Origin of the sequence: Streptomyces sp. M-16 (assembly GCF_052114405.1) — a bacterium.
Classification (GTDB): domain Bacteria; phylum Actinomycetota; class Actinomycetes; order Streptomycetales; family Streptomycetaceae; genus Streptomyces.
The window spans coordinates 1-57,671 of record NZ_JBFRER010000027.1 but is presented as its reverse complement, the minus strand read 5'-3'; the positions used below and the strand labels follow the sequence as shown (position 1 = coordinate 57,671).

The 57,671-nt window shown below is 72.6% G+C and carries 49 protein-coding genes and 1 pseudogene (1 of these 50 running past the window's edge); 26 read left to right on the top strand and 24 right to left on the bottom strand.

The genetic code is table 11. From position 1 onward, the window contains the following. The 10 genes from AB4039_RS14845 to AB4039_RS14800 all read right to left on the bottom strand — a co-directional run. Positions 1–1,498 carry the beginning of a hypothetical protein gene (locus tag AB4039_RS14845; protein ID WP_442270912.1) on the bottom strand. Its footprint begins 2,243 nt before the window's first position, so only the first 1,498 of its 3,741 coding nucleotides appear in the window; its start codon is at positions 1,496–1,498; its stop codon lies beyond the left edge, outside the window. Further along, positions 1,495–3,837: a hypothetical protein gene (locus AB4039_RS14840; protein WP_442270911.1), complete on the bottom strand. Its 2,343-nt coding sequence runs from the start codon at positions 3,835–3,837 to the stop codon at positions 1,495–1,497. The genes AB4039_RS14845 and AB4039_RS14840 overlap by 4 nt, the downstream gene beginning before the upstream one ends. A gap of 36 nt (positions 3,838–3,873) precedes the next feature. Next, complete coding sequence (locus tag AB4039_RS14835; RefSeq protein ID WP_442270946.1) at positions 3,874–6,633, bottom strand: DUF6603 domain-containing protein; 2,760 nt, start codon at positions 6,631–6,633, stop codon at positions 3,874–3,876. Positions 6,634–6,719: 86 nt separating this feature from the next. Then, the gene (locus tag AB4039_RS14830) at positions 6,720–8,369 is read right to left on the bottom strand and encodes a hemopexin repeat-containing protein (protein WP_442270910.1); all 1,650 of its coding nucleotides are present in this window, start codon (positions 8,367–8,369) and stop codon (positions 6,720–6,722) included. Between the two features lie 56 nt (positions 8,370–8,425). Further along, the gene (locus AB4039_RS14825) at positions 8,426–10,138 is read right to left on the bottom strand and encodes a hypothetical protein (protein ID WP_442270909.1); all 1,713 of its coding nucleotides are present in this window, start codon (positions 10,136–10,138) and stop codon (positions 8,426–8,428) included. 1,193 nt (positions 10,139–11,331) lie between these two features. After that, positions 11,332–12,192 carry a helix-turn-helix transcriptional regulator gene (locus AB4039_RS14820; protein ID WP_442270908.1) on the bottom strand — a complete coding sequence of 287 codons (861 nt, stop codon included), beginning with the start codon at positions 12,190–12,192 and terminating at the stop codon, positions 11,332–11,334. A gap of 132 nt (positions 12,193–12,324) precedes the next feature. Further along, entirely contained in the window at positions 12,325–13,764 is a 1,440-nt protein-coding gene (locus tag AB4039_RS14815; RefSeq protein ID WP_442270907.1) for an MFS transporter, read from the bottom strand. A 137-nt stretch (positions 13,765–13,901) separates the two neighbouring features. Continuing rightward, complete coding sequence (locus AB4039_RS14810; RefSeq protein WP_266845858.1) at positions 13,902–14,060, bottom strand: hypothetical protein; 159 nt, start codon at positions 14,058–14,060, stop codon at positions 13,902–13,904. Positions 14,061–14,508: 448 nt separating this feature from the next. Continuing rightward, entirely contained in the window at positions 14,509–15,630 is a 1,122-nt protein-coding gene (locus tag AB4039_RS14805; RefSeq protein WP_442270906.1) for an alpha/beta hydrolase, read from the bottom strand. A gap of 141 nt (positions 15,631–15,771) precedes the next feature. Beyond that, complete coding sequence (locus tag AB4039_RS14800; RefSeq protein WP_442270905.1) at positions 15,772–16,227, bottom strand: DNA polymerase ligase N-terminal domain-containing protein; 456 nt, start codon at positions 16,225–16,227, stop codon at positions 15,772–15,774. Between the two features lie 447 nt (positions 16,228–16,674). On the opposite strand from AB4039_RS14800, the gene AB4039_RS14795 reads away from it, so the two are divergent. Continuing rightward, positions 16,675–17,859 (top strand): zinc-dependent alcohol dehydrogenase, encoded by a 1,185-nt coding sequence (locus tag AB4039_RS14795; protein ID WP_442270904.1) that lies wholly within the window; start codon positions 16,675–16,677, stop codon positions 17,857–17,859. A gap of 15 nt (positions 17,860–17,874) precedes the next feature. On the opposite strand, the pseudogene AB4039_RS14790 reads toward AB4039_RS14795, so the two are convergent. The 3 genes and pseudogenes from AB4039_RS14790 to AB4039_RS14780 form a co-directional block, all read right to left on the bottom strand. Beyond that, a pseudogene (locus AB4039_RS14790) lies at positions 17,875–18,209 on the bottom strand (nitrate reductase); the annotation flags it as partial. A gap of 218 nt (positions 18,210–18,427) precedes the next feature. Continuing rightward, on the bottom strand, positions 18,428–19,816 hold the full coding sequence (locus AB4039_RS14785; RefSeq protein WP_442270903.1) for an NAD(P)/FAD-dependent oxidoreductase: 1,389 nt from the start codon (positions 19,814–19,816) through the stop codon (positions 18,428–18,430). Positions 19,817–19,955: 139 nt separating this feature from the next. Then, a complete protein-coding gene (locus tag AB4039_RS14780) occupies positions 19,956–20,663 on the bottom strand; it encodes a helix-turn-helix domain-containing protein (protein ID WP_266845850.1) in 708 nt (235 codons plus the stop codon). Between the two features lie 149 nt (positions 20,664–20,812). Between AB4039_RS14780 and AB4039_RS14775 the strand changes: the two genes are divergently transcribed. Then, positions 20,813–22,447 (top strand): amidohydrolase, encoded by a 1,635-nt coding sequence (locus AB4039_RS14775; RefSeq protein ID WP_442270902.1) that lies wholly within the window; start codon positions 20,813–20,815, stop codon positions 22,445–22,447. Here AB4039_RS14775 and AB4039_RS14770 read toward each other — a convergent pair. Then, positions 22,414–23,535 (bottom strand): LacI family DNA-binding transcriptional regulator, encoded by a 1,122-nt coding sequence (locus tag AB4039_RS14770; protein WP_442270901.1) that lies wholly within the window; start codon positions 23,533–23,535, stop codon positions 22,414–22,416. The genes AB4039_RS14775 and AB4039_RS14770 overlap by 34 nt on opposite strands. A 140-nt stretch (positions 23,536–23,675) precedes the next feature. Between AB4039_RS14770 and AB4039_RS14765 the strand changes: the two genes are divergently transcribed. From AB4039_RS14765 to AB4039_RS14745, 5 genes are read left to right on the top strand one after another with little or no spacing between them, the layout of a single operon-like run. Then, a complete protein-coding gene (locus tag AB4039_RS14765; RefSeq protein ID WP_442270900.1) occupies positions 23,676–25,310 on the top strand; it encodes an ABC transporter substrate-binding protein in 1,635 nt (544 codons plus the stop codon). Further along, positions 25,307–26,260 (top strand): ABC transporter permease, encoded by a 954-nt coding sequence (locus tag AB4039_RS14760; protein WP_266845846.1) that lies wholly within the window; start codon positions 25,307–25,309, stop codon positions 26,258–26,260. The genes AB4039_RS14765 and AB4039_RS14760 overlap by 4 nt, the downstream gene beginning before the upstream one ends. Then, the gene (locus tag AB4039_RS14755; RefSeq protein ID WP_266845845.1) at positions 26,257–27,126 is read left to right on the top strand and encodes an ABC transporter permease; all 870 of its coding nucleotides are present in this window, start codon (positions 26,257–26,259) and stop codon (positions 27,124–27,126) included. Before AB4039_RS14760 ends, AB4039_RS14755 begins: the two co-directional genes overlap by 4 nt. A gap of 5 nt (positions 27,127–27,131) precedes the next feature. Further along, entirely contained in the window at positions 27,132–28,115 is a 984-nt protein-coding gene (locus AB4039_RS14750; RefSeq protein ID WP_266845844.1) for an ABC transporter ATP-binding protein, read from the top strand. After that, positions 28,112–28,894, top strand: coding sequence for an ATP-binding cassette domain-containing protein (locus tag AB4039_RS14745; RefSeq protein WP_266845843.1), 783 nt, complete (start codon positions 28,112–28,114; stop codon positions 28,892–28,894). Before AB4039_RS14750 ends, AB4039_RS14745 begins: the two co-directional genes overlap by 4 nt. Positions 28,895–28,939: 45 nt before the next feature. On the opposite strand, the gene AB4039_RS14740 is transcribed toward AB4039_RS14745, so the two are convergent. Then, positions 28,940–29,353, bottom strand: coding sequence for a MarR family winged helix-turn-helix transcriptional regulator (locus AB4039_RS14740; RefSeq protein WP_442270899.1), 414 nt, complete (start codon positions 29,351–29,353; stop codon positions 28,940–28,942). A gap of 177 nt (positions 29,354–29,530) precedes the next feature. Here AB4039_RS14740 and AB4039_RS14735 point away from each other — a divergent pair, with 177 nt between their 5' ends. From AB4039_RS14735 to AB4039_RS14680, 12 genes are all read left to right on the top strand, one after another. Beyond that, positions 29,531–30,442 (top strand): SDR family oxidoreductase, encoded by a 912-nt coding sequence (locus AB4039_RS14735; RefSeq protein WP_266845841.1) that lies wholly within the window; start codon positions 29,531–29,533, stop codon positions 30,440–30,442. 1 nt (position 30,443) lies between these two features. Beyond that, positions 30,444–31,343 carry an amidohydrolase family protein gene (locus AB4039_RS14730; RefSeq protein ID WP_266845840.1) on the top strand — a complete coding sequence of 300 codons (900 nt, stop codon included), beginning with the start codon at positions 30,444–30,446 and terminating at the stop codon, positions 31,341–31,343. Between the two features lie 10 nt (positions 31,344–31,353). Beyond that, a complete protein-coding gene (locus tag AB4039_RS14725; RefSeq protein ID WP_442270898.1) occupies positions 31,354–32,877 on the top strand; it encodes an acyl-CoA synthetase in 1,524 nt (507 codons plus the stop codon). Between the two features lie 113 nt (positions 32,878–32,990). Then, positions 32,991–33,449, top strand: coding sequence for a MaoC family dehydratase (locus AB4039_RS14720; RefSeq protein ID WP_266845838.1), 459 nt, complete (start codon positions 32,991–32,993; stop codon positions 33,447–33,449). A 72-nt stretch (positions 33,450–33,521) separates the two neighbouring features. Then, positions 33,522–34,286: a CoA transferase subunit A gene (locus AB4039_RS14715; protein WP_266845837.1), complete on the top strand. Its 765-nt coding sequence runs from the start codon at positions 33,522–33,524 to the stop codon at positions 34,284–34,286. Further along, positions 34,286–34,930 carry a CoA transferase subunit B gene (locus AB4039_RS14710; protein WP_266845836.1) on the top strand — a complete coding sequence of 215 codons (645 nt, stop codon included), beginning with the start codon at positions 34,286–34,288 and terminating at the stop codon, positions 34,928–34,930. Before AB4039_RS14715 ends, AB4039_RS14710 begins: the two co-directional genes overlap by 1 nt. Then, positions 34,927–36,135, top strand: a complete 1,209-nt coding sequence (locus tag AB4039_RS14705) for a thiolase family protein (RefSeq protein WP_442270897.1) — start codon at positions 34,927–34,929, stop codon at positions 36,133–36,135. The genes AB4039_RS14710 and AB4039_RS14705 overlap by 4 nt, the downstream gene beginning before the upstream one ends. Positions 36,136–36,220: 85 nt before the next feature. Further along, positions 36,221–36,988 carry a protocatechuate 3,4-dioxygenase subunit beta gene (pcaH, locus tag AB4039_RS14700; RefSeq protein WP_266845834.1) on the top strand — a complete coding sequence of 256 codons (768 nt, stop codon included), beginning with the start codon at positions 36,221–36,223 and terminating at the stop codon, positions 36,986–36,988. After that, the gene (pcaG, locus tag AB4039_RS14695; protein WP_442270896.1) at positions 36,988–37,575 is read left to right on the top strand and encodes a protocatechuate 3,4-dioxygenase subunit alpha; all 588 of its coding nucleotides are present in this window, start codon (positions 36,988–36,990) and stop codon (positions 37,573–37,575) included. Before pcaH ends, pcaG begins: the two co-directional genes overlap by 1 nt. Positions 37,576–37,696: 121 nt before the next feature. Further along, positions 37,697–39,031, top strand: coding sequence for a 3-carboxy-cis,cis-muconate cycloisomerase (gene pcaB / locus AB4039_RS14690; protein WP_442270945.1), 1,335 nt, complete (start codon positions 37,697–37,699; stop codon positions 39,029–39,031). Then, positions 39,028–40,161: a bifunctional 3-oxoadipate enol-lactonase/4-carboxymuconolactone decarboxylase PcaDC gene (gene pcaDC / locus AB4039_RS14685; protein ID WP_442270895.1), complete on the top strand. Its 1,134-nt coding sequence runs from the start codon at positions 39,028–39,030 to the stop codon at positions 40,159–40,161. The genes pcaB and pcaDC overlap by 4 nt, the downstream gene beginning before the upstream one ends. 6 nt (positions 40,162–40,167) lie before the next feature. Then, the gene (locus tag AB4039_RS14680) at positions 40,168–41,358 is read left to right on the top strand and encodes a 4-hydroxybenzoate 3-monooxygenase (protein ID WP_266845831.1); all 1,191 of its coding nucleotides are present in this window, start codon (positions 40,168–40,170) and stop codon (positions 41,356–41,358) included. Positions 41,359–41,429: 71 nt separating this feature from the next. Here AB4039_RS14680 and AB4039_RS14675 read toward each other — a convergent pair whose 3' ends face one another. Both AB4039_RS14675 and AB4039_RS14670 read right to left on the bottom strand, forming a co-directional pair. Beyond that, entirely contained in the window at positions 41,430–41,840 is a 411-nt protein-coding gene (locus AB4039_RS14675; RefSeq protein ID WP_266845830.1) for a hypothetical protein, read from the bottom strand. A gap of 185 nt (positions 41,841–42,025) precedes the next feature. Continuing rightward, complete coding sequence (locus AB4039_RS14670; protein WP_442270894.1) at positions 42,026–42,787, bottom strand: AraC family transcriptional regulator; 762 nt, start codon at positions 42,785–42,787, stop codon at positions 42,026–42,028. 85 nt (positions 42,788–42,872) lie between these two features. On the opposite strand from AB4039_RS14670, the gene AB4039_RS14665 reads away from it, so the two are divergent. Next, positions 42,873–43,691, top strand: a complete 819-nt coding sequence (locus tag AB4039_RS14665; RefSeq protein ID WP_442270893.1) for a TSUP family transporter — start codon at positions 42,873–42,875, stop codon at positions 43,689–43,691. Between the two features lie 175 nt (positions 43,692–43,866). Here AB4039_RS14665 and AB4039_RS14660 read toward each other — a convergent pair whose 3' ends face one another. Then, the gene (locus AB4039_RS14660; RefSeq protein WP_442270892.1) at positions 43,867–45,120 is read right to left on the bottom strand and encodes an MFS transporter; all 1,254 of its coding nucleotides are present in this window, start codon (positions 45,118–45,120) and stop codon (positions 43,867–43,869) included. 135 nt (positions 45,121–45,255) lie between these two features. On the opposite strand from AB4039_RS14660, the gene AB4039_RS14655 reads away from it, so the two are divergent. The 4 genes from AB4039_RS14655 to AB4039_RS14640 all read left to right on the top strand — a co-directional run bounded on the left by AB4039_RS14655 (position 45,256) and on the right by AB4039_RS14640 (position 48,998). Continuing rightward, a complete protein-coding gene (locus tag AB4039_RS14655; RefSeq protein WP_442270891.1) occupies positions 45,256–46,191 on the top strand; it encodes a LysR family transcriptional regulator in 936 nt (311 codons plus the stop codon). Between the two features lie 270 nt (positions 46,192–46,461). Further along, positions 46,462–47,745 (top strand): phosphatase PAP2 family protein, encoded by a 1,284-nt coding sequence (locus AB4039_RS14650; protein ID WP_266845825.1) that lies wholly within the window; start codon positions 46,462–46,464, stop codon positions 47,743–47,745. Between the two features lie 409 nt (positions 47,746–48,154). Then, positions 48,155–48,517 carry an STAS domain-containing protein gene (locus tag AB4039_RS14645; protein ID WP_266845824.1) on the top strand — a complete coding sequence of 121 codons (363 nt, stop codon included), beginning with the start codon at positions 48,155–48,157 and terminating at the stop codon, positions 48,515–48,517. A gap of 19 nt (positions 48,518–48,536) precedes the next feature. Beyond that, positions 48,537–48,998 carry an ATP-binding protein gene (locus AB4039_RS14640; protein WP_266845823.1) on the top strand — a complete coding sequence of 154 codons (462 nt, stop codon included), beginning with the start codon at positions 48,537–48,539 and terminating at the stop codon, positions 48,996–48,998. On the opposite strand, the gene AB4039_RS14635 is transcribed toward AB4039_RS14640, so the two are convergent. Together AB4039_RS14635 and AB4039_RS14630 are read right to left on the bottom strand one after the other, a co-directional pair. Beyond that, positions 48,973–49,566 (bottom strand): hydrolase, encoded by a 594-nt coding sequence (locus AB4039_RS14635; protein WP_266845822.1) that lies wholly within the window; start codon positions 49,564–49,566, stop codon positions 48,973–48,975. The two genes, AB4039_RS14640 and AB4039_RS14635, sit on opposite strands and share 26 nt — an antisense overlap. Before the next feature lie 75 nt (positions 49,567–49,641). Further along, the gene (locus AB4039_RS14630) at positions 49,642–50,085 is read right to left on the bottom strand and encodes a MarR family transcriptional regulator (RefSeq protein WP_266845821.1); all 444 of its coding nucleotides are present in this window, start codon (positions 50,083–50,085) and stop codon (positions 49,642–49,644) included. Positions 50,086–50,737: 652 nt separating this feature from the next. Between AB4039_RS14630 and AB4039_RS14625 the strand changes: the two genes are divergently transcribed. Then, the gene (locus tag AB4039_RS14625; RefSeq protein ID WP_442270944.1) at positions 50,738–51,796 is read left to right on the top strand and encodes an enoyl-CoA hydratase/isomerase family protein; all 1,059 of its coding nucleotides are present in this window, start codon (positions 50,738–50,740) and stop codon (positions 51,794–51,796) included. A 139-nt stretch (positions 51,797–51,935) separates the two neighbouring features. On the opposite strand, the gene AB4039_RS14620 is transcribed toward AB4039_RS14625, so the two are convergent. Further along, positions 51,936–52,679 (bottom strand): TetR/AcrR family transcriptional regulator, encoded by a 744-nt coding sequence (locus AB4039_RS14620; protein ID WP_266845820.1) that lies wholly within the window; start codon positions 52,677–52,679, stop codon positions 51,936–51,938. 250 nt (positions 52,680–52,929) lie between these two features. Between AB4039_RS14620 and AB4039_RS14615 the strand changes: the two genes are divergently transcribed. Then, positions 52,930–54,168, top strand: a complete 1,239-nt coding sequence (locus AB4039_RS14615) for a cytochrome P450 family protein (RefSeq protein ID WP_266845819.1) — start codon at positions 52,930–52,932, stop codon at positions 54,166–54,168. Positions 54,169–54,205: 37 nt separating this feature from the next. Here AB4039_RS14615 and AB4039_RS14610 read toward each other — a convergent pair whose 3' ends face one another. The 3 genes from AB4039_RS14610 to AB4039_RS14600 all read right to left on the bottom strand — a co-directional run. After that, positions 54,206–55,276, bottom strand: a complete 1,071-nt coding sequence (locus tag AB4039_RS14610; RefSeq protein ID WP_266845818.1) for an alpha/beta hydrolase-fold protein — start codon at positions 55,274–55,276, stop codon at positions 54,206–54,208. A gap of 160 nt (positions 55,277–55,436) precedes the next feature. Beyond that, positions 55,437–57,026: a molybdopterin-dependent oxidoreductase gene (locus tag AB4039_RS14605; RefSeq protein ID WP_442270890.1), complete on the bottom strand. Its 1,590-nt coding sequence runs from the start codon at positions 57,024–57,026 to the stop codon at positions 55,437–55,439. Between the two features lie 157 nt (positions 57,027–57,183). Continuing rightward, on the bottom strand, positions 57,184–57,671 hold a 488-nt coding region (locus AB4039_RS14600), incomplete at its 5' end, for an anti-sigma factor domain-containing protein (RefSeq protein ID WP_442270889.1).

Here is a 57,671-nt window from a genome sequence, read left to right as displayed (position 1 = left end):
TGGTGCCGTGCGGGATGACCAGGGCGAGCTCCGCGAGGCGCCCGGCGATGGCCGCGGATCGCCGGGCCGGGCTGTCGTCGGCCTCCGGGTCGAGCTGGGCGGCCGCCTCGCTGTCGAAGCCGTCGGGGTGGCTGCCCGGCATTTCCTTCATCCACCACAGGGTGCGCAGCCGCTCGCGCAGCCCGGCCAGCTCGATGGTGAGGGCGTCGAACTCCCGCTGGTCCGTGTTGAGCTGGTGCAGCCACTCCGGCGGGTCGACCAGGTGCGGGGGAACGGGCCCGTCGAGGCTCTCGTCGCCACCACCCGGGCGGGGGACGAGGACCCAGGTCGTACCGCCCGCCGACGCGCCGAACGTCGCGGTGTGCGCGGCGCGTTCGAGCTCGGCGGCGCCGTCGGGGAGGTCGTGGCTGTCGATGGAGCCGTGGTAGAGCGCCTTGACCAGACCGGCGGTCCGGGCGGAGCGGGTGCGGCGGTGGGTGAGCGCGGCGAACGCGTCGCCGGTGCTGTGCCCGACGGCCACCCTCGGTTTGTAGTCCTTGGGCCGCGCCGACGCGTACGTCTCGTAATAGTCCCAGGGAATGCCGAGCGCAGTGCCGCTGTACACGGTCCGCACCGGGCCGGGGGCCGGCCCTTCGGCGCTCTCCGCGCCCGTGCCCTCGTCCTCGGCGTCGTCCTCGCGGTCCGTGAGGCCGGGCAGCGCCCAGCCCAGGGCGCGCAGCACATCGGCGGGACCGTTGACGACCGGGGGCAGCAGTCCGGGAATGTCGGCGGCCCGGCGCAGGATGTCCCCGTCGTCGTCGGAGTACCAGCCGATCGCGCAGTAGCTCAGGGTGGTGGGAGCGGGCTCGTTGTGCCCGTACCCCTCCAGGTCCTTGAGGGTGTCGTGGAAGGAGAAGACGTTCGGGTGGTACGGCTGGAAGCCGGCGAAGGCCAGCAGGCCGGGGCCGGCGGCGGTCAGGAACGGGTCCGGGGCGTTGTCGGGCTCCCGCCACTCCTCGACGCGCAGGTCGACGGCCCGGCCCAGCCAGTCCTCACGCTGTGCGCCGGTTTCCGGGTCGTCCGACAGGAAGGCGGCTTCGCCGGGTCCGTGCGCGCTGTCGTAGTGGGCGTACTCGAGGTAGTCGCTGTGGATCAGCCACGCGGCGGCCCGCACCTCCCCGGCGCCGGGCCGGCCGGAAGGCACCCGGTGATGGCGGACCACCAGCCACCGGTTGGGCACCAGGGGCAGGGTCGTCTCCTCGGTGTCCGGGTCGTAGTGGGCCGTGGCCAGTGCCTCGGGCAGCTGCCACTGCAGATAGACGCCGGTACCGGGGGCCTGGTTGCCCCTGCCGGGCTCGGGTTCGGCCGCCTTCTTCTCCTCAAGCATCTTGGTGAAGTTGGGCCCGAAGCGCTGGAAGTACCCGGGGTCGGACTCCGGTTCGCTGACGGTCAGGGCGTGCAGCTGCACGGGGACGATCAGGTCCGGTGCCACGGGAGGAGTGAGGGGGGACTCGGTCATGCGGGGCTCCGGTCGGTGGCGGGGACGGGGGCTGCCGGCGTGGTGCCGCTACCGGACGGGACGTACGGAGCGCCGCCTGGGGTCAGCCGCTGCAACTGCGGGGCGTTGACCAGGTTCACGGCGAACTCGGCAGGGGTGAGGTCCCGCTCGTCGCCCTCCCTGCCGAACGCGCCGGCGAGCTCCGGCACGAGACCGTCGTCGCCGCGCAGCCGCAGCACGTCCGGGGTCTGACCGGTGGGCCGGGACCGCAGATAGCGGGTGAAGACGGTGCCCGCGTCCGGGTCCTCGGGGTCGGGGTAGTACGCGTCCAGGGGTTCGCCCAGCGGCGGGGCGTCCGCGCCGCCGATGCTGCGCAGGGAGACGACGTCCCCTTCGTCGATGCCGAAGTGGATGCCCTGGCCCGGTTCCAGGATGTCCACGCGGTCCGGCACCGCGTCGAACAGCGCGATGAGGGTGTCCTCGGCGAGCCGGTCCTGCCGCAGGATCGTCACCTCGTTCCCGTTCAGGTAGGCGGCGAGCGGGAATTCGGGCCAGGCCCGCACCAAGGCGGAGCGGATCAGCAGTCCGGCCTCGGGCTCCCGTCCCGGAGTGCGGCGACTCGCGACCGCCGTGCGCAGATGCCGGTCGACGTCGAGGTCGGTGGTGGTGTGCAGCCCGAGGTCGGAGGCTCCGGCGACCACGGCCTTGAGCCACGCCCGGTCGATGCGGAACATGCGCAGCGACTCGGCCGGCAGCATCCGCTCGTCGGGGACGAGGTGGTGGAACGGGATGCCGTGCAGCAGCGCGAGCCGGTCCAGCCACTCGGCGAGCGAGCGGGCCGAACGCGCGGCCGTCTCCGACAGCAGTTCCATCGCGCGAGGGGAGACGAGCGCGGCCTCCCCGGCGGCCCGGTCACGCCGGGGGCGCGGGATTTCGGCCGGGAAGGGCTCTTCGGTCGCCTCGTCGTCGGGCGGCGCGGCGAACGCCTCGGCGAGGGAGCGTCCGTCCGCCGGTTCGGCGAGCTCCAGCAGCCCGCCGAGGCCCCGGACCCCGCTCGCCCCGGGACCGGTGCCGCTGCGCGAGCGCGCCGGGTCACCGGCGGTCGCCCGGATCACCACGGCCTGGTTGGCCAGCTCCCGGCGCGCCCGTGTCATCTCGGAGGCGAAGGACGGATCGGCGAGCGCCGCGGTACGGCCGAGGGTCCACGCGGCCGCGTAACTCACGTCGAACAGGCCGTGCTCGCGCTCGTACACCAGGGCGTGGTCGGAGGTGGTGTGCCCCTGTTCGAACGCCTGGCCGGGGACCTCGGGGGCGGTGACCGGCGTGGCCGGCCCCCGGTACCAGGCGTAGGTGAGCTCCCCGGACAGGGTGCGGTACGCCACCGGGACATGCCCCAGCGCGAGCCTGCGGCGCGCGTACGCCGTGGCCGCGTCCTCGCCCTGGCCGGGCGGGGGCACGGGGAGCCGGAGGGCGAGCTGCTCGTCACCCTCCGGGTCCTGGTGGCCCGGGTCGACGAGCTTCTTCAGCAGCGCGCCGGTGTCGAGCACGCCGAACGGGTCGTGCTGGAAGGACCACGCGTGCAGGGACACCAGCCGTACGGTCTCGTGCCCGGTGGGCGGGTCGGGCCGCAGGTGCGGCTCGTACCCCTCCAGGGACACCAGGTGGGCCACGTACCGGCCCGGGACGCGGGGGAACCGGTTGGCGGTGACGACCGCGTACCGGCCCTCGGTGATCTTCTCCTCCCCGGCGCGGCTCTCGGGCGGCTTCACGTCCCGCACGTGCGCGAGGTAGTACATCTCGTCCTGCCACGGCGCCACCGCGCGGAACACCTCGGCGGGCACGTCGATGGTCCGGCACTTGCTCGCCTCGACATCCGGCGGGAGCGGCCAGCGCAGGGCGGGGCCGATGACGCCGGAACCAGCGGTGACCCGCAGTTCCCCGACGGTGCGCGTCACGGTCTCGCCGAGCGCGCCGGGGTCGTCGGGCAGTTCACCCTGGCGGAAGACCAGCAGCGCGATCCACGGCGCGTGGGCGCGCGACCGGGAATTGGGTGTCAGCTCCCGGTCCCAGGGCAGGACGGCCCGGGTCAGGGTGATGTGCGGCAGCACGTTGTCGTACGAGCCGGAGCTGCCCTCCGGCGGGTAGTAGGCGTGCACGGAGCCGTCGTCCAGGACGAACCGGGCCGGACGGACTTCGAACGCCTGCTCGCTGACCGGCAGCGGGGGCGCGGTGTCCAGGCGGTCGCCGTTCTCGTCGTACAGCTCGTGGGTGGCGACCACCGTGTAGACGCCGGCGCCCGCGTGCGGGATGAGGTGGTCATGGAAGAAGACATGGAGCTCTGGACCGTCGGTATCCCGCACGGTGGTCACCTCCGAGGTGGGTGAGGGGTCGGGGGGTCAGGCGGCGTGGACGGCCATCGGCACGCTGGTCATGGTGCGCGTGGCCAGGGCCGCGTAGGCCGTGAGCGGCGAGTCCGCGTCCGCGCCGGGCGAGACGCCCAGCCGGCCCAGGGCCGTGAGGACGGCGGCGCGCCCGGCGACGGTCTCCGCGGCGTCGAGGGTTTCGGCGATCACGGTGATGGTGTCGTCCTCGTCACGCGGGGCCGGCCCGGCGGGATCGGCGTTCCGCAGCGGGATCACGCCGTTCCGCAGGGGGTCGAATCCGAGGGAGCGGGAACTGACCGGGCCGAGTCCCTCGACGAGCTCGGGCGAGGGCACCTCGAAGCGCAGACCGGTGATCAGGTCGGGCACCAGGCCGGGCTCGTCCCTCCCCGCCTCCGGATCCTCCAAGGGGCTGCCCCACAGGGAGCGGGGAAGCCCACGGCGGATCACGGTGACGTCCCACCCGTTGTCCTTCGGGTCGAAGTCCTCGGGATTCCCGACGCCCCGCTGGATCCGCACCAGGTGCTTGGAGGTGACCCCGCTCCGGCGCATCGGCCGGATGTCCACGGGGTCCCCGGTGGCGTACTCCACCCCGTTGACCAGCACCTGGGAGGCGGGCAGCGCGGATTCCGTGGAGAACACGAAGCCGTCCGGGGAGACCAGCAGCGGAGCCCGCGCCGCGCTGCGGGCCGCCGTCTCCTGCGGGTCGACGTCCAGCAGGGCGCCTTTCTCCGTCTTGGTCCGCACCGGCGCGGGCAGCTGCGTCTGGAAATCGCCCCACGGCACGGGAGGGGCGCCCTTGCGGGAGGAGCCGAAGTCGAAGGAGAGGGAGATGAACCACACCTTGAGGGTGACCCGGCCGCCCATGGGCGGGGTCCACAGTTGCAGGTCGATGCCGAGTTCCAAGGACACCCGTACCTTGATCTTCACGATCGGGATCTTGATCGTGGCGGCCACCCCGATCGAGATGCCCAGGGCAAGGTCGAGGTAGAACGGCTTCCACTGGATGAGCGCGTCCAGATGGGCCGTGAACCAGGCACTCACCGCGCCCTTCTCGTAGCGGGCGACGAGCGCTCCGCCGAACATCACGGCGCCCGGGGTGAGCGCGGTGTAGCCGGTGGCGCGGACGGTGACCCGGCCGCACGGGTTCCACTCCAGCCCGAGGCGGGCGGGCACCGGATAGTGGGCCGGCTTCGCGAACTGCGGGTGGTAGCCGCCCAGGCTGATGACGAAGTCACCGGCGCTGTCGCCGCCCGTCCAGACGTACAGGGCGATCCCGCCGGTGAGCTGGCAGCCCGGGTCGAAGATGTACGAGCCCTCGCCGACCGCCACGTCCAGGGCGAGCAGGTCGCGGTCGGAGAGATAGGCCAGCCGCAGGTCGATGTTGAGCCGCGCGTGCTCCTTCGCCCCGGGGACGGTGTTCTTCGGCAGGCTGATGGACGTGCGGCCCAGCAGCATCAGGTTGAGCCGGTTCCCGAATTCGATGAGTGCGAGAGCCTGCGTCTCGATGAACCGGAAGGAGGTGAACCGCACGCCGACGGCCACCCAGTACGAGCCCTCCTCGGGCCGCACCCAGCCGTTCGGCCCGGCGAGCCGGTCGAGCATGTCCATCGGATCGGGAGGCTCCGGCGCGGGCGCGCCGGGCAGGGCCGGGGCGGCGTTGAGCCGCCCGATCAGCGGAAAGTCGGGCAGCCGGTGGATTTCGGGCGGGACCACCCGGCTGTTGAAGCCGAAGCCGCCGGACAGGCCGGTGACGGTGAACGGCGGTGGCCCGAACAGCGACCGTCCGCCCGCCAGCAACGCCTCCAGATAGAGGAACACGGTGTTGTACCCAGCCGTGGCCCGCGCGAAGGCGCCCGCACCCATGATCTCCACCATCGGTGTGGTCACCCTGACCAGGCCCATCAGCCCGCCGACGATCTCGTCGTCCTTGCCGCCCGCCCAACGCAGCGCCGCGTCGATGGCCATCGAGGGCGCGCTGCGGCGCAGCGCGAGCGAGGCACCGCCCAGTTGCGGCTGGGGCCTCCTTCCCATCTTGAGCGGGATGACCAGCCCGAGGCCGTCGAGCGCGAACACCGAGCCGGCGATACGGATTTCCCCGGTGAAGTAGAGGCGCAGGCCCTTCTTGTCCTTGCCCCGCTTCAGGGCCGCGATCTCCAGCGGCCCGTACGACAGGGGAAGCCCGGGCAGGGCGACTTCCTTGTCGGGCTCCGGCGGCTCCTCCTTCTTCTTCTCCTTGTCCGAGCGGATGGCGATCCCCGGCATCTCGCCGCCGTCGACCTTCCAGGTGACGACGCCGGTGATGCCCTTCTCCCATACGTTGTCGGACGTCGCGTTGGGCCGGGGGAAGACGGGCTCAGCGAGGCCGTATCCGGCGAGCAGAGTGTTCAGATGGTCGGTCTGGGCCGTGTCGAACTGCTGGGAGATGTACAGCACGCGCAGCAGCGGGAAGGTGAGGGCACCTTCCGGAATGCCCTCGCCGACCAGCGGAAGGGTGGAGCCGTCGAACCCGACCCGCACGCTGAGAATGAAGGCACTGATCTTTTCGGTACCGAGGCTGTACGTCTTGAGGAACACGGCGTCGACCGGATTGGGGCCGCCGGGCTCGTCGAGATATCCCGGGAACTGGGCCGTGATCAGCTTGTCCCGGCCGGGCAGGCCCTCGTGGAAGTGGACGTTCTCCAGGTACGGGACGAGCTCGTCGGGTAGCTCCAGGTCGACTGATTCGATCTCCTCCAGCATCTCGCGGAGGGTGACGCGTTCGGGTGCGGCCATGGTCACGTTGATCGTTCCCCCTTGGCCCCGTAGGGGCCGGTCCGGGTGTGCGGGGTCGAGGTAGTGGTGGCGGGTCCGGCCGCGGGTCAGTACGGGCCGACGGCGATGCTCATCGGCCGCCGGCCGTCGCGCGTCGGGATGGCCCGCACCATGTCGTACGTCTCGGTGTCGACGATCACCACGGCGTTGGCGTGTTCCTCGCTGAGGAAGGCGAACGTGCCCGCGTAGTCGAAGGCGATGGCATGCGGGTGGCCGGGGCCGCCCGAGCCGCCGACCGGGATGCGGCGGCGGACCGCATGGCTGAGCGGGTCGGCGATGAGCAGGCCCTCCTTGGTGTCCCAGTCCCAGGGCAGGCAGTACAGACCGTCGCCGCCGCGCGAGACAGCCAGCGCCGTGCAGCCGGGAAGCACACCCTGGCGGACAACCGCACCGTTCCGGACGTCGAAGGTGCAGACGCCTTCCCGGCCCGCGGCATGCAGATGGAAGCCGTCCGGGGAAACGGCGGTCGTATGCGAATTGCCTGCGGGCATGCGGAACGCCTGGCGCAATCGTCCCGCCTGCACGTCCACCTCGACGACCGCTCCCCGGCCGTCGAGATCCACGCCGAGGTACACGAACCGGCCGTCGGGAGAGGTCACGACCGGCCCCATGTCTGCCCGGATACCGGTGGCCTTCACATCGGCGCCGTCGTCCTGCGCGGACAGCGCGGCACGCAGGTCCTGGGCCCGCAGTTCGACGCGCTGGGTGCGTTCGGTAGTACCGGCCCGGAAGGTGTCCAGATACAGCTTGCCCTGCTCCCAGTGCTCCGTGGCGCCGTGCACCAGCGACGCCCCTGCGCTGAACGCGACTCCGCACACCGGTGATTCGCCGCCCGTGAAAGGCAGATCGGCCACGATCTCACGAGTGATGGTGTCCAGGCAGAGACGCTGCGTGTGGGTCCATACATACAGCAGCCGCCCGTCCGGGCTCATCTGCAGGGCGGCGGAGGAGTCGCTGTGCGGGTCGATGTCCAAGGTTGCGACGACCCGGCCGCCGTCCAGATCGATCACATCGATGTTCCCGCCGACCTGCACATAGACGAAGCCGGAGGCGAACGTCGGGACCAGCCCCGGCCAGGTCGTGTCGTCCACGGGCCGGGCGGTCTCGGTGACCGTGCGGGTAGCGAGCGTCCCCCGGGTGGAATCGGCAGCGCGGAAGAAGTGGAAGGCGCCCTGCGAGGGACGGCTGACGGCGGCGTCGATCCCGGCGGTGAACGCCGGCGCGTGCTGGGCGAGTCCGGGCCACATCCGCTCCAGCGGCGCCACCTCCACCACGTTCATGRCGCGCAGGTCGTAGCGGGCGCACTGATCACCCGCGAAGAGGTACACCTCCTGCCCCGCACCACTCGCCAGGGCCGCGTCGATACCTTGCGGAAACGGCTGCGGCAGCCCCGGAAGACGGGCGGCGATGGTGCTGACCTCGGCGACGGAGCCGTCCAGCGGGTTCAGCAGCAGGCACTGCGCGCCGCGGAAAACCATCGACCACGGGTCGGCGGTGACCAGCACCGCGTCGAACCCGGAGCGGAACGCGGCCGGCAGCGACGGCCAGAGACGCTCCAGCGGACGGGCACCGTCAGCCATCCGGCCCGTGTCCCAATCGAACCGGGCGGCGCGTCCGCCCCGGGTGACGAATCCGGTTTCCCGGCCGTTCTCCGTGACGGTGAAGAAGGCATCGATGACGGGCGGTGCCTCGGGCACGACGGAACTCCCTCTGTAGTACGGGTCAAGGGGGGTGGGGCGGCTGGGGCGCTTGTTCAGTAGGTGGTGTAGGCGAACCGGATGCCGAGGCGTCGCGGGCCGGAGACGGGGTGGTTGGCGGTCGTCCGGCGGGCGGTGACGTCGACTACCGCCACATGCGAGATGTATTCGGGTGCAATCTCCGTCAAGACGAAGGCGTATGTCCCGAAGTGGTTGAATTCGAGGTCCCAACCGGTGCCGAGGCCGCCATCCGGGCCGACCGGAATGCGCCGCAGGACGGTATGGCCGTCCGGGGCAGCGACCAGCACGCCGCCACGGTCCACGGCGGGCAGACACCACAGTTCGCCGCCGTCGGGCGTGAGCTTCATCGCCCGGCACGGCGGGAGGACGCCCTCCCAGGCGATGGCGCCGGTGTGCAGATCGATCGCGCACGTGCCGCGTTCCTGGGCGACATGGGCGATCCGCCCGTCCGCGTCGATCGCCACGTCGAGAGGCGCACCGGCCTCGGGTAGGCGAAAGCTCTGCAGCACCTTCCGCTGCTCCAGGTCGACTTCGAGGATGCGGTAGGTGTTGTTTGCCTCCCTGCGGAACCCGACGTACGCCATGCCACCGTCAGGGGAGAGCGCCACGGGCGGCGCGTCCTGCCAGCCCGGGAGGAACTCCGAAAGGGGGCGCCCATCCTCCTGAGCGTCATCGGGCCTCATGGACCCGGTCGCAGGATCGTCGCCACCCGGATCGCTTCCCTCCCGGTCCCGCGTGGGGTCGAAGTCGTATAGATCGATGGCCGCAACCAGGTCCGGCCCGGCCGGATCGACCACGGTGAGCTTCTTGGTGAACTTGGACACGAAGTACATGCGACCGCCGTCCCGGCTGAAGACAGCGCGCCTCCCGTCCGTCACGCGAGTGGTGTGCCAGCGGACCTGCGCGGTGGCCATGTCGTAGCAGGAAAACTGATCGTTGTGGGTCAGGTACAGGTAGCGGCCGTCCGGGCTGGTGACCGGTGCCCCGGAGAGGACACCGGTCGGCATCTGCTCGCTCTGCCCGGTCTCCAGATCGAGGGCGACCGGCCGACCGTCCGCCCAGATGATCACATGGCCCCGGGTGAACGCCGGCAGCAGTCCGGGCCACGCCGCGTTGCCCACTGCGGCCGCGTTCTCCCGGATGGTCGTGTCGGCCAGCGTGCCCTCGGTGTAGTCGCCGCCCCGGAAGAGGTAGCACTTCCCGGTGCCGGGATCCACCGTCGCCGCTCCGAGCCCATGCGCGAACTCCGGTGCTTTCGCGGTCAGCCCGGTCCACACCTGGGCGATGGTCTTCATCTCGACCGGCGCCGGGATACGCAGGTCGTAGCGGACGCATTGGGAGCCGCTGAAGAAGTACACCTCGTTGACGCCCGCCCCGGCGCCGGGGGCGGGCAGGGCTGCGTCGATGCCCTGAGCGAAGGTGGCCGGCAACCCGGGAAAGCGGGCGGCGATGGTGCTGACCTGGGCAACGGAGCCGTCCAGGGGATTGAGCATCAGGCACTGCGGGCCCCGGAACACCCACGACCAGGGGTTGTCCGCCTGCGTGGTGAGGGCGGCGTCGATTCCCTGCCGGAACGCCTCCGGCAACTGCGGCCAGCGCTGTGCGAGCGGCACCGCGTCGACGTCGTACATCCGCTTCCTGGTCCAGTCCCAGCGGGCGATCCGGCCGCCCTGCACGGCGTAGCCGATCGTGAGCCCCTCCTTCTCATCGGTGACAGTGAAGAACGCGTCGATGACATGCCCCGACATGGATGGCTCCTCGAATCGGTCCGGCCAGAAGCTTTATCGACGCACACACATACCGTCAACAGTCGGTTATAGGCCACATTTGAGGGTATTCAGCGCCGAAGGAGCCCTCGGGCGGGCAGCCGGTTTCCGGCCGCTGTCCGGATGGGGCGTCTTGACGTTGGATCACGCGCCGGGAATCGTGTGTCCGCGCTCGCGGCAGGGCAGCGGCACAGGTCAGACGCCCTTTCGAACCATTCGAAGAGATCGGAGGCGGGCAGCGCGTCCGGCTCCAGAGAGATACGGAAGACCGTCCATTGGGGTCCGGAGATCTCTTCTGGTAGCTCCGGCGGAGCGACTGGTTCCAGGGCGAGATCGGCGAACTGTACGTGGAAGGGATGGCAGTGGACTTCCCAGGTCGTTGCGAGTGCCCTGAGCGTTGACAGCCCGATGCCGAAACGCCCGTGCTCTGAGCGTCGGCGGTCTTGCCACCGAGCCAGGGCATACCGAGGAGTAGGACATCACCCATGCGCACGCTGACGCCGTCGTGGGCGATCAGCAGCGCGTCTGGACGCCACAGGAAACGCAGCTGGCTGGCCCTCGCATCGTTGGCGTTCTGTACGAACTCGGAGAGCACCTGGAGCGGGTCTGACGGGAGGGTCTCGGCGCCCCGCTGAGCGCCCTCGGCCATTCTGCGGAAGACCCCCGGTCCTTCGCGCAGCCCCTGGTCGAGGAGACGTACTGCGTGTGCTGCCTCCTCGGTACCGGACACCTCCCGCTCTGGATCCACGCGCGGATCGTCCAAAAGCCTGCGCACCGCCGGCGTGAGCGCCTCATGGTCCACGCTCGTCTCCCCCCTGTGTGCCGTATGACAGGCGACAATCCTCAGGCGTGGCGTGGCCTCTCCGATCACAACCTTCGTGATTCCGCCAGCCTCCGCCCGCTTCCCCGAGGTGTCCCCGCCCGGGCCGTTGCCCGCGTTGGGGCGAGTGCATCCGGTGACCAGCGTGTGAGCCCCTCTCCACCATGGGCTTGAACGCGGCGGAAACTCTTCGGCTCCCCCTGGAGTCTCGGCCGACGCCGCGTACGAGGTGCTCGGCGCCGCCCATCACACCGACCCGCAGTGGGTGGACTCGTACTACGGCGAGATCAAGGAGGGCCAGGTCAAGGTCGAGCGGGGCGAGAAGCTCGGACTCGGCGAGGTGTTCCTTGACCCTTCAGCTCCGGTGAACGGAGTTCAGATCCACCGTCAGAAGCTGCAGGGCCGCCTCGTGCGGGGAGTCGGGCTCCGCGTGGTAGAGCTTCAGGATGTTGCCGTCCTGGAGGCCCGCGGACTGGTACATCAACTCCAGCTCGCCCACCACCGGATGGTCGAAGAGCTTGGTGCCCTCGATGCAGTTCGCCACCCGCTGGCGGCACCAGAGCGCCGCGAACTCTTCATCCTGGATGGTCAGCTCGCCGATCAGCTCGGCAAGCCGCGGATCGTGTCGGTGATTTCCCGAGATGAATCGCAGATACGTCACGTTTGACTCCGACTCGGCGGCCCAGTCCGCGTACAGAGCCCGGACGTTCTCGTCGAGGAAGTTCATTTTGATGATGTTGGGGCGCTGTTCGACATCCTGGGGGACGCCGAATTCGAGGTGCGGTGCGAACAGTTGGTGGTACAGGGGGTTCCAGGCCAGGATGTCGCACCGGTAGTTCAGCACGGCTGCCGCCACACTGCCGAGTGAGGACATCAGCATCCTGGTGCTGAAGCTGAGTTGGTCGTCATCGGGCGTTTGCCGCTGCGGGTTCTGCACCGCTGTGCCGATCTTGAGCAGGTAGTCCTGCTCGTCGCGGCCGAGATCCAGTGCGCGGGCGATGGAGAGCAGGACCTGCGGGGACGCGTGGGCGGTCTGCGACTGCTCAAGCCGGGTGTAGTAGGTCTGGCTCACACCCGCCAGCGCGGCCACTTCTTCGCGGCGCAGTCCAGGAACGCGGCGGGAGTTGCTGGTGCGCAGCCCCATCTGCTCCGGTCGGACACGCTCGCGCATCTGTCGCAGATAGCTACCGAGGTCCGTGTTCATGATCTGTTCCACCCTTCTCATTATGAAGTGCCGAACGGCATCGGCAATCCCGCCTTGGATCGCGGTGACCTGCGCCACAACGGCCGGGAGGGCGGTGCGGACCGCTCTCCCGGCCGTGGCTGCCGCCACATCGGCTCTACGCGGTCACTGCGGACTGCTGAACTTGCTGCGCAGCACCAGCCACAGGAGCAGGCCGACGGCGAACTGGGAGACGCCGGCCACGCCGATGGCCACGTGGATGCCGGTGAGCTCCTTGGCGGTGGTCGCGGTGCCCTGCCCGACGACGGTGGCGAACGCCGCGCTCACCAGCGGAATGCCGATCGCGATACCGACCTGCTGGCTCTGTGTGGCCATCCCGGTCGCCATGCCCTGTTCGTCGGCATCGACGGACGAGGTGGCGATGACCATGAAGCACAGGGCCGCCATCATGGAGAAGAACGCGTTCACGAATTGGGTGATGATCAGCGGGATCAGCCAGCGCGAGTCCGAGGTCGCCCACAGCGCGGGGAGCATGAACGCGCCCTGGAGGGCCAGGGAGACGCCGAGCATCGTGCGCGGCGAGACGCGCTGGAGGAGGCGCGGACCGACGATGCCGGCGATGATCTGGCCCATTCCGATGCCGAGCAGCACCAGGCCGGCGACCAGGGACGACAGGCCGAGCACGTTCTGGACGTACAGACCGGTGAAGAAGATCAGTGCGGTCTCGCCGCCGAAGATGAACAGGGCGGCCACGTTGCCGAAGGCGATGTCGGGTTTCCTCAGGACCTTCACCGGGACCAGGGCATCGACGGTACGGCTCTCCACGGTCCAGAAGACGCTGAGCAGGACGGCGGCGGCGATCAGCGCGACGCCCGCCGTCAGGTCCAAGCCCTGCTCGCCGACGCGGGTGACGCCGTAGATCCCGGCGAACAGGCCCAGGGTGATCAGCAGCGCGCCCGGCAGGTCGATGCGGCTGCGCTGCGCGGCCCGGCTCTCGTCGACGACGAACGGCACGACGACGATCGCCGCGATGGCCACGGGGATGTTGATGAAGAAGGCCCAGCGCCAGGAGAGCACATCCGTGAGGACACCGCCGAGGATCGCGCCGACGCTGAACCCGGAGCTCATCATCACGCTGTTGAGGCCGAGCGCCCGGGTCCGCAGAGCGGGCTCGGCGAAGGCCGTGGTGAGCAGGGCGAGCGCCGCGGGCGTGACGGCCGCAGTGGCCAGACCCTGGAGTGTACGGGCGACCAGCAGCATCGCGGCCGAGTCGGCGATGCCGCCGACGAGCGAGGAAACGGCCAGGACGACCATTCCCGCGGTGAAGATGCGCCGGCGCCCCACGTAGTCGCCGACGCGGCCGAAGACGAGGGTGCATCCGGCGGCGCACAGGGCGAACGTCGTGGTGATCCACTGCAGGCTCCCCGTCGAGAACCCGAGGGACACACCGACCTCGGGCAGCGCGACGTTGAGCACGGAGAAGTCCGCGGCCATCATGAACTGCGAAGCCAGGAGCACCATCAGGGCGGCGACTTGGCGTCCGGTCATGCGGCCACCGGTAGGCGGCGCGGACGCGGCGGTCGTGGAGGTATCGGCGGTTGTCATGCACCCAGCCTCGGCCGCCCGCCCCGCCCCAGCCAGATCCCTTTTGACAGCACTCCTGCGGAGACTGTCACTGACAGTGCCACCTTCGTCCGCGGCCCGGGGCCGTCACCAAGAGCAGCCGCCGCTCAAGGCGAGGGTCAGTCCAGGTTCAGCTCGACGGTGGCGGCCGGGGCCCGGACGGCCAGGAGCCCTCCGCCCACTGGACGCTGAGGACAGTGCGCGCCGAGCTGGTGATGCTGGGTGTCTCTGCAGCCGCAGCGGCGGTAGATGCGGCCGCGGCCGACGCTGGTACGCATGGTGATCGCCTCCGGGAGGCGGAGGGAAGTGGACGCTTCCAGCCTGCGACCACAGGCGACCACCGCGCCTCCCGCAAGTGCCGCGACCAGCCGGTTTCCCTTGTTTCGGCGCTAGGGGCCGCGGCGTCCGAACCCTCCCAGCACGTCCACGGCCTGCTGGGGGTATGAGCCCCGCATCCGGGTGACCAACCGTCGACTGCGACACGGGTCGAGCCGACGCCGCGGTCGGCAACGGTCCATTCCCGCCAGGCGCTTGGCTTGGGTCAGTCGGGCGGGATCGAAGGCGTCGTGGACGGCGCGCGGGGTCACACCACGGTCGGTCGTGACGGGCAGCAGGGGCTGGTTAGTTTTCATCTGGGCCGTAGGTGCCCCGTCCGCGGGGGTCCGTCGTATCTGGCCACACTCAGAAGGTCCCGTGACCGACGGGCCGAGGGCCCCTGGGCGGCGGTCATTTCGCGGCGACCGGGCCGCGCATCCGGCCGCTCATCCACTTCAGGTCCCCGTTGAACAGGGTGTCCGTGTACTTGTACCCGTCGTGACCACCCTCGAAGGACGTCACCCGGGTCTCTATCGGGCCCTTGGTGATTTCCTGGCGGAGCTTGTCGAGAGCCGCGACCTCCTGTTTCGGCTCCTTCGTGCCCATGAGGAAGGAGATCGCCACCTTGGGGCCGGTCGTAGGCCCGGTCGGCCCGGTCGGCCCGGTCGAGGGGGCGGGCGAGGGGCTGCTCTTGGGGCTGCTCTTCGAGCCGGCCTTGGCGCTGCTCGACGGGCTGCTCGTGGGGCCGGCTTCGGCGCCACTCTTCTTGATCAGCTGCTCGGCCAGCCAGGCCGGGCTGTTCTCCTGCTTCTCCTTCGGATGGCCGTTCCACAGCGGCGAATCGGGTGCCGCGTCGGGCCCGCCCGCGATCGCCACGCTGAACCGCTCGGGGTACTGGAGCACCATCTTCATGCCCACGTAACCTCCGGAGGAGGAGCCGAAGAAGCCCCAGCCCTTCGGGTCGGCGTAGGTGCGGAAGTTCTCCCGCACCAGGTCGGGGACGTCGTCCGAGATCCAGGTGCCCATCTTGGGCTGCCCCGGTATGTCGCTGCCGTCGTAGTAGGTGTCCTTGTTGGCGTTCAGCACCGGCATGACCACGATGAAGGGCAGGCTCTCGCCCTGGTCGGCGGCTTCGCCTATCCGTTCCTGGAGGCGGAACTCCTTGGAGAAGAAGTAGTTTGTCGGGTAGCCCACGGCGCCGGGCAGTGCCATCAGCACCGGGAAGGCGCTGTCCTTGTACTCGGGCTTGCCGTACTGCTTCGGCACCCAGGCCCACACCCGGCCGGTGAAGCCGGACTTCGGCCCCGTCAGGTCGGTGCGCACCACCCGCGTCCCGTCCGGCAGCTCCCGCTGCGTCGTCCACTCGCGCGGGTGGGTCGGCATCCGGACGTCGCTGGCCTTGTTGCTCTCCTCCGGCTTCGCCGTCTCCTTCGGGGCGAAGGAGACGGGATCGCCCTCGCTGGAGCAGCCGGACAGCGCGGCGACGGCGGACAGGACGAGGGCCGCGCAGAGCGTGGCTGAACGGTGTTTCACTCGGACTCCGGTGCAGACTGACGGATCCCGAACGTGGTCTCGAACGGATCTCGCTGGTATAGATGGGTACGGTGACACATCAGTTCCCACGAACCGACACGATCGGGACCGAGCGCGAAACATGCCGTCCGGGTCAGGGCGTCAGCCGCTCCGTTGGGTCCACGACGCCCGGTCGGTAACGGGAACTCTGCGATCGGGTGACAGTACGGCCCGAGCCGCGATTCCCGGTGTTCGTGTCGATCCGCGAGCGGCGGTCCGCTCATCAGGGCACGAATACGATGCGCCCGCGCCGGCCGCGCGAGGCCAGTGCGTCGTGGGCTGCGGCGGCTTCCACGAACGGCATCGTCCGATCCACTCGGTCGGTGTCGCGAAGCGCTTGTCGTGCGGGTCTTTGGAGGGCCCTTTGGGCACGGCGAAGGACTTCAGTACGCCGTCTGCTTCCAGCCGGAAGTCGAAGTGCATGCTGCGGGCGTCGTGGATCTGGACGACGTACGAGGGCGGCTCGTCCGACAGCTCTTCGAGCCGGCCCTCAGGCTCAGCCGTCTTGGAGAAGTCACGTCGCCGGTGGTAGCGGGCCAGCGATCGCTCGGCTGTCATCGCACCCTCCTCACACCGTCGGGCAAAAGGGGCCCTACCAACGCCGCTACCCGGCATTGCCGTCGTCACCCGCAGCGGCCTTCCGTCTGCCCTCCCTCGCAGAGGAAGGAGCGCCGGTGCGCCCTTCCGCCAGGAGAATCGCGGCACCGTCGGTGAGGCGGTGATGTTCGCGAAGGCCGTGGACGAGGCGCCGAGAAACTCCGGGCGGCCTCACCGGTGGCCGTCGCGACGGCGAGAAGGCGGGCGCGGGCTGCTTGGCGCCTCTGGCAGAGGGCAGGCGCGCACATACCAGGCCGCCGGGACCGGCCGCGTGGCCCGATCGATTCTCGCGAGACGCATCGTGACTACCGCACGCGAGATCATGACACCGGACGCCACCTGCATCGGTGCAGACGACAGCATTCTGGACGAAGCGCCGGATTACGCAGATGTGACCGAGGAGGAGTGATGAAAGCCGTGACCTGGCAGGGCCGCCGCAAGGTTGAGGTCGCAACTGTTCCGGACCCGCAGATCATCGATCCCACGGACACCGTGATCAAAGTGACGACGACGGGCCTGTGCGGATCGGATTTGCATCTGTACGAGGTGCTGGGGCCGTTCTTGGAGGCGGGGGACATCCTGGGGCACGAGCCGATGGGGGTGGTTGCCGAGGTGGGGCCGGAGGTCCGGGATCTGAAGGCCGGCGACAGGGTGGTCGTGCCGTTCAACGTGTCCTGCGGGACCTGCTTCATGTGCGAGCGTGGCCTGCACTCCCAGTGCGAGACGACTCAGGTCCACGAGCACGGCTGCGGTGCGAGCCTGTTCGGATACACGAAGCTCTATGGACAGGTGCCCGGCGGGCAGGCCGAGTACCTGCGCGTCCCCTTCGCCGACACCCTCCCGATCCGGGTTCCCGAGGGGCCGCCCGACGAACGGTTCGTGTACCTGTCGGACGTCCTGCCGACCGCCTGGCAGGCCGTCGTCTACGCCGACGTCCCGCCCGGCGGCAGCGTCGCCGTCCTGGGCCTCGGCCCCATCGGTGACATGTGCACTCGCATCGCTGCCCACCGAGGAGCCGGCAGGGTGATCGGTATCGACCTGGTTCCCGAACGTCTGGCCCGTGCGGCCGGCCACGGCGTCCAGGTCTACGACCTGTCCCAGTACGGAGACCAGCTCGTCGACGCGGTCCGCGACGCCACCGGCGGCCGCGGCCCGGACGCCGTGATCGACGCCGTCGGCATGGAAGCCCACGGCAGTGCCGGCGTCAAGGCCGCGCAGACCGCGACCGGCCTGCTCCCGGACGCCATGGCCTCCGCACTGATGAAGAAGGCAGGTGTGGACCGCCTGGGCGCCCTGAAGCTGGCCATCGAGCTCGTGCGCCGCGGCGGCACCATCTCCCTTTCCGGCGTCTACGGCGGAACCGCCGATCCGCTCCCCCTGCTCACGATGTTCGACAAGCAGATCCAGCTGCGCATGGGACAGGCCAACGTCCGCCGCTGGGTCGACGACCTGATGCCCTTGCTGACCGACGGCGACCCTCTCGGCGTCGAAGGCTTCGCCACCCATCACTTGTCCCTGGACGACGCCCCGAAGGCGTACGAGGACTTCCAAAGGAAGCGGGACAACATGGTGAAGGTCCTCTTCCACCCCTGACGACCGAGCCGATCGGTCGCGGACCAGCGGCCGGGTCAGCCGGTCCGCCGAGCCGTTCGCCTGCCACGCGTACAGATCCTTCGGCTCCAGCCGGCCCCGGTTGACGCGGTCGCGGCCCGGCCTCGCACCCCCACGATCCGCCCGTCCCGGACGGCGATGTCCATCGCGTCCCCGTCGGAATGCAGGAGCGAAGCCGCCCGCACCCACGCTTCGACTCCACCCTCGGCCACTTCCTCGGCCAGGCAGGTGCCGGTGCGTACGGGCCACTGCCCGCCCCGGCCGTACGGGGTGCGGCGTCCCCACGGATCGGCGATCCGATCGCCGGACACCTTCGCCGGATTGCCTCTCACAGCCGCTCCTCTGCACCCATGCGGCGCGGTCGCCGCCTGATGCTCGATGAGTGGCGCCTACCCGGAGCCACCACCTGACACGGCTCTCGCCGGGCAGGCGTGACACGCGGGGACCGGGGCGGGTGCTGAAGACAGGTACGCCCTCACCGCGCCGGCGCCGCGGGACCGCGGCTCGCCACGACCGCCACGGTGAAGGCCGGCTGCCCGATGGCCGGGGGTCAGCTGCCGAAGCCGAGGCCGAGGCGGTCGAGGGAGCGCAGCCACAGGTCGCGGCGGCCCTCGTTGCGGTCGGCGCGGGCGAGGGAGCGCTGGGTGATGCCGATGCCGAGGGAGCGGACGGGCTCGGGCGGGAAGGGCAGCGGCTTGCGGCGTACGAGATCGAGGGCGGTCCGCTCGGTGCGCTCGCCGGCCAGGAGATCGAGCATGACCTCGGCGCCGAACCGGGTGGCGCCGACGCCGAGCCCGGTGAAGCCGGCGGCGTAGGCGACCTTGCCGCGGTGGCTGGTGTCGAAGAAGACGCAGAAGCGGGTGCTGGTGTCGATGGCGCCGCCCCACGCGTGGGTGAAGCGGGTGCCCTCCAGCTGCGGGAAGGTGTGGAAGAACTGGCGCGCGAGCGTCGCGTACGTCTGGGGGCGCCGGTCGTGCTCGGCGCGGACGCGGCGCCGGTGGACGACGTCGTAGCCGCCCCACAGGATCCGGTTGTCGGCGGAGATCCGCACGTAGTGGAAGGCGTTGGCGGGGTCCGCCCAGCCCTGCCGGTTGTGCCAGCCGACCGAGGCGAGCTGCTGCTCGCCGAGCGGTTCGGTCATGAGGGCGTAGTCGTACACGGGGACGGTGTAAGGGCGGTGGCGGCGGACCAGGGAGGGGTACGCGTTGGTGGCGAGCGCCACCCGCCCGGCGGTGATCCGCCCGTAGGGGGTGCGGACGGAGACGACGGCGCCGTGCTCGTCGAGGGAGAGGGCCGGGGTGTGCTCGTGGATGCGGACGCCGAGGTCGAGGCAGGCGCGCTTGAGGCCCCAGGCGAGCCGTGCCGGGTTGACCATGGCGGTGTCGCTCTTGTTCCAGACGGCGCCGAGGAAGGTGGGGGAGTCGATCTCGGCGCGGACCGCGTCGGCGTCGAGGACGGTGGTGGTGGCGCCGTACCGGGCGGCCGCCGCGGCCTCCTCGGCGAGCCAGTCGACCTGGTGGGGCTCGGTGGCGACGACCAGGGAGCCGGTGCGCTCCCAGTCGCAGTCGATGGAGTGGCGGGCCAGGGTGTCCTCCATGGCCTGGAGGTTCGCGCGGCCGAGCTGTTCGAGGACGCCTATCTCGTCGGGCCAGCGGGCGAGGCCGTTGGCGAGACCGTGGGTGAGGCTCGACTCGCAGAAGCCGCCGTTGCGGCCGGAGGCGGCGCCGCCGGCCTCGTCGCCCTCGACCAGGACGACGTCGGCGGAGGGGTCGCGCTCTTTGGCGACGAGGGCGGTCCACAGGCCGGTGTAGCCGCCGCCGACGACCAGCAGGTCGCAGGTGGTGCCGCCGACGAGGGCGGGGGTGGGCCGGGGGCGGCGCGGATCGTCGAGCCAGAACGGGGTCGGATCGGCGTCCCGCAGCGAGAGCAGGGGGTCCATGGCGGCTTCCTTCGGGTGGCGGGGAAGCCCGGCGCGGGGGCTTCCTCCGAGGTGCCGCCCATGAGACCCGGCGGGACGCAACAAGGTCAATGGTGTTGACGTAAGCGTGCCGGGCGGATCGGGGGGTTCACGGGGACCGTTACCGCCCCGCGTCCGGGTGCAGCGCTGCGACGGCGATGAGCATCAGTTCGAGGGCGAAGGGGTAGCCGCTGTCGCGCATGTCGACGGCCAGGAGGGGGTACGCCGCCGCGATGTGCGGGTGGGTGTCGGCCGGGAGGTGGCTGTATGCGGCGTGCCAGACCTCGGCGTCGGTCGCCGCCGCCGAGGGCGGCAGCGCCGCCGCTGCGGCGTCCTGGGCGGCGAAGGCGAGYGACTGGTCGACGAAGGCGTGGTAGATCCGCACAGCCAGGGCGTCGGGGAAGCCGGCGTCGCGGAGGATGCCGAGGATGGTCTCGACGGCCCGGGTCTCGTGCGGGCGACCGGTGGTGCGGTGGGCGGCGAGCAGCGCGGCCTGGGGCTGGGCGAGGTACGAGGCGTGGATGCGCCGGCCCATCGAGCGCAGGTCCTCCCGCCAGTTGCCGGTGGCCGTCCACCCCTCCTGGGCGCGGCCGATGAGCTCGTCGGCGAGGGCGAGGAGCAGGGCGTCGGTGTTCCGGAAGTAGCGGTAGAGGGCGGTGGGGTCGGCGCCGAGCGCGGCTCCGAGCCTGCGTACCGAGAGGGCCTTCGCGCCGTGCTGTTCGACGAGACGCAGTGCGGTGTCGACGATGAGGCGTTCGGAGAGGACTGCGCCCTGTTTGGTCGGGCGGCTGCGCTGTCGCCTGCCCTCGGGTACCACGCGTTCGGACATGGCCGGGACCTTACGTCAACACCATTGACGTGTAAACGGCTCGCGCGCTTCGATGGCGCCCATCACCCGCCCCGCGCATTCGTACGCGAGCCGTCCAGGGCATCCGTACGCAGTCCGTCCAGCACATCCGCAGGCAAGGGAGCCGCCGCATGCCTCACGCCGATCTGGTCTTCACCGGAGGTCCCGTCCTCACCATGGATCCGGCCCGCACCCGGGCGAGTTCGCTCGCGGTCACGGGGGAGCGGATCACCGCCGTCGGCCATGACGAGGTGCGGGAGCTGATCGGGCCCCGTACGGAGGTGGTCGACCTGGCGGGCAGGCTCCTGTTGCCCGGCTTCCAGGACGCCCACGTCCACGCGGTGGGCGGGGGCAGTGAGCTGGCGGAGTGCGATCTGACCGAGATCGTCGACGTCGCCGCCTACCTGGAGCGGATCCGGGCGTACGCGCAGGCGCACCCGGACCGGGAGTGGATCACCGGCGGCGGCTGGTCGCTGGAGAGCTTCGCGGGCGGGCTGCCGACCCGGCAGCTGCTGGACTCGGTGGTGCCGGACCGGCCGGTGCTGCTCTCGAACCGCGACCACCACGGGGCCTGGGCCAACACCCGGGCCCTCGAACGGGCGGGGTTGACCGCCGCCACCCCGGATCCGGCCGACGGGCGGATCGAGCGCGAGCCGGACGGCACGCCCAGCGGAATGCTCCAGGAGGGCGCGACGGCCCTGGTCTCGCGCCTGGTGCCGCCGAGTACGCCGGAGGACCGGCTCGCGGGTCTGCTGAGGGCGCAGGAGCTGTTGCACTCGCTCGGCATCACCGGCTGGCAGGACGCGCTGCTCGGCGGCTTCAACGGGATGGGGGATCCGTCGGAGGCCTATCTGACCGCGGCGCGGGACGGTTCGCTGACCGCCCGCGTGTCGGGCGCGCTGTGGTGGGACCGTGAGCGCGGTGCCGAGCAGATTCCCGAACTGGTCGAGCGCCGCAAGGAGTTGGCGTACGGCCGGTTCCGGGCCGGGTCGGTGAAGATCATGCAGGACGGGATCGCGGAGAACTTCACGGCCGCGCTGACCGCCCCCTACCTGGACGGCTGCGGCTGCGCCACGGCCAACAGCGGGCTGAGCTTCGTCGAGCCGGAGGCCTTGCGCGGCCACGTGACCGCGCTGGACGCGCTGGACTTCCAGGTCCACTTCCACGCCCTCGGCGACCGGGCGGTACGCGAGGCGCTCGATGCGGTCGAGGCCGCCGTGGTGGCCAACGGGCGGCGCGGCAACCGCCACCACCTGGCCCACCTCCAGGTCGTCCACCCCGACGACCTGCCGCGGTTCGCCGCGCTCGGCGCAATCGCGAACATCCAGCCGTTGTGGGCGGCGCACGAACCGCAGATGGACGCGCTGACCATCCCGTTCCTGGGCCCGGAGCGTGCCGCCTGGCAGTACCCGTTCGGCGGTCTGCTGCGGTCGGGGGCCACCCTGGCGGCGGGCAGCGACTGGCCGGTCTCCAGCCCGGACCCGCTCGCGGGCATCCACGTCGCCGTGAACCGGCGGGAGCCGGGGACCGACGACGAGCGGGTGTTCCTGCCCGAGCAGCGCATCGACCTCCTCTCGGCGATCGCCGCCTACACCGCCGGTTCCGCGCACGTGAGCCGGCTCGACGACGCCGGCAGCCTCCTCCCCGGCCATCTGGCCGACCTCGTGGTGCTCGACCGGGACATCCTGGCCGCACCCCCGGAGGAGATCGCCGAGGCGCGCGTGGAGCGGACCTACGTGGGCGGCGAGCTCGTGTTCGGGGGCTGAGGATGCCGTACCGAGGAGGCGCGGACGTCGAGGCGGACCGGCACGAGGACCCCGCCGGTCTCCCTCTGCCCGTGCTCCAGCACGGTCACCAGCAGTTCGATCCCGGCTTCGGCGACCGCTTCGGGGCGCAGGCTGAGCGTGGTGACCGGTGGTTCGGTGTGCACGGCCGACTCGTCCTCGCTGACGCAGGCGAGGAGGAGGTCGCCCGGAACGTCGTAGCCGTGCCGCCGGGCCGCGTCCAGGACGAGGGGCGGGCTGGCCTCGGCGACCACGAAGAGGGCATCGGGGCGTTCCGGCCCGGCCGTCAGCGCGGTCTCGACGGCCTGGACCACCGGCCCGTTGCCGGGCTCCGTGGCCCGTACGGCCAGCTCCGGCAGCCCGTGCGCCCTGCACCAGTCTTGGTGCGCGGCGGACACCTCGCGGTGGAAGCGGGTGGTGCTGTCCGGGACGACCAGCGCGGGCCGCCGGGCGCCCTGGGCCAGGAAGTGGTCCAGGGTCCGTCGGACGGCGGCGACGGCGTCGACGTCCACCCAGTGGGCCTCCGGCCGGCCTTCCACGGACCGGTCGCTGAATACCGGGATGCGGGCGGCGAGCAGGTCCTCGACGATCCGGTCGTCGGCGACGGGGTCGGCGACGATCACGGCGTCAAGGGGCAGCGCGGACCACTCGCTCTGCAGGGAGCCGGCGGGCAGCAGCACGATCGCGTAGCCGTGTCCCAGGGCGGAGGCGGCGGTGGCCCCGGTGAGCCGGGCGAAGTACGGCGAATCCAGGAAGGACCAGGGGGCGTCGGCCAGTTCGCCGACCACGTATCCGATCAGCCGGGCCCGTCCCGCGCGCAGCTGGCGTGCGGTGGCGTTGGGCCGGTACCCCATGACGCGCGCGGTCTCGCGGGCTCGCTCCCGCACCTCGGGGGAGAGCCGGCCGGTGCCGTTGAGCGCAGCCGAGACGGTCGTCTTGGACAGGCCCGCCTCGCGCGCCACGTCGACGAGACGGACGCGCGGGGTGGACGGCGAGGGCCGCCCCCGTCGCGGTGAGGGCTGTCCGTCCTGCGGTGAGGGCTTCCCGCCGTGCCCGGAATCTTCGGTCATGGGAGCGATGCTGCCATCCTCCCGACCTCTGCAAAACCGTTCCCGCAAACCGGGTCGAAGTCTTGTGCGGGAACGTTCCCGCATCAATACTCGCTCCATCCCCCCGTGCCCGTCACAACACCCGTAAAGGGGTGGACTGCATGCGTATACCCAGATTCATCGCATTCGCCTGTACCGCCGTGCTCGCGGCCTCCCTCACCGCCTGCTCCGGCGCCAGCCGGCCCCAGACCGGCCCCACCGGCGGCGCCGCCTTCCAGGTCACCCCGACCTCACCGCCCGCCCAGGGTCCCCTGGACTCCTTCACGTGGTCGCTGTACGCCGAGCCGTACACCCTCGACTACGCCCTCGCGTACGACTACCCGCCGAACACCGTGCTCGCCAACGTCTGCGAGCAACTGCTCCGCGTCACCCCCGACCTGAAGATCGAGCCCGGTCTCGCGGTCAAGTGGGAGCAGCCCGACCCGCTCACGCTCGTGTACACCCTGCGGCCGGGCGTGAAGTTCCACGACGGCACCACGATGGCCGCCGACGACGTCGTCGCCTCCCTCAAGCGCCAGATGGACCCCGCCACCGGCTCCCCGTGGGCCTCGTCCTTCAAGAACGTCCACGCCATCGAGGCGACCGGCCCGCTGGAGGTGACGATCCGCCTCACCAAGGCCGACGTCCTCTTCCACGAACTCATGGCCGCCTCTCCCGGCACCGTCGTGAGCGCGGCCTCCCTCGCCAAGGAAGGTCCGGACTACGGCACCCCGAAGGGCGCCCTGAACTGCACCGGACCCTTCGCCCTGGACAAATGGGTGCAGGGCGACAGCATCACCCTGCGCGAGAACCCGGCGTACTGGGACAAGGCACTCGCTCCGAAGTCCCGGTCCGTGAAGTTCACCTTCATCGAGGACGCGGCCGCCCGCTCCAACGCCTTCCGGTCCGGCACCGCCGACGGCGGCTACCTGGTGCCGTCCTCCTCCCTCGCCCAGCTGCGGGCCGGCGGCGACGGAGCGCTCCTCTTCGGCCCCAACACCGCGGCCGCGAACCTCGCCGTCCTCAACTTCGAAGGCCCGCTCGGCAACCTCAAGGTCCGCAAGGCCCTGTCCATGGCGCTGGACCGGAAGAACATCATCAACGCGGCGGCCGGCGGTGTCGGCGTCCCCGCCAAGGCGCCCGCGGCGCGCGGTGCCTGGGCGCTCGTCCCGGAGAAGGCCGCCCTGTACGACACGCTGCCCGACCTCGCCCATGACGTCGAAGGCGCCAGGAAGCTGGTCCAGGAGGCCGGTGCCACCGGTCGCTCGATCACCCTCGTGACGAGCTCGCTCGCCCCCGAGATCAGTGTGGTCGCCAACGCGGTGCAGGCGGCCGGACGCCAGATCGGCCTCGACGTCAAGCTGAAGGCGGTCTCCCCCGACGCGTACAGCAGCATCTTCGTCGATCCGAAGGCCCGTGACGGGCTCGACCTCGTCATCACCAACGGCTACGACAACACGCCGGACCCGCTGGAGTTCTACCAGTACCTGCGCACCGGCGACTTCGGGAACTACGGCTACTGGTCCGACGCCGAATTCGACATCGCCTTCGACCGGGCCAACTCCGAGCCGGACCCGGCCAAGCGCGCCGACCTCACCGCGAAGCTCCAGGAGATCGCCCTGCGCGAGATGCCCGTCATCCCCGTGTACGAGGCGCCGTACTCGGTCTTCCTCGGCAAGCGGATCACCGGCGCCCCCACCGGCATCAGCCAGCTCTACTACCCGTGGGCCGCGAAGATCGGGGCCGCACAGAAATGACCCGCTTCCTCGTCGGACGGCTCCTGGGCCTGGTGGCCGTGCTGTTCGTGACCTCGGTCGTGGTCTTCGGCGCGATCCACCTGGCCCCCGGTGACCCGGTGACCTTCCTGCTGCACGGCCGCCCGGCCACCCCCGAGGCCGTGGCCGCCCTGCGCGCGGAGCACCACCTCGACGACCCCGTCGTGGTCCAGTACGGCAAGTGGCTCGGCAGCGTCCTGAGCGGCGACCTCGGCCGCTCGGCCCAGTACCACCAGGACGTCACCGCGCTCCTCGGCTCCCGGCTGCCCGGCACCGCCCTCCTCGTCGGTTACGCGGCCCTGCTCGTCCTCGTCCTGGGGGTGAGCGCCGGCATCCTCGCGGCGCTGCGCCCCGGGCTCCTCGACCGGACGGTGCTGATCGGCACGGGAGTGGTCACCGCCACCCCGTCCTTCGTCGCCGCGATCGTGCTGGTCTCGGTCTTCTCGGTCCGGCTCGGCTGGTTCCCCGGCCCCGGCGGCGGCGCCGCGGAGGGCCTCGGCGCCCGGCTCCACCAGCTCACCCTGCCGGCCTTCGCCCTCGCCCTGACGTTCGCGGGCCTGCTGGCCCGGGTCACGCGCTCCGCGATGCTCGACGAACTCGGCCGCGAGCACGTCGAGGTGGCGCGCGCCCGGGGCGTCCCGGGGCGGACCGTGGTGCGCCGGCACGTGCTGCGCAACGCGCTGGGCCCCATCGTCACCGTCGGCGGCACCATGCTCGCCGGCCTGCTCATCAGCACCTCGATCGTGGAGACCGCCTTCGACGTGCCGGGACTCGGCTCGCTGCTCGTGCAGTCGGTCACCGCGCAGGACTTCGCCGTGGTCCAGGCCGTCACCCTGCTCAGCGTGGCCGCCTTCGTCCTCGTCAACCTCGCGGTCGACCTGGTCGCCCCGCTCATCGACCCCCGTCTCTCCCCCGGGGAAGGCTCTCCATGACCTCCACCCTCACCACGGCGCCGTACCGCAGGCCGGGCCTGCGCGGACTGCGCCTCTTCGGCCAGGGGCCACTGTTCGCGGTCTCGGTCGCGGTGCTCGCCGCGCTCGTCCTCGTCGCCGTGCTCGCACCCGTCCTCGCTCCGTACGACCCCGAGGCGCTCGACCTCGCCGCGAGCCTCGCCGGCACCAGTGGCGACCACCTGCTCGGCACCGACCAGTCGGGGCGGGACATCCTCTCCCGGCTGATCCACGGCGCCCGCACCGGGCTCCTGGGGCCGCTGCTCGTCGTCGGCGTCTCCACCCTGCTCGGTCTGCTGCTCGGTGTGGTGGCGGCCTGGCGGGGCGGCTGGGCGGACACCCTTCTGTCCCGCTCGATGGACCTCGTCTTCGCGATCCCGGGACTGCTGCTCGCGATCCTGCTCGTCTCCGTCCTCGGTTCCGGCATGACCGCACCCGTCATCGCCATGTCCGTCGCCTACACCCCGTACGTGGGCCGGCTCGTGCGCGGCATCGCCCGGCAGGAGAAACAACGGCCGTACATCGAGGCGTACGTGGTGCAGGGCTGGTCCGGCTGGACGGTCTGTGTCCGTCACCTCCTGCCGAATATCGCGCCGACCGTTCTCGCCCAGTCCGCGATGAACTTCGGGTACGCGCTGATGGACCTCGCCGCCCTGTCCTTCCTCGGCTTCGGAGTCCAGCCGCCGGCCGCCGACTGGGGCGCCATGATCAACGACGGTCAGGGGGCCGTCATGCAAGGGGCGATGCTCCCGGCGCTCGCGCCGTCCGCGTGCGTCGTGCTCGCGGTCGTGGCGTTCGGAATCGTCGGCGAGGGGCTCGCCGACCGGATCGCGAGGCGGGAGAGGTGAACGCCATGACCACGCCCTCCACCACGCCCGTCCTGGAGATCGACGGGCTCGGAGTACGGCTCCCGGACGACCGGGCCGCCCGGCCCATTCTGGACGGGGTGAGCCTGACCGTGTGGCCCGGGGAGACCGTCGGCCTGGTCGGCGAGTCCGGCTCGGGCAAGTCGGTCGCCTGCCGCAGCGTCCTGGGACTGCTGCCCCCCGGCGCCCGGGTCGACGGTCAGGTCCGGGTCTCCGGGCGGGACGTGCTGAGCATGCGCCCGCGGGAGCTGGCCGGGCTGCGGACCCGCGAGGTCGCCATGGTCTTCCAGGACCCGCGTGCCTCCGTCAACCCGCTGCGCAGAGTGGGTGACTTCCTCGCCGAAGGGCTGCACGCCTGCGGCACCCCCGCCGACCGGGCCGCCGCGCGGGCCGAGGAACTCCTCGACGCCGTCGGTATCCGCGATCCGCGCGGCGCCCTGCGCCGCTTCCCGCACCAGTTCTCCGGCGGCATGCTCCAGCGGGTCGTCATCGCCGCAGCCCTCGCCGCCGAGCCGGCCCTGCTCCTCGCCGACGAACCGACCACCGCGCTGGACGTCACCACCCAGGCCGAGGTGATCACGATCCTGGCCCGGCTGCGGGCCGAGCGCGGCACCGGGATGCTCTTCGTCACGCACGACTTGGAGCTGGCCTCGGTGATCTGCGACCGGGTGTACGTGATGTACGCCGGCCGGATCGTCGAGACCCGCTCCACCGACGAGCTCTTCGACCGGCCCCGCCACCCGTACACGGCGGGTCTCCTCGCCTCCACCGCGCGCATCGAAGCGGGCTCGCCCCCGCCCCGGCCCATCCGGGGCCGGCCGGTATCGCTGTCCGAGGCCCCGCCCGGCTGCGCGTTCGCAGCCCGCTGCCCGCACGCGGTGCCGCGCTGCGCGCAGGAGACGCCCGTACTCGCACCGCACGGCGAGGGCCTGGCCGCGTGCCTGCGCGCCGAGGAAGGAATCACGCTGTGACGCGGGGACTGGTGGTCGAGGGGCTGCACAAGCGGTACGGGGAGCACACGGCGGTCGACGGGGTGTCGTTCTCGCTGCCGCCCGGCGGTTCGCTCGCGATCGTCGGCGAGTCCGGCAGCGGCAAGACGACGACGGTCCGGATGCTCGTGGGCCTGGAGCGCGCGGACGGCGGTACGGTCCGGCTCGACGGCCGGGACCGTTCCGCACGCGCCCGCGGCCGCGCCGAACGGATCTCCCGGGCGCGGGAGATCCAGATGGTCTTCCAGGATCCCTACCTGTCGCTCGATCCGCGGGTGACGGTGGGCGGCTGCCTGGACGAGGTACTGCGGCTGCACACCGACCTGGACGCCGCCGCGCGTCGGGTCCGTGTCGCCGGACACCTGGATCAGGTCGGCCTCGGGACCCGGGAGGCGGCGGCCTTGCCGCGCGACCTGTCCGGCGGGCAGCGCCAGCGCGTGGCGATCGCGCGCGCCCTCGCGGTGGAGCCCCGGGTGCTGGTCCTGGACGAGGCGGTCGCCGCGCTGGACGTGTCCATCCAGGCCCAGATCCTCGAACTGCTGCGTGAGATCCGCCGCGAGGCGGGGATCGGCTTCCTGTTCGTGACCCACGACCTGGCCGTCGTACGCCACATCGCGGACGAGGTGCTCGTCCTCAAGTCGGGCAGGGTGATGGAGTCGGGCCCCGCGGACCGGGTGCTGGACGCGCCGGAGCACCCGTACACCCGGCTGCTGCTCGGCTCGGTGCCGCGGCGCGGCAGGCCGCTGGGCGGAGGCGGCTGAGGGCCGCCCGACGGACGGGCGTTCCGTCGGGCGTAGCCCGCGCGGTCAGGCCAGGGAGCGCCACGTGCGCTGCAGTGCCCGCCGGAACCCGTCGACCTCCTCCGGCGTCAGGTCGGCGACCATGCGCTCCTCCAGCGCGCGGGCCGGTCCGGCGTACTCGTCCAGGAGCCCCTTCCCCGCCCCGGTCAGCAGGACGAGGCGCTCCCGGCGGTTGTCCGGGTTCGGCTCGCGGCGGATCAGGCCGCGGCTCTCCAGGGCGCGGACCATGTCGGCCATGGTCTGGGCGGTGACGAACGAGTCGCGGGCGAGCTGGGCGGCGGAGATCCCGTCGTGCCGGTCCAGGACGGTGAGGGCGGTGTACTGCAGGGCGGTGACGCCCGCGGGCCTGACCAGCTCTTCGAGACGGGCCCGCACCGCCAGTTCCGTTCGTTTGACCAGGTAGAGCAGCGAGGTGCTCACGTTCGTCCTCCTGTGGTGGTGCCGGGTGGATGGCGGGTACACCCTAAAGCATTGACAGGAATCCTGTTGATTGACGAGACTGGCATTCAACAGGATTCCTGTCGATCGAGCCCGGCTGTCCGCCGGTGCTCCCGGTATCCCACCCACCCCACCCACCCCTCACGAGAGGCACCCCTCATGGATCTGCACGGGAAGGTCGCCGTCGTCACCGGCAGCGGACGCGGCCTCGGCCTCGGATACGCCCGGGCCCTGGCCGCCGCCGGCGCGGCGGTCGTCGTCAACGACGTCGACCCGGACACGGTCGACGCCGCCGTCGCCACCATCCGGTCCGAGGGCGGCACGGCGGCCGGAGTCGTCGCGGCCGTCGGAGACGGCGCGGCGGCCCAGGCGCTCGTGGACACCGCGGTACGGGAATTCGGCCGCCTGGACGTGCTCGTCACCAACGCCGGCATCCTGCGCGACCGCGTGCTGTGGAAGATGACCGACGCCGACTTCGACGACGTCGTCCGCGTCCACCTGCGCGGCACCTTCACCTGTGCCCGGGCGGCCGCCGTCCGGATGCGGGAGCAGGGCACCGGTGGCAGTCTCGTCCTGATCTCCTCGCCCGCCGGCCAGCGGGGCAACTTCGGTCAGACCAACTACGCCGCAGCCAAGGCCGGCATCGTGGCCATGGCCCGCACCTGGGCCATGGAACTGGGCCGCTCCGGCATCACCGTCAACGCGGTCGTCCCGGTCGCCGCCACCGAGATGACCAGGACCATCCCGGCCTTCGCCCCCCTCATCGAGGAGTCCGAGCGCACCGGAGGCCCGCTGCCGGACTGGCTGCGCAAGGACGAGGGCCTCGGCACCGTCGAGGACGTCGCCGGGCTCGTCACCTTCCTCGCCTCCGACGCCGCGAAGGACGTGACCGGACAGGCCATCGGCATAGGCGGCGACCGGCTCGCCCTGTGGGCGCACCCCAAGGAGAAGGCGACCGCCTTCGCCGACGGAGGCTGGAGCGCCGAGGCGATCGCGGCCCAATGGCCCGGTGGCGTCGGAGCCGAACCCGAGACGTACGGCATCCCCGCGCCCCAGGCCCCGGAGGCATGACATGGGCGACCGCGCCTACGAACCCGCGCTCGACCTCGACCGCCTGACCGCCATCGACATGCACACGCACGCCGAGGTCGCCAAGGACGGCCGCACGGCGCTCGGCCCCGAACTGCTCGGCGCCTCCGAGAAGTACTTCAAGGCCCACGGACACCGGCAGCCCACCATCGAGGAGATGGCCGACCACTACCGCGAACGGCGCATGGCGGCGGTCGTGTTCACCGTCGACGCCGAACACGCCACCGGGCACCCGCGGATCTCCAACGAAGAGATCGCGGAGAGCTGCGCCGCCCACGCCGACGTGCTGATCCCGTTCGCCGGCATCGACCCGCACAAGGGCCGCGCCGGAGTGCTGGAGGCGCGCCGCCTGGTGGAGGAATACGGCGTGCGGGGGTTCAAGTTCCACCCCAGCCTCCAGGCCTTCGCCCCGAACGACCGCCTCGCCTACCCCCTGTACGAGGCCATCGAGGAGCTCGGCGTCCCGGCCCTGTTCCACACCGGCCAGACCGGCATCGGCGCCGGAGTCCCGGGCGGCGGCGGCATCCGGCTGAAGTACTCCGACCCGATGCTCGTCGACGACGTCGCCGTCGACTTCCCGCAGCTGCGGATCATCCTCGCCCACCCCTCCTTCCCCTGGCAGGACGAGGCCCTGGCGGTGGCCACCCACAAGCCGCACGTCCACATCGACCTGTCCGGCTGGTCCCCGAAGTACTTCCCGCCCCAGCTCGTGCGGTACGCCAACACCCTCCTCAAGGACAAGGTCCTCTTCGGCTCCGACTACCCGGTCATCACCCCCGACCGCTGGCTCGCCGACTTCGAGACGCTCGACATCAAGCCCGAGGTCCGGCCGAAGATCCTCAAGGAGAACGCCGCCCGGCTGCTCGGCCTGCTCACCGACTGAAGGAATCGCCGTGTTGAACCAAGGCATCGGCTCCTGGCCGGCACGCCGGGCCCGCAGGACCCCCGACCGGATCGCCCTCGTCCACCAGGACCGCACCCGGACCTACCGCGAACTGCACCAGCGCGTCCTGCGCTTGGCCCACGCCCTGCGCGCGCTCGGCGTCCGGCGCGGCGACCGGGTCGCCTATCTGGGCCCGAATCACCCGGCGTTCCTGGAGGCACTGTTCGCCGCCGGTGTGCTCGGGGCGGTCTTCGTCCCGCTCAACACCCGGCTCGCGGCGCCGGAACTGGCGTACAACCTGGCCGATTCCGGCAGCACGATCCTCATCCACGCGCCGGAGCAGACCGAGGCCGCCCGGGCCGCGGCCGACGAGGCCGGCGTGGTGCGGCACCGGATCACGCTCGCAGCGCCCGGCCGCGCGGGCCTCCTCTACGAGGAACTGCTCGCCGCGAACGGACCCGAGCCCCTGGACGAGGCCGTCGCCCCCGGTGACCCGTGCATGATCATGTACACCTCCGGGACCACGGGCCGGCCCAAGGGTGCCGTGCTCACCCACGGCAACATCATCTGGAACAGCGTCAACGTGATCGTCGACACCGACCTCGCCGGCGACGAGGTCACCCTGGTCGTGGCACCGCTGTTCCACACCGCCGGCCTCAACATGACCTGCCTGCCCACCTTCCTGAAGGGCGGCCAGGTGGTGCTGCTCGACTCCTTCGACGCCGAGCGGGTCCTGGAAACCGTCGAACGCCGGCGTGTCACCTACATGTTCGGCGTCCCCGCGATGTACGACGCGATGGCCGCCCGCACCCGCTGGGCGACCACCGACCTGTCCAGCCTGCGCACCCTCAACTGCGGCGGCGCGCCGGTCCCGGCCCGCACCATCGCCGCGTACCTCGACCGCGACCTGGCCTTCAGCCAGGGCTACGGCATGACCGAGGCGTCCCCGGGCGTCCTGTTCCTGGGCCGGGAGCAGACCTCGGCCAAGGCCGGTTCCGCCGGCGTACCCCACTTCTTCACCGACACGCGCCTCGTCCTGCCCGACGGGACCGACGCCGCTCCCGGGGAGCGGGGCGAGGTACTCGTCCACGGCCCGAACGTGATGAGCGGCTACTGGGACCGGCCCGAGGACACCGAAGCCGCCTTCACCGACGGCGACTGGCTGCGGACGGGCGATGTCGCCCGGCTCGACGCCGATGGCTACGCCTACGTCGTGGACCGGGTGAAGGACATGTTCGTCTCCGGCGGCGAGAACGTCTACCCGGCCGAGGTCGAAGGCGTCCTCCTCACCCACCCCGCCGTCGACGGGTGTGCCGTCGTAGGCGTGCCGGACCCGGTCTGGGGCGAGGTCGGCCGCGCCGTCGTCGTCCTCAGGCCCGGCAGCCGCGCGGACGAGCACGATCTGCTCGGCCACCTCCAGGGCCGACTCGCCAAGTACAAGATTCCCCGATCGGTGGTCCTCACGGACGCCCTGCCCCGCACGGCCTCCGGAAAGATCCACAAACCCGCCGTGCGCGAGCGCTACGTGGACTGACCCGCGGGCCTCCTCGCGCGTCGCCCGTGTCCCGCCGGGAGCAGGCCCTGCGCCGGGCCCGTTCCCACCCCTTTCACCCCCTGCCCACCCTCTGCCGAACGGACCGATTCACCATGCCCACCACCGCCCACGGCCTCGACGCCCTCACCGCCCTCAGCGGAGCCGACCTCGGCCACACCGCCTGGCGGGAGATCACCCAGGTACGGGTGAACACCTTCGCCGACGCGACCGACGACCACCAGTGGATCCACACCGACCCGGAGAAGGCCAAGACCGGCCCGTTCGGCGGCCCGATCGCCCACGGCTACCTCACCCTCTCCCTCGTCATCCCGCTGTTCGGCGAGCTCCTGGACATCACCGGCATCTCCATGAGTGTCAACTACGGACTGGACAAGGTCCGTTTCCCCAGCCCCGTCCCCGTCGGCGCGAAGGTCCGGCTGCACGGCGCCGTCGGCACCGTGGAGGAGATCAAGGGCAACGGCGTGCAGATGCCCCTCACGTTCACCGTCGAGGTCGAGGGCAGCGCCAAGCCGGCCTGCGTCGCCCAGGCCGTCTACCGCCACTACGCCTGAGAGGACACCATGAACGAGGTCGCGGCCGGCGCCGCCCGGGCCGTCCACCACCACTGCGCCTGAGAGGACACCATGAACAAGGTCGTGGCCAGCGCCGCCCAGGCGGTGGCGGACATACCCGACGGCGCATCCGTCGCGGTGGGCGGCTTCGGGCTCAGCGGAGTGCCGAAGGCCCTCATCCAGGCGCTGTACGAACGGGGGACGAGCGGGCTGCGCATCGTCTCCAACAATTGCGGTGCGAACGGCGAAGGCCTCGCCCTGCTGCTGTCGGCAGGCCGGATCGCCCGGGTCACGGGGTCCTACGTCGGCGCGAACAAGGAGTTCGCCCGCCAGTACCTCGCCGGCGAGCTGGAGCTGGAGATGATCCCCCAGGGCACGCTCGCCGAACGCCTGCGGTCCGGCGGTGCCGGAATCCCCGCCTTCTACACCCCCGCCGGTGTCGGCACCCTGGTCGCCGACGGCGGACTGCCCTGGCGCTACGACGGTGCGGGCGGGGTCGCGGTGGCCTCGCCCGCCAAGGAGGTACGGGTCTTCGACGGAGTCGAGCACGTGCTCGAACACGCGATCCGCACCGACGTGGCCCTGGTACGCGCCGCCGTCGGCGACCGGCACGGCAACCTCGTCTTCGCCAAGTCCGCCCGCAACTTCAACCCCCTCGCCGCACAGGCGGGCAGCGTGACGATCGCCGAGGTCGAGCGCCTCGTCGAGCCGGGCGAGATCGACCCGGACGCCGTGCACCTCCCCGGTGTCTTCGTCCAGCGCGTCGTCGCACTCGCTCCGGACGAGGCCACCGCCAAGGGCATCGAGAAGCGCACCACACGAGGGGCACACCACTGATGGCGTGGACACGAGAGGAGATGGCCGCGCGGGCCGCCCGCGAGCTGCGCGACGGCGAGTACGTCAACCTCGGCATCGGCCTGCCGACCCTGATCCCCGACCACATGCCCGCCGGGATCGAGGTGGTGCTGCACTCCGAGAACGGGATCCTGGGCACCGGCCCCTATCCCTACGAGGAGGACGTCGACCCCGACCTGATCAACGCCGGCAAGGAGACGGTCACCGTCCTGCCCGGGGCGTCGTACTTCGATTCGGCGCTGTCCTTCGGCATGATCCGCGGCAGCCACATCGACACCGCCGTCCTCGGTGCCATGCAGGTCTCCGCACGCGGCGACCTCGCCAACTGGGCCGTCCCCGGGAAGATGATCACCGGTATCGGCGGGGCCATGGACCTCGTCCACGGGGCCCGCCGGGTCATCGTCCTGATGACCCACACCGCCAGGGACGGCAGCCCCAAGATCGTGGCCACCTGCGACCTCCCGCTCACCGGCCGGGCGTGCGTCCAGCGCGTCATCACCGACCTCGGCGTCCTGGACGTCACGGCCGACGGCCTGGTCCTCGTCGAACGGGCCCCGGACGTGTCCGTCGCACGGATCCTCGCCGCGACCGCCGCCGACGTCCACGTCCCCGAGGAACCGCGATGAAGGCACGCACCGTCTACGTCGTCGACGCCGTCCGCACCCCCTTCGGCCGGTACGGGGGCGCCCTCGCCTCCGTACGCCCCGACGACCTGGCCGCCCACGCCCTGCGCGAACTGCTCGCCCGGACGCCGCGGCTGGACCCCTCCCGCATCGGCGACGTGTTCCTCGGGAACGCCAACGGCGCCGGCGAGGAGAACCGCAACGTCGCCCGCATGGCCGCGCTCCTCGCCGGCCTGCCGGTGACGGTCCCCGGCGTCACCGTGAACCGGCTGTGCGCCGGCGGCCTCGAAGCGGTGATCCAGGCGGCCAGGGCGATCGCCGTCGGCGACGTGTCCGTCGCCGTCGCCGGCGGCGTGGAGTCCATGACCCGCGCCCCCTGGGTCCTGCCGAAACCCGACCGCGCCCACCCCGCGGGACACACCGAGATGTACTCCACCACCATCGGCTGGCGCATGGTCAACCGCGCGATGGAGCCCCGCTGGACCGTCGCCCTCGGCGAGGGCGCCGAACTCGTCGCGGACAAGCACGGCATCACCCGCGAACGGCAGGACGCCTTCGCGCTCTCCTCGCACCGCAAGGCGAGCGCCGCCCGCGCCGCAGGCCTGTTCGACGCCGAGATCGTCCCCCTGGCCGTGCCCGGCCGCAAGGGCGAGAACACCCGCGTCACCGCCGACGAGTGCGTCCGTGAGGACGCCTCCGACACGGCCCTGGCCAAGCTCGCACCGGCGTTCCGGCCCGACGGCGGCACCGTCACCGCAGGGAACGCCTCACCCCTCAACGACGGCGCCGCCGCCCTGCTCCTCACCGACGAGCGGGGACTGGCGGAGTGCGGTCGCGAGCCCCTCGCCCGCGTCAGCGCGTCCGCCGTCACCGCGATCGAACCGCAGTGGTTCGGCCTCGGCCCGGTCGAGGCCGTACGGCGGTCCCTCGACAAGGCCGGCCGCACCTTCGGGGACCTGACCGTCATGGAACTCAACGAGGCGTTCGCCGCCCAGGCCCTCGGCTGCCTCGCCGAATGGCCGGAGCTCGACCCCGACGTGCTGAACCCGCTCGGCGGCGCCATCGCCCTCGGCCATCCCCTCGGGGCCTCCGGCGCCCGCCTCGCGGGCACCGTCGCCCACCAGCTCGCCCGCCGGGGCTCGGGCACCGGAATCGCCGCCCTGTGCATCGGCGTCGGCCAAGGCCTGGCCCTCGTCCTCGAACGCTGACCTCCGTCCCCGAACGCCGCCCCGCATCACCCGGACGCCGACCCCTCATCCCCGGACGCTCCCGACCGACGAAAGCCGCCACCCCATGACCACACCCCTCCCGGAGGGCCTCACCCAGCGGGACATCGACGCCGAGACCGCCCGCGCCCACGCACGGGCCGCCGGCACGTCCCCCGATCACCCGCCCCGCGACTTCCCCCCGTACCGCAGCAGCGCCCTTCGGCACCCGGAGCAGCCCCTGCTCCCCCTGAAGGACCCGGAGGCCGTGGAACTGACCGGTCCCGTCTTCGGAGTCACCGACGTCACCGACCTGGACCGCGACCTCACGCGCCGGCACCGGGGCGAGCCGCTCGGCGAGCGGATCACCGTCACCGGGCGGGTGCTGGACCGCCGGGGCCGCCCGGTGCGCGGCCAGCTGGTGGAGCTGTGGCAGGCCAACGCCTCCGGCCGTTACGCACACCGGCTGGACCAGCACCCGGCGCCGCTCGACCCCCACTTCACCGGCTTCGGCCGCTGCCTCACCGACCAGGACGGCGGGTACTCCTTCACCACCATCAAGCCCGGCGCCTACCCCTGGCGCAACCACACCAACGCCTGGCGCCCCGCCCACATCCACTTCTCCCTGTTCGGCGAGGCCTTCACACAACGGCTGATCACCCAGATGTACTTCCCGGGCGACCCGCTCTTCGCCCACGACCCGATCCTGCAGGCCGTCACCGAACAGTCGGCGCGCGACCGGCTCGTCGCCACCTACGACCACGACCTGTCCGTCCCGGAACGATCGCTCGGCTACCGCTGGGACATCGTCCTCGACGGTCCGGCGTCCACCTGGTTCGAGGAAGGACGCGACTGATGAACCCTCTTCTCCCACCCACCCCCTCCCAGACGGTCGGCCCCTTCTACGGCTACGCCCTGCCGTTCGCGGGCGGCGGCGACATCGCCCCGGCAGGACACCCCGACGCGGTCACCCTCCACGGGTACGTGCGCGACGGCGCCGGGGAGCCCGTGCCCGACGCGATCGTCGAGATCTGGCAGGCCGACCCGGCGGGCTCGACCGCCGGAGCACCCGGATCGCTCCGGCACGACCCGGCCACCGGCAGGGTCGTCGGACGCGACGGAGTCCGCTTCACCGGATACGGCCGCATCGCCACCGACGCGGACGGCCACTGGACCGTCCGCACCCTGGCCCCCGGGGCACACGCGCCGGGCGCCGTCCCGTACCTGGCGGTCGTGGTCTTCGCCCGCGGCCTGCTGCACCACCTCCACACCCGGATCTACCTGCCCGAGCAGGCCGGGGGTCTCGCGGCCGACCCGGTGCTCGGCTCCCTGCCGGCCGAGCGCCGTGCCACGCTGCTCGCCACGCGGGAGGCCGACGGGATCCACCGGTTCGACATCCGGCTCCAGGGCGGGGAAGAGACGGTGTTCCTTGACCTCCTCTGAACCGCTGTCCGCCGGGCCGACTTCGGCCGGGCCGTCCTCCACCGGGCAGGTGCCCGCCGGGCCGGCCTCCGCCGAGCCGCACGACGCAGCAGGCATCGCCGTCCCGTACGAGGGCGCCGACATGGGGCTGCTCGCCCCCGTGCGAGCGGCCTCCGCGGCGGAACGGGCCACCGGCGACCTCGCCTTCCTCCAGGCGATGCTGGACGCCGAGGCCGCGCTCACCCGGGCCTGGGCCCGTCTCGGCCTCGCGCCGGCGTCCGCCGCCGTGGCGGKCGACGCGGCGGCGGACGCCTCCCGGTACGACCTCAGGGACCTTGCCGCGCGGGCCCGCTCGGGTGGAAACCCGGTCATTCCGCTGGTCGGCGCACTGCGCGCCGCGGTCGGCCCCTCGGCCGCCGCATACGTGCACCGGGGCGCCACCAGCCAGGACATCCTCGACACCGCCGCCATGCTGGTCGCCCGCCGGACCCTCGGCCACGCACTGACCGACCTGGACCGCACCGCCGGGCGGCTCGCCGCCCTGGCCGAGGCACACCGCGACACCCCGATGGCGGGCCGTACCCTCACCCAGCACGCGGTGCCCACCACGTTCGGGCTCAAGGCAGCGGTCTGGTACCGCCTCGTCCGGGACGCCGTGGACCGGCTCACCTCCGTACGGGCCGGCCTGCCGGCCCAGCTCGGCGGCGCGGCCGGCACCCTCGCCGTGATCGCCGAGGAGACCACCCCCGTCACCGCACTGGCTCTCCTCGCCGGCTACGCCGAGGAGAGCGGACTCGCCGAGCCGATCCTGCCCTGGCACACCGCCCGCACCCCGGTCGCCGACCTCGCCGGAGCCCTCGCCTTCACCACCGGGGCGCTCGGCAAACTCGCCGCCGACGTGCTCGCCATGGCGCGCACGGAGACCGGTGAGGTGAGCGAGGCGGCCGGTGGCGGATCGTCCGCCATGCCGCACAAGGACAATCCCGTCTCCGCGACCCTGATCGCCGCGGCGGCCCGCCAGGTCCCCGCCCTCGCCTCCGTACTGTTCGGATCGCTCGCAGCCGAGGACGAACGCCCCGCAGGCGCCTGGCACGCCGAGTGGCAGCCCCTCCGCGAGGCCCTGCGGATCACCGGCGGCGCCGCCCGGTGCGCCGCCGACCTGACGGCCGGCCTGCGCCCCCACCCCGCACGGATGCGTGCCAACCTCGCGCGCACCGGCGACCTGATCGTCTCCGAACGCCTCGCCCTCGCCCTCGCACCCCACCTCGGCAGCTCACGGGCCCGGTCGCTCGTCACCCGGGCCTCGGCCCGGGCCCGCCACGGCACCTCGCTCATCGGCCGGCTGCGCGACCTGCCGGAGCTGGCCGACCTCCCCGAGCCGTACTGGCGCGACCTCGCCGACCCCACCCGCTATCTGGGCTGCGCCCCGCAACTCGTCGACCGCGCGCTCTCCGACTCCGCCCGGGAACACCCATGACCCCGCTCCACCACAGGCTCGACGGACCGGTCCACGGTGCCCCGCTGATCCTCGGCCCGTCGCTCGGCACCTCGCTGGCCGTCTGGGAACCGCAGCTGGCCGCCCTCGCCCGCCACCACCGCGTCCTGCGCTTCGATCTGCCCGGCCACGGCTCCTCGTCGGCGGTCGCCGTCGCCACCGTCGCCGACCTGGCCGACCTCGTGCTCGGCCTCGCCGACCACCACGGCTGGCAGCGCTTCCACTACGCGGGCATCTCGCTCGGCGGCGCGATCGGCACCCACATCGCCGTGCACCGGCCCGAGCGCGTCTCGTCACTGGCCGTGGTCTGCTCCTCCGCCCGCTTCGGCGACCCGGAGGCATGGCGGCAGCGCGCCGCCCAGGTCCGCGCGGAGGGCACCGGACCTCTCGCGGAGGCATCCGCCGCGCGCTGGTTCGCCGACCCGGCGCACACCGCCGGGACCCTCGCCGGCAAGGCCCTCCTCTGCGACCTCGCCTCCACCGACCCCGAGGCCTACGCCTCCTGCTGCGATGCGCTCGCCGTCCACGACCTGCGCGCCGACCTGCCCGGGATTACCGCACCCACACTGGTCGTCGCCGGCCGTGCCGACCTCGCCACCCCGCCCGCCCACGCACGCGAACTCGCCGACGGCATCCCCGGAGCGGGGCTCACCGAGATCGCCGGCGCCGCCCACCTCGCCGGCATCGACCGGCCCGACGCCGTGACCGCGGCGCTGCTCGCCCACCTCGGTCACCCGTTCCCCCGGACGGCGGGGGAGCGGGTCCGGCGGGCCGTGCTCGGCGATGCGCACGTCGATCGGGCCACCACCCTCAGCACCCCCTTCACCGACCCGTTCCAGGACTTCATCACCCGCTACGCGTGGGGCGAGATCTGGACCCGCCCGGGGCTCGACCGGCGCACCCGCAGCTGCGTCACCCTCACCGCCCTCGTCGCCCAGGGCCACCACGAGGAGCTGGCCCTGCACGTCCGGGCCGCGCTCACCAACGGACTGACCGCCGACGAGATCGGCGAAGTGCTGCTGCAGACGGCCGTCTACTGCGGCGTCCCCGCCGCCAACTCCGCCTTCGCCACAGCCCGGCGCGTCCTCGACGACGCCCACACCGAGGAGTGACCTCCGATGACCCACCCCCGCCACACCCAGGTCGCCATCGTCGGTGCCGGCCCCTCCGGCCTCCTCCTCGCCCGCCTGCTGCACCGGGCCGGAGTCGACTGCGTGGTCCTGGAGAGCCGCGACCGCGCCTACGTCGAACAGCGCCAGCGCGCCGGCATCCTGGAACAGAGCACCGTCGACACCCTCCGGGAAGCCGGCGCCGCCGACCGGCTCGACCGCGAGGGCATCCCGCACGACGGCATCGAACTCCGCTTCGACGGCCGTCGCCACCGCATCGACTTCCCGTCCCTGACCGGCGGCCGCCGCGTGTGGGTCTACGCGCAGACCGAGGTCGTCAAGGACCTGGTGGCGCTCCAGCTGGAGGACGGACCGCCGCTGTACTTCGATGCGCCGGTCCACGCGGTCGAGGGGGCCGACACCCACCGCCCCGTCGTCCGGTACGGGCATCAGGGCGAGGAACGCCTCCTCGACTGCGACTACGTCATCGGCTGTGACGGCTACCACGGCGTGGTCCGGCGAGCCGTTCCCGCCGGCGTCATGCGCGTCCACGAACGGACCTACCCGTACTCGTGGCTGGGCATCCTCGCCGACGCCCCGCCCGTCTACGACGAGCTGATCTACGCCCATTCCGAGCGCGGCTTCGCCCTCGCGAGCATGCGGTCCCCGCAGGTCAGCCGGCTCTACCTACAGGTCCCCAACGGCGAGGATCCCGCCGCCTGGCCGGAGAGGAAGATCTGGGACGAACTCGATCTGAGGCTCGGCGCCGATACGGGATGGCGCCTCACCCGCGGCCCCGTCACCGCGAAGTCGGTCCTCCCGATGCGGAGTTCCGTCACGGAGCCGATGCGCTGGGGCCGCGTCCTGCTCGCCGGTGACGCGGCCCACATCGTCCCCCCGACCGGCGCCAAGGGCCTCAACCTCGCCGCCTCCGACGTCACCGTCCTGGCCGCCGCCCTCGCCGCACGCTACGCAGACGCGGACACCGCGCTCCTCGACTCCTACTCGGACACCTGTCTGCGCCGCGTCTGGCGAGCCGAGCAGTTCTCGTACTTCATGACCAGCACCCTGCACACCCCGACCGAGCACTCGTCCTTCGACACCCGCCTCCAGGTCGCCCAACTGGAACGCATCGCCCGGTCACACCATGCGGCCGCCGAACTCGCGGAGAACTACACCGGCGCCGCGCTCCAGCCCTGAGAGCAGCAGCTGGAAGAGGCGGCCATCCGCTGCGGTTGCGCTTGCCCGAGGGCACACGAAGGACCGGCGGGTCACCGTACGTCGACGGTGACCCGCCAACCCGTCAGCGCCAGGCACTCGACCGTGCCCGGCGCGGGCGACCCGGGACAGGCCGGGACTTCGGAGGTCAGTACCGCCGTGCCGGGCGACACGCCCCGGAACAGGTGGTCCGAGACCGAGGACAGCGCCGTCCCGGACAGGCCTACCGGCGCCCCCGGCCGGCCCGCACCCGCATCGGGCAGGGAGATCCGTACGGTGCCGTGCAGCGGCAGGCACATCCGGCGGCCGTTGTCCGAGGCGGTGACGACCACCTCCGGGGCGACCGCGTCCCCGGTGCCCGTACAGCCGTGGACCGTGGCCCGGGCGCCCGGGCCGCCGCAGCCGGCGGCCGCCACCAGCAGTACGCCGCCCAGCACGGCTGCCCCTGTCGTCCGCGCACCCATCCGACGGCCTCCTCGCGACGCGGCTGTTCCTCGCCGCTTGGACGCAGGCGACCCGCTCCCGGTTCCCCGGCCGGCCCGCCCCCGGCCCGCCCCCGGCCCGCGCCTGGCGGCGGCGCCGACCGTCGGCGTCCCTGCCCGACGCGGCCGGCTCACGTACCTCGACCCCAGGGGACGACGGCGCCGGGTCAGCGGCGTCTCATGGAGGACGGCGGTGTGCCGAAAGCGCGCGTGAAGGCGTAGGAGAAGGCCGCGGGGGAGGCATATCCGAGCAGGGTCGCGACTTCGGTGACGGTCTGGTGGCGCAGGAGGGGGATCGAGGCCAGCAGCCGGGCCCGGGACCGCCAGGCCGCGGGGCTCGTCCCCGTCAGGTGCCGGAAGCGCCGGGTGAACATGCGTTCGCTCATCGCCGCGGCGCGCGCCCAGTCGGTGTTGCTCACCGCCACGTCGGGGCCGGTGAGATATGCGCGGCAGAGCCGGGAGAACGGCGCTTCGTGCGGGAGGGCGACATGCAGCGGAACCTCGGAGAGCGCGGCCGTCTCCAGGAGGATCAACGCGATCACCGCGCTGTCGCGGTCGTCCGTGGCGTAGTCCGCGTCCAGGTCGGCGGCGGCGAGCAACAGTTCCCGCAGCAGCGGCGGGACCTCCACGACCCGGCAGGCGGTGGGCCACCACGGAACGGCCGACGGCTCGATGTAGAGGCTTGAGGTCCGCACGTCCAGCATCCGCACCCGGTGGCGGATCCGGGGCGGGATGAGCACCGCCCGTTCGCCCGGAAYGGTCCACGCCCCGTCGTCGGTCTCCACGAGCATCGTGCCGGTCGCGGCGTACAGGAGCTGCGCCCGGCGGTGCTCGTGCCAGGTGAGGAGGGAGTCCGGCGGGTAGTCGGTCGCGATCGGCAGCACCTCGACGGGGAGGTGATCGAGTCGCGCGAGGGGCACGTTGCGCATGACGGGAAGGGTATGGCCGAAACTCGAAAGAGTCGGATCGACGGTCGATCGTCGGCGAACAGGCTCCTCGACTGGACTGGGGTCCATGAGTGCTCTCGTTCTTGTCGCCGTCGGGATCCTGACCGGTCTGACCACCGTGGTGTTCGGCTTCGGGGGAGGCTTCGTCACGGTCCCCGTCATCGTCTGGGTGGACGCCGCCGCGGGGCCGGCCGCGGCGACCGTCGCGGTGGCGACCTCGTCGCTGGTCATGGTCGTCAACGCGGGGGTGGCCACCGCGGCCACGCCCCGGCCGGTTCTGCGCCGTCTGCGGGGTACCGCCCTCCTGATGGTCCTGCTCGGCGTCGGGGGGCTCGGTGGTGCGGTCGTCGCGGGCTCCGCGCCGGCCTGGCTGATCCACTGGGGGTTCGTGGCCTATCTGACGGTGACCGTCGCCGACGTGCTCGCGCGCCCGGGGTTCCTGCGCCCTGCCGCCGGTGCCGGTGCCGGTGGTGGTGTCGCCGACGGGTCCGGGGCGTTCGCGATCCCGGCCGCGCTCGGGGTCCCCATCGGCGCCGCCGCCGCGTTCCTCGGCGTCGGAGGGAGCGTCATGACCGTACCGCTGCTGCGGCGTTCGGGACTGTCGTTGGGCACCGCCGCTGCGCTGGCCAACCCCCTCACCGCCTGTATCAGTGCCCCGGCGTGCGCGGTCTTCCTCGCGGTCGCCCACGGGACGGACGTTGCGACGCGGGTGTCGGCCGTCGGGTCCGTCGATCTCGGTGCCGCCGCCCTGCTCCTCCTCGGGGCCCTCCCGGTCGTCGTCCTCCTGCGCCGAAGGCCCCCGCGGATCGCGGACCGTCTCCACGCCTCGGGGTACGTCGCCCTCCTGTGCCTGGTGCTGGCCGCCATGCTGGTCCGGACGCCGTGACGGCGAGCTCAGGTGAGACCGAGCGGTTCCGTGTGGACGCCGGGGTTGCCGTGGCGCTGGTCGAGGAGGTGGAACTCCAGGATCCAGTGGGCCCGCCCGGTCGCCGGCCTCCTTTCGCCACGGCCCGGCGGTAGTCCAGCGCTCGACCGGTACCGGACACCAGCGCCGGCCGGCCCTACGAGAGCATCCGTCGCGGTGCCGGCTCCGTCTCGGGGGGAAGGCCCGTCGTGCGGCGGGGGAGCAGCAGGGGGGTCGCCAGCAGGACCGCCCCGGCCAGGCCGATGGCCGTGCGCGGCCCGAGCAGGGTGCCCAGTACGCCCCAGACGGCCGTCAGGAGCGCGGTCGAGGCCTTGGTCGTCACCGCCCAGGCGGACAGCGTGCGGGCGACCCGGTCGGTCGCGGTGCGCTGGAGGCGGCAGGTGGCCTGGACGGGGTTGAAGACGCCGCAGCAGAAGATGAGACCGAGTTCGACGCCGATCACCAGCAGCAGCCCTCCGGTGCCCGGCTCCAGGAAGGCCAGCCCCACGGGCCAGAGCGCACGCAGGGTCCCGGACACCGCCAGGACCCGGTGCTGCCCGAACCGGGTGACGAGCGGTCGGGCCAGCCGCGAACCGAGCAGGCCGCCGATCGAGGGCGCCGCGAAGGCGAGGCCGTACTGCCACGGCGCGAACCCGAGCGGGCCGAGCATCAGGACGGCCAGGAGCGGCTGGGTGGCCATCACGAGGCCGTTGAACAGGGCGGTGTTGAAGAACAGCGGCCGGAGCGTCGCGTCGCAGAGGATGAACCGCCAGCCGTCGAGCAGGTCCCCGGCCCGCATGCGCCCGGCCTCCTCCCGGCGTCCGGGCCGGGGCTCGTGGCCGCCCATCGCGCGGATGCCCAGGGCCGAGAGCAGGTAGCTGACCGCGTCGGCCACCACCGTCGCCACCGGTCCGAGGAGCCCGATCGCCGCGCCGCCCAGCGGCGGTCCGATGATCGTGGTCGTCCAGGCCGTGGACTCGAACCGGGCGTTGGCGACGAGCAGGTCCCCGGCCGGCAGCAGCGTCTTCAGGTACGCGCCGGAGGCGGCGCGGAAGCCGATGTCGGCCGCCGCGACGACGGCCGAGACCAGCAGGAGCTGAAGGAGGGTGAGCACGCCGAGCGCGAAGGCGGTGGGGACCGTCAGGAGCGCCGCGCACCGCACCAGGTCCATCGCGATCAGCACCGGCCGCTTGCGGCGGAACTCCACCCACGGGCCGAGCGGCACCGCCACCGCCGCGCCCACCGCGGCCCCCACGGAGGAGAGCGCGGCGACCTCCGCCGGACCGGCGTGCAGCTCCCGCACGGCGATCAGGGGGAACGCGCCGAAGGCGAGCCAGGTGCCGAGCGCGCTCGTCCCGTACGCCCCCCAGAGCCACCCGAACCGCCGTCCCAGCCGGTGCCCGCTGCCCATGCCCGACCCCTCCCCTCGCTCCGCCCGTACAACCGATCCGCGATCGGAAGCATCAAAGGCCAGGGCCGCACACGGGGTCAAACAACCAGAGGGCTACCTCCCCACAACCACTGGTTGTGGGCATAGGGTCTCGGCATGGACCTCGACACCATCCGGACCTTCGTCGCCGCCGCCGAGGCGGGGYGGTTCCAGGAGGCCGCCGCCGGGCTGGCGGTCACCCAGCAGGCGGTCTCCAAACGCATCGCCGTGCTGGAGCGCGACCTCGGCGTACGACTGTTCACCCGCACCGCGCGCGGTGCGGAGCTCACCATCGACGGGCAGGCGTTCCTGCCCCACGCGCGCGAGCTGCTGCGCGTCGCCGAGCGCGCGGTCGCGTCCGTGCGCCCCGGCCGGCGTCCGCTGCGCGTCGACGTGATCGCCTCACGGGTCGCGCCTTCGGGCATGATGCGCGACTTCCACCGCGCGCACCCCGACATCGAGCTCGACGTGCTGATGCTGTTCGACATCGAGACGGCCGTCGCCGCCCTCCGCTCGGGCGCCATCGACGCCTCATTCCGCGCCGTCGGGGTGCCCGGCCGGCCCCTCCCCGAGGACATCGAGTCCGTCCGGGTGCTCGACGAGCCGCTCCAACTGCTCACCGGCCCGGCCCACGCCCTGGCGGGCGCCCGGTCGGTGGCCCTCGCGCAACTCGCCGGGCACCGGATCTGGATGCCCGGCATCGTCCCCGGTACCGAGTGGGGGGCCTATTACGACGACCTCGCCGCCGGGTTCGGCCTCACCATCGAGGCGACCGGCCCCAACTTCGGCTCCGACGCACTCCTCGACACGGTCGCCGACACCCCGGCCCTGGCCACCTTCATGGGCGAGCACACGCGCGTCGTCTGGCCCGCCGGCCACGGCCTGCGCCGCGTCCCGGTGACCGACCCGACCCCCGTCTACCCGCACTCGCTCCTCTGGCACCGCGACAACCCCCACCCGGCGCTGGCCGCCCTCCGTGCCCACCTCGCCGCCACGCGCCCCGCCCGCGACACCGCCGGGACCTGGGTGCCGAGCTGGGTGGCCCCGCGCTGATCGACGCGGCATGCCGCCGCCGGGCTCCGGGCGGCGCCGGCGAAGCCCTGCGTGCCGGCCCTCTCCGAACCCTTGCCCGATCGGGCAAGCGTTCACTTGACGTCCAGCCCGTCATCAGTGAAACCCACCCTTTCCGTTAACATGTTCGAGCTCACAACGACGGCGTTGGAAAACATATAAATCGGTTGAAAATTGATATCTACGATTGCGCGAGCGTTTTCGCGAACGGGCGGCGACTCCAGGGTCGCCGCATGGCGTCGACCACGCGTCATGCTGTGGGCCGCGGTCAGTGTGGTGGCCCTGGGATTCCTCATCGCCCTGGAGGTCGCCGCGCGCCACTACGGTGAGCCGGGACCGATCACCAGCCAGGCGCAAGAGGTGATCTTCGCCCCCAGGTCGGGGACGGTGCTGTACGTCAGCATGGCGTTGATGATGGTGGTGCTCACCTGGCGGGAGCGGTTCATCGCGCTCGGCACCGCGGTCGGCATCGACCTCGTCTTCTGGATCGTGCGCAGCATGGTGGGCGCCCAGATGATGGCCGGCAACGGCGCGTTGTGGGTGACCCTGGGCTGTGCCGTCATCGCCGTCACGCGCCGCACCGGCCGGGAGCGGGCCCTGCTGCTGAAGGGCGTCGGACTGGCCCTGCTGCTGGTGGCAGGCCGCAAGACCGGCTACACCTGGCTGCTGATCACGTCCAAGACCCGCCCGATGGTGCTCGACCAGTACGTGGCGACCGCCGATCACGCACTGGGCAACCCGTCGTGGCTGGCGGGCCGGATCGTGGAGGCCACCGGCTCGGTGGGCCACCACGTCCTCGAATGGGTGTACATCCAGCTCGCGGTGGCCGCGGTCGGCGTCGCCCTGTACCAGCTGCGCAACGTGGCCGCCGAGCGGCGCTTCCCCGGCCACCACCTGGTGCGCACGTTCCTGGTCATAGGCCTGCTCGGCCCGGGCATCTACATGATCTTCCCGGTGGTCGGACCGATCCTCGCCTACGGCGCCGACGGCGGGCACTGGGCGCTCGCCGACCTGTGGCCGAACACGCCGCCGCCGCTCGGCACCCCGGTCCCGATGCCCTTCGACGAGATCACCCCGCGCAACTGCATGCCCAGTCTGCACACGGCGTGGGCCACCGCGATCTTCATCCACTCCCGCAGGGGCCCCCGGGCGCTGCGCTGGGCCGGCACGTTCTGGCTGATCGCCACCCTCGGCGCGACCCTGGGCTTCGGCTACCACTACGGTGCGGACATCGTCGCCGGCGTGGTCTTCACGCTCACCATCGAGGCGGCGCTGCGCGCGATCGACCACGGCTGGGACCGGTCGGCGACCCGGCTGGTGGTCTACGGCGCCGCGGTCTTCGCCGCGCTCCTGGCCTCGTACCGCTACCTGTCGGTGGAGATGGCCGGGCTTCCCTGGCTCTTCGGGCCGCTGATCATCCTGTCGATGGCCTCGGTGATCTACGGCTACGTACGGACCACCAGGCTCTGGGAGCGCGAGGCCGCCTCGGTGGACCTTCCGCAACCGCGGCGCGAGGCGCAGCCCGAACTGGTGTGAGCTGGTCCGGAAGCCCCCTGTCCGTCGTCGGGAAAACCCTGCCGTCCGTACGCGGATAAAGGCCGTGCGGCTGGTGTCCTCCCTTTTCGGGGGGGCGCCGGACAATAGGCCGATCGGTGGAATGGAAGAGGCCGAGTACCTGGTCAAGGGTGGTGGAAGGCCCGAGATATCCGGGACCTTGGGCCCTGGTTCGATCCGCGGAGGGAGAGAACGGAAAAGGCCGGTGAACGCAACCCGGCGCCGGTCGGATGCATTCGCGGCCGAATGGCGTCGGCGGGGGACGCCGGCCGTGTCACGATGCCCGTGTCCGGGCACCGGCCCGGGGCCGGGGCAGCGGTCGTCCGGAGCCGTGCATGGATCGGCCGGACCCGGGCAGGCGTAGATCCAGCAGGACGGAAGGTGATGCCGGATGGTGCCGGAAACGGAGGACGGGCGGTTCGCCGTCGCGGTGAGCGCGGTGGACGGGGTGACCGTCCTCACGCTCACCGGTGAGCTCGACCACGACACGGCCGCGCCCTTGCGCGAGGCCCTGGAGGCGGCGGTCGTGCCGGGCGGCCGGATGGTCGTCGACATGGCACGGCTGGACTTCTGCGACTCCACCGGACTGAACGCCCTGCTGCACGCCCGGCTCTCGGTCCAGGAGGCCGGCGGCAGGCTGGAACTGGCCGGGCTGAGCGGGCCGGTCGCCCGGATGTTCCGCATCACCGGCGCCGACGGCGTCTTCCCGGTCCACGTGGACGTGGCGGGGGCGTTGCGGCCGGACCATTCTTAGCGAGAGGGAGCGAAGGGTCATGGGGCAGCGCGGGTCGGCGGACCGGAACTGGCTCCTGGTCCTCGACGGGCTCCCGGACCCCGTCAGCCGCAGCCGTGAGTTCACCCGCCGGGCGCTGACCGCCTGGCAGTGGCTGCCGGCCGAGGGCGAGGCCGTACGGGAGGCGGCGGAGGACGTCCTCCTGCTGGTCTCGGAGGTGGTGGCCAACGCCTGCCTGCACGGCGGAGGGCCCGGTGCGCTGGTGCTGGACCGTACGGACGAGCGGCTGCGCATCGAGGTGACCGACACCAATCCGGCACCGCCGGAGCCCGGCGGGCACGGGCTCCCGTCGGACCCGGCCCGGCCGGGCGGCCACGGGCTGCTGATCGTGGAACGGCTGGCCCGGGCCTGGGGTTCGCGGCCCGGAGCGCTCGGCAAGTGCGTCTGGCTGGAGGTGCCCTGGCCGGCGGACGGGCTCAGCCCAGAGCGTCCAGTGCCGTGATGATCTCGCCGGTGGAGCTGACCCGGCCCAGGCGGGGGAAGATCTTGCCGAAGGAGTGGGCGTGCGACGCCGCGTCGAGGTCGGCGGTGGCGTCCTCCGCGAAGACCAGCCCGTAGCTGTGCTCCCAGGCGGTACGGGCGGTGGATTCGACGCCGATGCTGGTCGAGATGCCCGCCAGCACGATCCGGCGGATGCCGCGGCGGCGCAGCTGGAGGTCGAGCTCGGTCCCGGTGAAGGCGCCCCAGTGGCGCTTGGTGACCCGTACGTCGCCCAGGGCGGCCAGCTCGTCCGGGATCTCGGAGAACGCCGGCGGCGGGGCGGTGGCCGGGCCGGGGGTGTCGACGTCGGTGGTGGGCAGGTCGCCGCCGTCGGGCGACCAGGCGACATTGACCAGGACCACCGGCAGCCGGTGGGCGCGGAAGGCCTCGGCGAGCGCGATGCCGTTCTTGAGGATCTCGGCGCCGGGGCGGACGGTCGGCATGCCCAGGATGCCCCGCTGGAGATCGATCAGCACCAGCGCGGTGCCGGAGTCCAGGGTCAGGGTGGAGGGGGTGGGCGAGACGGTCATGTTCGGACTCCTCGGTCGCTGTTCGCAGGGGTTCGGGGACGGGTGGGCGGCGGAGCCCCGTCGGGGGAGGGCAGGTCAGTCCTCCGCCAGGCGGCGCAGCAGCGGCACGGCCTCGGCCAGCAGCCGCCGCTCCTCGGCGGTCAGCCGACCCGCCATCAGCTCGGCGATCCGGCCGTGCCCGGCCTCGCGTCGCTCGCGCACCAGGGCGCGCCCCCGGTCCGTCAGGGAGACGAGCAGCCGGCGCCCGTCGGTGGGGTGCGGGGTCCGGGTGACGTACCCCTCGGCCCGCAGGGAGTTCAGGGTGGCGATGACGGACTGCGGGCGGATCCTCTCGGCCCGCGCGAGATCGGCCGCGGTGGCCGCGCCGAGCCGGTCGAGCCGCTTGAGGACGGACATCTGCGACAGGCTGATGTCTCCTCCCGCCGCCGCCCGTATCTGGCGCACCAGCATGCCCAGGGCCAGCTGGAGCTCCTCGGCGATGTCGTGCACCCCGTCGCGCGGCTCCGGTGGCGATGTCATACGCCGACCGTAGGGAACGACAGGGAAACTTGCAAGGAAGACTGATGATCTGGCCGGGTGGCGGTCGGCGACCGCGGGCCCGGGCGGCGTGCCGGCGGTCGTCCGGCGGCCACGGGCTCCACGCCGGACGGAGGAACGGGCGAAGGACGGTCCGTATTCACTGGATCGACCGACGTCACCGACCGGGGATCACCCCCGGCGGGGCGGTCCCGCTTCCGACGGACGCCGGGTGACGCGGAAGAACCGCCGGGCCGAAAACAGCCGGTGCGCGGCCCGGTGCGCCCGGCGCGTCCGGCGTGCCACCGGGTGGGAGCGGGGCGGTCGAGCCGCCCCGGGGCCGGCTGTTCCGCGCCGAGCCGCGTGTGACCTTCCCGCAGTGGCGCACCCAGCTGAGGCCGCACCGGACACTGCGGCCGCCGGCCGACGGCGCACCCCCGACGGCGGTCGCGCACCGCTGCGGCCGGTCCTCGGCGAGCGCCTTCACCGACGTCTTGGGGCGCGCCTTCGGACACAAGCCCGCCGCCCACCCGTCGTGAGCGGGGTGGCGCGAACCGGCCGCACACCCCCCAGACCGCCGCACATCCCGAAAGATCATCGAGATCATCGGAAATGATCTTCTCTGTACCGTCGAGACGACATACTGACCGGTGTGATGATCCAAGACGACACCGTTGTGATCGAGACCCAGGGCCGCGCGGGGGTGGTCACCCTCAACCGCCCCAAGGCCCTCAACGCCCTCACGCACCCCATGGTGCTGCGGATCGCGGAGGCGCTCACGGCCTGGGAGCAGGACCCCGCAGTGGACCACGTCATGATCCGCGGCGCCGGGGAGCGCGGCCTGTGCGCGGGCGGTGACATCCGGGCCATCCACGCGGACGCGAAGGCGGGGACCACGGGCTCCCTCGACTTCTGGCGCGACGAGTACCGGCTCAACGCCCGCATCGCCCGTTACCCCAAGCCCTACGTGGCCTTCATGGACGGCATCGTGATGGGCGGTGGCGTCGGGCTCTCGGCCCACGGCAGCGTCCGCATCGTCACCGAACGCTCCCGCGTGGCCATGCCCGAGACCGGCATCGGTTTCGTCCCCGACGTCGGCGGGACCTACCTGCTCTCGCGGGCCCCCGGCGAACTCGGCACCCACCTCGCCCTGACCGGCACCGCGGTCGGCGCGGCCGACGCCCTGCTGTGCGGGCTCGCCGACCACTACGTGCCCTCGGACTTCCTGCCGGAACTCGTCCGGGACCTCACGGAGGGCACCGACGGCGCCCCCGCCGACAAGGTCGTGGCCCGCTACGCCCTCCCCGCCCCCTCCTCGGGCGAACTCGCCGCCGACCGGGAGTGGATCGACCGGTGCTACGCGGCCGACACCGTCGAGGAGATCCACTCCCGGCTGCTCGGCACCGGCCTGCCCGCGGCCCGTGAGGCCTCCCAGACCCTGCACGCCAAGTCCCCCACCGCCCTCAAGGCCACCCTCGCCGCGCTGCGCCGGGCCCGTGCGCTGGACTCCCTGGAGCGGGTCCTGGAGCAGGAGTACCGGGTTTCCAGTGCCGCCCTGTCCGTGCCGGACCTGGTGGAGGGCATCCGCGCGCAGGTGATCGACAAGGACCGCCGTCCCCGCTGGTCCCCGGCGTCTCTGGTCCAGGTGCGGCCGGCCTCGGTGGAGCGGTTCTTCGCCCCGCTCGGCGAGGGCCGCGAACTGACCTTCCCGTAGGGCCGGGTGGGGCGCGGACCGCCCGTCGGGTGGGGTGCGGACCGTGCCCCGGACCGGCCGCCGACCGTGCCCCGGACCGGCCGCCGACCGTGTCCCGGACCGGCCGCCGACCGTGCGCCCGGTCGCCCGCCGCGCCCGGTCAGCCGCGGTCGATCCGGGTCGCCAGGCCGTCGAGGACCCGCTGGAGCCCGTAGTCGAAGTTCTCCTCGCGCAGCCGCGCCGGGTCCTGTTCCCGCTGGGTGGCGTAGTGGTCCTGCGTCAGCGGGTGCTCGTCGAGGGCCTGGCGGCCCGCCGGGGCCAGGGACCGCAGCCAGTCGGCCTCGCTCATGCCGCTGCGGGCGAGCAGCGAGAGGTAGGAGGCCTCGCTGGTCGTGGCGCCGATGACGTAGGAGATGACCGCCTTCATGGCGAGGTCGGCCTCGCCGGGCGGGAAGCCGGCCGTCCGGGCCAGCCGCAGCATCCGCTCGGACATCCGCATCAGGTTCGGGCCCAGGTGGGCCAGTCCCACCTGGCCGAGGACCGAGGCCACCCAGGGGTGGCGCAGGACCATGTCGCGCAGGCTGTGCCCGCTGTGCGAGAGGGAGGCGCGCCACCCGTCCGGACCGCCGGCCTCCGGGAGCTCCAGCTCGCCGTAGACCTCGTCCACGACCAGCTCGATCAGCTCGTCCTTGTTGGCCACGTGCCGGTAGAGGGAGGTGGCGGCCGTGCCCATCTCGGCGCCGAGCTTGCGCATGCTCAGCGCCTCGATGCCCTCGGCGTCGAGCAGTCGCACCGCCGCCGCGACGATCTGCTCCTGGCTGAGCGAGGCCTGCTCCTTCTGGCGGCGCGGCCTGGCCCAGACGGAGGGGACGGGGACGGGGGACTGCTGCTCTGATGGGGACATGCCCCCACCCTAGCCGTCTGCGGACGCTGTACGCGGCATGCGTACAGCGGAATTCCGGGGGCGCGTCGCCGGCCGGCGGCGCCACCGCGCGGCCCGCGCGGGACGGCGTCCCGCAGAGCGCGACGTGCGGGGCGCCCGTCGGCGCGTCGCGCCGGTTCCCATCCCGGACGAACCGGGCGCACCGCTTGAACAACGGCCCCTTCAGGCCGCACTGTTGGCCGGTAGTCGTCCATCTGACCAGGAGACCGCCTTGTCGCCGCACACCTCCCCCCGGCACGTCATCGACCCCGCCGGCGGCTGCCCGCACGCGCTCAACGCCCGGCTGCGCGCCGAGGGCGCCGTGGCGGAGGTCGTCCTCCCGGGCGGGGTGCCCGGCGCCGTCGTCCTGGGACACGAGGCGCTCAAGGAGTTCCTCGCCCACCCCGACGTGGCCAAGGACGCCCGCCACTTCCCCGCCCTCCACGACGGCAGCATCCCCGCCGACTGGCCCCTGCGGGTCTTCGCCAACGCCCAGGGCATGCACACCGCCGACGACGCCGACCACCGGCGCCTGCGCTCCCTCGTCGGCAACGCCTTCACGGCCCGTCAGGTGGAGCGGCTGCGCCCGCGCGTCGAGGAACTGGCCGACGGCCTCCTCGACGACCTCGCCGCGGCCGCCGCCGGATCCGCCGACGGGGTCGCCGACCTGCGCACGCACTTCGCACTGCCGCTGCCGATGAGCGTCATCTGCGAACTGCTCGGCGTGGACCCCGAACACCGCGGCCGCCTGCACCACCTCTCCAACACCGTCATCATCGCCACCGACATCGCCCCGGCCGAGGTGATGGCCGCCGTGCGCGAGCTGGTGGAACTGATCGCCACCATCGCCGCCGCCCGCCGCGCCGCCCCCGGCGAGGACCTCACCAGCGCCCTGATCGCCGCTCGCGACGAGGACGGGGACCGGCTCAGCGAGGCCGAACTCATCGGCACCATGCGGCTGATGCTCGTCGCCGGCCACGAGACCACCCTCAACCTCATCAGCAACGCCGTCCGCGCCCTGTGCACCCACCGCGACCAGCTCGCCCTGGTCATGGACGGCAAGGCGAGCTGGTCGGACGTGGTGGACGAAACCCTGCGCTGGGACGGGCCGGTCAGCTGGTTCCCCTTCCGGTACCCGACCCGCGACCTCACCGTCGCCGGCACCGTCATCGCGCAGGGCACCCCCGTCCTCGCCGGCTACACGGCGGCCGGCCGCGACCGGGCCTTCCACGGCCCGGACGCCGACCGCTTCGACCTGACCCGGCCCACCGCCGCCCGCAGCCTCTCCTTCGGCCACGGCGCGCACTACTGCGTCGGCGCACCCCTCGCCCGGCTGGAGGCCACCATCGCCCTGGAACGCCTCTTCACCCGCTTCCCCGGCCTGGACCTGGCGGTCCCCGAGGCCGGGCTCCCGCACCAGCGCAGCTTCATCGGCAACAGCGTCGAGGCGCTCCCGGTCCGCCTGGCCTGACCCGGGCGGGCGGCGGCCGGGGTCCCGTGCCGCCCTGCTACGAGGCGGGTGCGGGCGCGGAGAGTTCGGTGCTGAGCCACCCCAGCGCGTCGGGGTACATCCCGCTCCACGTCTGGAAGTTGTGCCCGCCGGCCGGGCGGACGAGCGTCTTCACCCGCACCCCGGTGCCCCGCGCCGCGCGGGCGAACTCCGCCAGCTGCCCCGGCGGGCTCTCCTTGTCCTGGGCGGAGGTGGCCAGGAACAGCCCGGCGTCCGCACCCTTCGTGTGCCCGAGCAGCCAGGCCGGGCTGTTGCGTTCGCGCAGCCCGGGATCGGCCAGCACCCCCGCGTCCCCGGTCAGCGGATCGGGGTCCAGGGCCGCGCCCGCCCGGAACACCTTCGGGTACTGCAACGGCAGCTTCGCCGCGCAGAACGCCCCGGTCGAGACGCCCATCAGCCCCCACCCCTTCGGCTCGGGCAGCGTACGGAAGTTCTTCGCGACCAGGTCCGGCACGTCCCGGGCGAGCCAGGTCGCGATCTTGCGCTGCGGGGTGTCGCTGCAGTCGGTGTTCACCCCGCCCGGATAGATCTCCGGCATCACCAGGATGAACGGGCGCGCCGCCCCGAGCTGGACCAGCCGCTCCAGCGCCCCGGGCATCGACCCCAGGTCCATCCAGGAGCGCGGCGTACCCGGATAGCCGTGCAGCAGCATCACCACGGGGAACCGGGTCCGGTCCGCCCCCGGGGCGTCGTACGCCGGGGGAGTCCACACGATCACCTGCCCGGCGAGCTTCGAGTGACTGCCGCGGACGTACGTGCTGAGCGTGCCGTCGCCGCCCTGCGTGAACTTGGCCCGGCCGACCGGCGGCCCCGTCATCGCGGAGGCCTCCTCACCGTTCCCGGTGCCCAGCAGGTCGTCCCAGGAGGCGTACAGCCCGAAGCTGCCGTTGATCCACGCGGCGACCACGCAGATCGCCGTCAGCTGGCACAGCCCGATCATCAGCACCCGTGCCGTCCACCGCACGGGAGCGGGCCCCGGGACCCGGTTCCACAGCAGCAGCGCCAGGAGGACGGCCAGCGCCGTGACCGCGATCAGCGTGACGAGGAACGCGGTACTGGTCAGCTCCACGGCGTCGGCTCCTGACGTGCGGGAGGGGCGGGGACGGCAGGCGGATGACGTCCTGACGGGACCCTCAATGTACGGCGCCCGCGGGACCGCGGGCGCGGGCCCGCGCCGTGTCGGCGCGGGCGCCGGGGCGGACCCGCCGCGGTCCCCGGCCGGCCCCGGATCACAGCGAGCGGACGTCCACGGTCACCGTGTGCCAGCCCGTCGCCCCGTCCGGGAGGGTGCCCGAGCGCGTGCCCGTCTGGGTCCGGCCCGAGCCGTCCGTGGCCCGGACCTGGAGCGTGTGCCCGCCGGGAACGGCGTCCCAGGGCCACACCCACTGCCGCCAGGTGTCGACGCCGTCGGCCGCCGCCAGCCGGGCCGGGAGCCACGGGCCGTCGTCGGCCCGCACCTCCACCCGGGAGATGCCCCGGTGCTGCGCCCACGCCACCCCGGCCACCATCACCCGCCCGGGTGACACCCGGCCGAAGGGACGCGGGGTGTCGATCCGCGACTGCGTCTTGACGGCGGCCTGCTGCGCCCAGGACCGCCGGACCCAGTACGCGTCGAAGGCGGCGAAGGTGGTCAGGCGCAGCTCGGTCAGCCACTTGCAGGCGGACACGTACCCGTACAGGCCCGGTACGACCATCCGGACCGGGAAGCCGTGCGCGAAGGGGAGCGGCGCGCCGTTCATCCCGACGGCGAGCAGCGCGGCCCGGCCGTCCATGACGGTCTCGACGGGCGTTCCGATGGTCATCCCGTCGACGGAGCGGGCCACCAGCTGGTCGGCGGGGCCGCCCTCGGAGGGCGGGCGCACCCCCGCCTCGCGCAGCAGGTCGGCCAGGCGGACGCCGAGCCATCGGGCGTTGCCCGCGTACGGGCCGCCGACCTCGTTCGAGACGCAGGTCAGGGTCACGTCGTGTTCGACGAGCGGCCGGGCGAGCAGGGCCCGCAAGTCCAGGCTCAGCGGCTTGGCGACCCCGTCCCCGCGGAGCGTCAGCCGCCAGGTGGCGGCGTCCACGCGCGGGACGACCAGGGCGGTGTCCACGCGGTAGAAGTCCCCGTTGGGGGTGAGGAAGGGGGAGAGGCCGGGGATCCGCAGGTCCGCCCCGGYGGGTACGGGCGGCGCGGGGACGGCCGGCGGCGGCAGAGCGAGGTCCGCCCGGGAGGCGGTGGCCCGCGCCGAGCCGTGGGCCCCGAGACGGCGCCCGGCGAGTCCGGCCACCGCCGAGGCCGTGACCGTGGCCGCCACGATCCGGCCGAAGCCCCGTCGGTCCATGGGCCAGGTGCCACCGGGCCGCCCCGGCGCGGGGCGGGGCCGTCGCAGGGTGGTGACCAGCAGGTACAGCACTCCGGCCGCGACCGCCCCGCCCGCCAGCGACGGCAGGGCGTCCCGCCAGGTGRCTTCGGGCCGGCCGAGCGCCGCCACCGCCCCGAGCACGCCCACCGCGCCGGCGAGCACCAGGCCCGTACGGAGCCGGTGTACGGCGAGGACGCCCGTCGCTGCGGCGAGCACCGCCAGCACCAACGTGATCCCGAGCGTCAGCACCGGCTTGTCGGCGGTGCCGAAGGTGCGGATCGCCCATTCCTTGACCGCCGCGGGCGTACGGTCCACCACGGCCCCGCCGACCGCGGTGAGCGGGGCCGCCTCGGGCCGGACGGCCACCGCCGCCAGCTCCGCGACCGTCAGTCCGGCGAACGCCGACACGAGCCCGGCGACGGCCCCGGCCGACCACAGCCGGCGGGCGCCGCGCGTCTGCCCCACGGGTCCCATCGGCGTTCACCTCCGTACGCACATCGCCGTGCGCATGGCCCGGTCCCCACGCTCGCGGCGAGCACGTGCCGCCGCGCGGAGCCGGTACCTCTCCACCCTTCCACGGTTGCGCGCCGGACGTCGCAGCGGCCGGAACCGGCGGAACCGGCGGAACCGGCTAGGTGGTCCGGGTGCCGGGCAGGGCCWGCAGGACCAGCGGGTTCGTCGTCGGGGCGGCGGAACCGCCCTCGGGCTCCACGGTGACGCCGATCCCGGTGGCTCCGCGCACCCGGCCCGCCAGGAGGGCCGGGGCGTCGGGCCGCCCGGGATCCATCAGGCCCGCCGGGCGCATGCCGCCGCCCGGACCGGCGAACCACAGCTGGTAGACCCGCCCCGCCGGGGGCGCCGCCATCCCGGAGGGCACGAACACCGCCCGGTCCCGCTCGCGGGAGAGCACCACCGTCCCCGTACCGCCGTCCGCGATCCGGCCGGACGCCAGCCGGGCGTCGGGGGCGGACAGCACCCCGGCCAGCGCGGCCTCCCGGGCCTCGGCCGCCCGTGCCTGCTGCCGCGCGACGTCCGCCCGCTGGTACTGCCAGGCCGCGACCCCGCCCAGCCCGGCCGCCACCGCCACGCAGGCGGCCAGGGCCCACCGCGCCCACGCCC

Bases quoted from the DNA above. Each gene is read 5' to 3' on its own strand.
- AB4039_RS14835 (WP_442270946.1), bottom strand. From the start codon at position 6,633: ATGGCCGCACCCGAACGCGTCACCCTCCGCGAGATGCTGGAGGAGATC.
- AB4039_RS14825 (WP_442270909.1), bottom strand. From the start codon at position 10,138: ATGTCGGGGCATGTCATCGACGCGTTCTTCACTGTCACCGATGAGAAG.
- AB4039_RS14815 (WP_442270907.1), bottom strand. From the start codon at position 13,764: ATGACAACCGCCGATACCTCCACGACCGCCGCGTCCGCGCCGCCTACC.
- AB4039_RS14810 (WP_266845858.1), bottom strand. From the start codon at position 14,060: ATGCGTACCAGCGTCGGCCGCGGCCGCATCTACCGCCGCTGCGGCTGC.
- AB4039_RS14800 (WP_442270905.1), bottom strand. From the start codon at position 16,227: ATGACAGCCGAGCGATCGCTGGCCCGCTACCACCGGCGACGTGACTTC.
- AB4039_RS14795 (WP_442270904.1), top strand. From the start codon at position 16,675: ATGAAAGCCGTGACCTGGCAGGGCCGCCGCAAGGTTGAGGTCGCAACT.
- AB4039_RS14785 (WP_442270903.1), bottom strand. From the start codon at position 19,816: ATGGACCCCCTGCTCTCGCTGCGGGACGCCGATCCGACCCCGTTCTGG.
- AB4039_RS14775 (WP_442270902.1), top strand. From the start codon at position 20,813: ATGCCTCACGCCGATCTGGTCTTCACCGGAGGTCCCGTCCTCACCATG.
- AB4039_RS14770 (WP_442270901.1), bottom strand. From the start codon at position 23,535: ATGACCGAAGATTCCGGGCACGGCGGGAAGCCCTCACCGCAGGACGGA.
- AB4039_RS14765 (WP_442270900.1), top strand. From the start codon at position 23,676: ATGCGTATACCCAGATTCATCGCATTCGCCTGTACCGCCGTGCTCGCG.
- AB4039_RS14760 (WP_266845846.1), top strand. From the start codon at position 25,307: ATGACCCGCTTCCTCGTCGGACGGCTCCTGGGCCTGGTGGCCGTGCTG.
- AB4039_RS14755 (WP_266845845.1), top strand. From the start codon at position 26,257: ATGACCTCCACCCTCACCACGGCGCCGTACCGCAGGCCGGGCCTGCGC.
- AB4039_RS14750 (WP_266845844.1), top strand. From the start codon at position 27,132: ATGACCACGCCCTCCACCACGCCCGTCCTGGAGATCGACGGGCTCGGA.
- AB4039_RS14735 (WP_266845841.1), top strand. From the start codon at position 29,531: ATGGATCTGCACGGGAAGGTCGCCGTCGTCACCGGCAGCGGACGCGGC.
- AB4039_RS14730 (WP_266845840.1), top strand. From the start codon at position 30,444: ATGGGCGACCGCGCCTACGAACCCGCGCTCGACCTCGACCGCCTGACC.
- AB4039_RS14720 (WP_266845838.1), top strand. From the start codon at position 32,991: ATGCCCACCACCGCCCACGGCCTCGACGCCCTCACCGCCCTCAGCGGA.
- AB4039_RS14715 (WP_266845837.1), top strand. From the start codon at position 33,522: ATGAACAAGGTCGTGGCCAGCGCCGCCCAGGCGGTGGCGGACATACCC.
- AB4039_RS14710 (WP_266845836.1), top strand. From the start codon at position 34,286: ATGGCGTGGACACGAGAGGAGATGGCCGCGCGGGCCGCCCGCGAGCTG.
- AB4039_RS14705 (WP_442270897.1), top strand. From the start codon at position 34,927: ATGAAGGCACGCACCGTCTACGTCGTCGACGCCGTCCGCACCCCCTTC.
- pcaH (WP_266845834.1), top strand. From the start codon at position 36,221: ATGACCACACCCCTCCCGGAGGGCCTCACCCAGCGGGACATCGACGCC.
- pcaG (WP_442270896.1), top strand. From the start codon at position 36,988: ATGAACCCTCTTCTCCCACCCACCCCCTCCCAGACGGTCGGCCCCTTC.
- pcaDC (WP_442270895.1), top strand. From the start codon at position 39,028: ATGACCCCGCTCCACCACAGGCTCGACGGACCGGTCCACGGTGCCCCG.
- AB4039_RS14680 (WP_266845831.1), top strand. From the start codon at position 40,168: ATGACCCACCCCCGCCACACCCAGGTCGCCATCGTCGGTGCCGGCCCC.
- AB4039_RS14675 (WP_266845830.1), bottom strand. From the start codon at position 41,840: ATGGGTGCGCGGACGACAGGGGCAGCCGTGCTGGGCGGCGTACTGCTG.
- AB4039_RS14665 (WP_442270893.1), top strand. From the start codon at position 42,873: ATGAGTGCTCTCGTTCTTGTCGCCGTCGGGATCCTGACCGGTCTGACC.
- AB4039_RS14660 (WP_442270892.1), bottom strand. From the start codon at position 45,120: ATGGGCAGCGGGCACCGGCTGGGACGGCGGTTCGGGTGGCTCTGGGGG.
- AB4039_RS14650 (WP_266845825.1), top strand. From the start codon at position 46,462: ATGCTGTGGGCCGCGGTCAGTGTGGTGGCCCTGGGATTCCTCATCGCC.
- AB4039_RS14645 (WP_266845824.1), top strand. From the start codon at position 48,155: ATGGTGCCGGAAACGGAGGACGGGCGGTTCGCCGTCGCGGTGAGCGCG.
- AB4039_RS14640 (WP_266845823.1), top strand. From the start codon at position 48,537: ATGGGGCAGCGCGGGTCGGCGGACCGGAACTGGCTCCTGGTCCTCGAC.
- AB4039_RS14635 (WP_266845822.1), bottom strand. From the start codon at position 49,566: ATGACCGTCTCGCCCACCCCCTCCACCCTGACCCTGGACTCCGGCACC.
- AB4039_RS14630 (WP_266845821.1), bottom strand. From the start codon at position 50,085: ATGACATCGCCACCGGAGCCGCGCGACGGGGTGCACGACATCGCCGAG.
- AB4039_RS14625 (WP_442270944.1), top strand. From the start codon at position 50,738: ATGATCCAAGACGACACCGTTGTGATCGAGACCCAGGGCCGCGCGGGG.
- AB4039_RS14620 (WP_266845820.1), bottom strand. From the start codon at position 52,679: ATGTCCCCATCAGAGCAGCAGTCCCCCGTCCCCGTCCCCTCCGTCTGG.